The following is a 52,977-nucleotide window of genomic DNA, read 5'->3' on the forward strand; positions in this document are numbered from 1 at the left end:
GGACCGGCCGAGGAGGTCGACCGCGAGCGGCGCGGCTTCGACCAGCTGCTCGCGAGCACGCTGGCCGGCCTGGTACTGGCGCTGGTCGCGGCGACCTGGATGCAGGTGCGTATCGGCCTGCATCCGCTGACGCGCCTGCGCGGCGCGGTCGCGGCAGTGCAGAGCGGCCAGGCCGACCGCGTCGGCAGCGGTTTCGGTCCCGATCTCGATCCGCTCGCGGTCGAGCTCGACACGGTGCTCGAACGCAATGCGCGGGTGACCGCGCGCGCGCGCAGCCATGCGGCCGATCTGGCCCATGCGCTCAAGAAGCCGCTGGCGCTGATCGCCGCCGACGCGGCCGCCGGCGGCGAGCCGATCGCGGCCCAGGTGCGCAGCATGAGCCGGCTGATCGACCGTCATCTGGCGCGCGCCGGCAGCGGCGCCGGTGAACGCCGGCGACTGCCGGTCGCCGCACGCATCGAGGCCCTGATCGAGCTGATGCGGCGCCTGCACGAGACCCGCGCGCTGCGGTGGCGGCTCGACGCCGACGCCGACGCGCACTGGCGCGGCGAGCCGACCGATCTGGACGAGATGCTCGGCAACCTGCTCGACAACGCCGGCAAATGGGCGCGCTCGCGCGTCGAGGTGACGGCGGCGCGCGAGGGCGCGCTGCTGCGCGTGACGATCGACGACGACGGTCCGGGCCTCGCGCCCGACCAGATCGCACAGGCGAGCCGGCGCGGCCGCCGCTTCGACGAATCGGTCGAGGGATCGGGTCTGGGCCTGGCGATCGCGGCCGACATCGCCGAGACCTACGGCGGCCGGATCGAACTTCGCGCCGGTCCGCTCGGCGGCCTGCGCGTGAGCCTCGAGCTGCCGGACTGAAGCGGCCGGCTGCGCCTGCACCATCGGCACGCCGAAGCGGCGGAACCGGGCGGCCTCGCCTGTCCTGCAACGGTCGATGGCCGGCCGACGTCCTTGTGGACACGCGGACGGGCCGTCATCTCCATCGCTGGCGGCCGCGATCCGCGCGCCGATCCACCCGAGGTCCGATCATGAACACTCTGCAACGCTTCGCTTTTCTGACGCTCTCGGCGGCCGCCGCGGCGACGGCCGGTCTCACCACGGCCGCACCGGCGCCGGCCGCCGCCGATTCACGCATCGAGGTCAGCTGGAACCCGCCCGATGAACTGTCCGAAGTCCGCCAGGCGGTCCGTCCGCAGCGCCAGCCGCCGATCGAATGGCTCGAGAAGCTTGCCGCCCATCTGCGCCACCGCGCCGACCAGGTCGTGCCGGCCGGCGAGCGGCTCCAGGTCAGGTTCACCGATATCAAGCTGGCCGGCGACTACGAGCCCTGGCACGGTCCGCGCTTCGACGAGGTGCGCATCGTCAAGGACATCTATCCGCCGCGCATCGACCTGCACTACCGGCTGATCGGCAGCGACGGCGCGACGCTGCGCGAGGGCGATGCCAAGCTGCGCGATCCGGCGTTCCTGAGCCGCAGCAACGCCAATGACAGCGACTCGCTACGCTACGAGAAGCGCCTGCTCGACGACTGGCTGCGCCGCGAGTTCGGCGGCCAAGCCGCGCGCGGCCGCTGACGGCGGGCGCATCGGCGGACTCGTCACGCCGGGCGAATCGGGACATACTGTGACGGGCCGCACACTCCGGCAAGGGGCCGGAGGGGGCGCTGGGGTGCCCGCCCGTCTTCGATGAGGATTCTCCCGCATGCGTCCGTCCCCGATCCGTCGCTGGGCGTTCGCCGCCCTGTCCGTCAGCCTGATAGCGGGTGCGGGTGCCGCGCTCGCGGCCTGGTCGTCCGACCCGGCCGTGAATCTGGTGATCGCCGACCGCGGCGGCGAGGAGACCCAGGCCAAGATCCTGCCGCGCGCCGACGGCGGCTTCTACGTGAGCTGGTTCGACAATAGCGACGGCGGCTACGACGTGCGCCTGCAGCGGCTCGACGCGCAGGGCAACGCGCTGTGGGCGCCGGGCGGCATCCGCGTCGCCGATCGCAGCTACAGCTCGACGACCGACTACGGCTTCGCGGTCGACGCGGCCGGCGACGCCCTGCTCTCGTTCCAGTGCTGCACCCAGGGCGCCAGCGACGAGCGCATCGTCGTCGTCAAGATCGACGCCGACGGCGATGCCGCCTGGGGTGCCGGCGGCATCGCGGTCTCGACGCTCGGCGAAGGCGCGGTCGTCTCCTATGTCGCGGCCGGCGCCGACGGCAGTGCGCTGGCGGCCTGGATGAACGACGCCGGCGAGGGCCGCGTGCAGAAGCTCGACGCCGCCGGCCAGCCGCAATGGGGCGCTACCGGCGTGACCGTGCCGGGCCCGGCGACCGGCTTCAAGTTCATGGCCGACATCAAGGGAGCCGGCAACGGCGACGCGATCGTCGCCTGGAGCAACCAGTCCGGTTCCACGCGGATCCTGCGCGCGCAGAAGTTCGCATCGGCCGACGGCGCACCGCTGTGGGGCACCGACGGCGTGCGCGTCGCCGACAGCGGCAACCTGCAGGCCGGCTACTTCCCGAAAATGATCCCGGATGGCGCCGGCGGCGCGGTGTTCGCGTACTACGACGCCAGCGGCGTCGCGTTCAACGTCCGCGTACAGCACATCGACGCCGACGGCGGCCGCCGCTTCGGCGCCGACGGCGTGCTCGCGACCACCGATGCCAGCAAAGGCCACTACAGCCCGAGCGCCACCTACGATCCGGTCACCGGCACTACCCACCTGATCTGGATCGACGGCACCACGATCAACCAGCAGAGCTACGACGGCCTCTACGCGCAGCGCATCGACGCCGGCGGCGTGCGGATCTGGGCCGACGGCGGCCGCGAACTGGTGCCGATGACGATCTCGACCAACGGCGCCAACGCGCTGTCGCAGCTGGTCGCGCTGCCGGCGCCGAACGGCCTGCTGGCGGCCTGGGTCACCGGCAACACCTCGGTCGCCGCCAATCCGATCACGACGCTGCGGCTGGACGCGGCGGGCGCGGAGGTCTGGCCCCAGCGCGTGTCGCTGAAGAGCCGCGCCAATCGCACCTCGCGCCTGGCCGGCGCGACCAGCCAGGCCGGCTATGCGGCCTACATCTGGAGCGAGGGCAGCGGCAACGACGCCGGCAGCCTGGACGTGCTCGCGCAGAACCTCAGCTACGCCGGCGCGCTCGGCCCGACCGATCCGGACCTGCTGTTCGCCGACGGTTTCGAGCCGTGACCGGCGGCCGGCGGCGGACCGCGCCGGGCCGGTGCTGCGCGGCTTTTGCCATGCGCATCGCCACCCTTTACCCTTGTGACCTCGCTCGCACCACCCTTCCGGAAGCATGAGCAAGCAACTTGCCCTGGTCATCGACGACGAACGCGACATTCGCGAGCTGCTGACGCTGACGCTCGGCCGCATGGGACTGGTGGTCGACACGGCGGCCAACGTCGCCGAGGCGCGCCAGCGCCTGTCCGAGAACCGCTACACGCTCTGCTTCACCGACATGCGCCTGCCCGACGGCTCGGGCCAGGACATCGTCGAGTACGTCGCCGGCCACCATCCGGAGACGCCGATCGCGATGATCACCGCGTACGGCAACGTCGATGCGGCCGTCAACGCGCTCAAGGCCGGCGCGTTCGACTTCGTCTCCAAGCCGGTCGACATCAACGTGCTGCGCCGGCTGGTGCAGACCGCGCTCAAGCTCGGCGAGACCAAGCGCGCCGAACAGGTCGCCAGCGGCAGCAAGCTGATCGGCGAATCGGCGCCGATGCAGGAACTGCGCGCGACGATCGCCAAGATCGCGCGCAGCCAGGCCCCGGTCTACATCGCCGGCGAGTCCGGCGTCGGCAAGGAGCTGGTCGCGCGCCTGATCCACGAGCTCGGCCCGCGCTCGGCGACGCCGTTCGTGCCGGTCAACTGCGGCGCGATTCCGTCGGAGCTGATGGAGAGCGAGTTCTTCGGCCACAAGAAAGGCAGCTTCACCGGCGCGCATGCCGACAAGGACGGCCTGTTCCAGGCTGCGCACGGCGGCACGCTGTTCCTCGACGAGGTCGCCGAGCTGCCGGTGCACATGCAGGTCAAGCTGCTGCGCGTGATCCAGGAAAAGGCGGTGCGTCCGATCGGTGCACGCGCCGAGGTGCCGGTCGACGTGCGCATCCTGTCGGCCACGCACAAGAACCTCGCGCGCATGGTCGACCTCGGCGCATTCCGTCAGGACCTGTTCTACCGCATCAACGTGATCGAGCTGCGCGTGCCGCCGCTGCGCGAGCGCCGCGGCGACATCCCGCTGCTGGCCGCGCGCGTGCTCGAGCGCCTTGCGCGCGACAGCGGCGGACCGCCGGCGCGCCTCAGCGACGGCGCCACCGCCGCACTGATGACCTACGAGTTTCCCGGCAACGTGCGCGAGCTCGAGAACGTGCTCGAGCGTGCCGTCGCGCTGTGCGAGGACAATGTCATCGCCGCCGCGGACCTGCGCCTGATTCCGACGCAGAGCGCCGGCAGCATCGCCGACCCGGCACCGGCGGCCCCGACCGAGGCGCCGCCGCGCGCGGCACCGGCCGCCGCGCCGGCACCGGCGGCGCCGCTGTCGGACTCGGCGTTCAACGACCTGGCCGCCGCGGTCGCCGAGACCGAGCGCGCCGCAATCATGAAGGCGCTGGAGGCCACGCGCTGGAACCGCACCGCCGCAGCCCGGCATCTGGGCCTGACGCTGCGTCAGCTGCGCTACCGGCTCGAGAAGCTCGGCATCGAGTGACGCGCCGGCAGCGGCCGGTGCCGTCCGGCCCATCCGCTGCCTCCTGACCTGCCGTCCCCGAGCGGCGCCGCCTGACGGCGCGACGCGTCCAAGCCCCATCGACACGCTGCACGCGATGACGTGCCGCATCCGCACCGAGCCCACGCCCGGCCGGTGCGCGCACCGGCGGCGCGCCGTATGCGACGCGTATCGCCGCAGCGGACAGCGGCGCGGTCCGGGACGGACCGGACCCATCGCGCGGCGGGTGCGTCGTGCGGGCGGCGCTGCAAGAATCCGCTCGCGCGGCCGCGCCGGTCTGCGGGGTCGGATCGGTCGGAGCAGTCGTGCCAATCGGCGCTCACCACGACGCACGAGGCCTCACCTGTCCAGGTGCCGCGCTCACGCCTGTCGTGCCGCTGCGGCGCGCAGCGTTCGCCGGCACGCCCGCGCGGCTTGACGTACTCGGATTCGACGGCCTCGCTGACGGTCCCGACATGCCTGCTCGATCGCCGCTGCGATCGACACACACCGGCGCGCTTGCACCGACACCAACGGCATGATCACGCGCTCGGCACGCGCGGCGCTCACCGATTTTCGCGCGCGCGATGCGACACCGCGCACGACGCGTCGCCGACGATGCCGGCCTCGGCGTTCTTCGGGATTTTTTCCCGAACATCGCAGGAAAAAATCCTGACGCGTCGCGCATAAAACCGCAGTTTCTGCCGGGAAAAACGTGAGTTCTCGGATCGACGGCGATCGCGTATGCGGCATCGGCGTGTAGCGAAACTGGCGCAGTCTTGTGCCACGGAAGTGGCAACGCGCATCGGTGCGTTCGAGACGATGGCGCAGTCGCGCGATCGCCTGCTCGCGGCGACGATCGCGAAACGGCATCACGTGCGGCCATTTGCGCGAACGGCCTCGCGGTTGGCCCGCTTCCTGCTCCTCTCATAGCCCGCACCAACCCGTCGAACAACCACGATGCGTGGTCGCAAGCCTCAGCAGAGCGCTTGTGCAACACGGCATCTCGATCAACACAACCGGAGGGGTCATGAGGAAAGTCCTGTTATCGGCAACGGCATTGGCGACGGCGCTCGCATCGACGCTGGCGCTGGCCAACGACAAGCTCGTCCAGCTCTCGCAGAGCGAAGAGAACTGGGTGATGACCGGCAAGAACTACAACGCCAACAACTTCAGCAAGGCGACCCAGATCAACGACAAGAACGTCAAGCAGCTGCGTCCGGCATGGACGTTCTCGACCGGCGTGCTCAACGGCCACGAGGGCACGCCGCTGGTCGTCAACGGCACGATGTACATCCACTCGCCGTTCCCGAACCTCACCTTCGCGCTCGATCTTGCGAACCCCACGCGCATCAAGTGGATGGACAAGCCCAAGCAGAACGCGGCCGCGCGCGCGGTGGCCTGCTGCGACGTCGTCAACCGCGGCCTGGCCTACTGGCCCGGTGACGGCAAGGTGCCGGCGCTGATCTTCAAGACCCAGCTCGACGGCCACATCGTCGCGCTCAACGCCGAGACCGGCGAGACCTACTGGAAGCTCGAGAACTCCGACATCCGCGTCGGCTCGACGCTGACGATCGCGCCGTACGTGGTCAAGGACTACGTGATCGTCGGCTCCTCCGGCGCCGAGCTCGGCGTGCGCGGCTATCTGACCGCCTACGACGTCAAGACCGGCGAGCAGAAGTGGCGCGCCTATGCGACCGGCCCCGACGAGGAGCTGCGCCTGGCCAAGGACTTCAACAGCGCCAATCCGCACTACGGCCAGTTCGGCCTCGGTCTCAAGACCTGGGAAGGCGAGGCCTGGAAGATCGGCGGCGGCACCAACTGGGGCTGGTACGCGTTCGATCCGGCGACCGACCTGATCTACTTCGGCAGCGGCAACCCGGCGCCGTGGAACGAGACCATGCGTCCGGGCGACAACAAGTGGACGATGACGATCTGGGGCCGCAACGTCGATACCGGCATGGCCAAGTTCGGCTACCAGAAGACGCCGCATGACGAATGGGACTACGCCGGCGTCAACGTCATGATGCTGTCCGAGCAGACCGACAAGGCCGGCAAGAAGCGCAAGCTGCTGACCCATCCGGACCGCAACGGCATCATCTACACGCTGGACCGCGAGAACGGCGATCTGATCTCGGCCGACAAGCTCGACGATACGGTCAACTGGGTCAAGAGCGTGGACCTCAAGACCGGCCTGCCGCTGCGCGATCCGGAGTTCGCCACGCGCATGGACCATAACGGCCGCGACATCTGCCCGTCGGCGATGGGCTATCACAACCAGGGCCACGACTCCTACAACCCCGACAAGCAGCTGTTCTTCCTCGGCATCAACCACATCTGCATGGACTGGGAGCCGTTCATGCTGCCGTACCGCGCAGGTCAGTTCTTCGTCGGCGCCACGCTCAACATGTACCCGGGCCCGAAGGGCGATCGCCAGAACTACGAGGGCCTGGGCCAGATCAAGGCCTACAACTCGATCACCGGCGAGTACAAGTGGGACAAGATGGAGCGCTTCGCGGTCTGGGGCGGCACGCTCGCGACTGCCGGCAACCTGGTGTTCTACGGCACGCTCGACGGCTTCATCAAGGCGCGCAACGCCGACACCGGCGACCTGCTGTGGAAGTTCAAGCTGCCGTCCGGCGTGATCGGCCATCCGATGACCTATACGCACAAGGGCACGCAGTACGTCGCGATCTTCTACGGCGTCGGCGGCTGGCCCGGCATCGGCCTGGTGCAGGATCTGGAGGATCCGACGGCCGGTCTCGGCGCGGTCGGCGCGTTCAAGAAGCTGGCCAACTACACGCAGATGGGCGGCGGCATCATGGTGTTCTCGCTCGACGGCAAGGGTCCGTACGACGACATCAATCTCGGCGAATACGCCAGCAACTGAGGCCTCGCGGCACGGGGCGTCGCAGTGACGCCCCGTGTCTTCCGATCCACGCGACGAAACGGGATTCGTGCATGTTCCTACGTGTGTTCCATCGCTTTTTCCGCGCCGGCGTCTGCGCCGGCGGTCTCGCCCTGGCCTCACTGCCGGCGGCAGCCGCGCCCGAGTCCCTGCGCATCTGCGCCTCGGAGATCGAGGCGCCCTACTCGTACAAGGACGGCAGCGGCTTCGAGAACCGCATCGCCGAGATCGTCGCCCGCCAGATGGGACGCAAGGCGGACTTCGTCTGGTCGCCGCGCGCGGCGATCTACCTGGTCCGCGACGGCCTCGACAAGAACGAATGCGACGTCGTCATGGGCCTGGACAGCGGCGACGAGCGCGTGCTGACCACGCGCCCGTACTACCGCGCCGGCTACGTGTTCGTGACGCGCGCCGACCGCGACCTCTCGATCGACACCTGGAACGATCCGCGGCTCAAGCAGATGAACTCGATCGCGATGGGCTATGCCTCGTCGGCCGAGGCGATGATCAAGAAGATCGGCAAGTACGAGGACAACGCCAACTACGTCTACTCGCTGACCGACTTCAAGTCGCGGCGCAACCAGTACATCCGCGTCGATCCGGCGCGCATGGTCAACGAGGTCGCGCAGGGCAAGGCCGACCTCGCGATCGCGTTCGCGCCGGAGGTCGCCCGCTACGTCAAGTCGTCCACGGTGCCGCTGAAGATGCAGCGCGTGCCGGCCGACGACACCGGCAGCGGCGAGCCGATCCCGTTCCAGTTCGACCAGTCGATGGCGGTGCGCAAGAACGACCGCGCCCTGCTCGACGCGCTCAACGCCGCCCTCGCGGCCGCGGCACCGCAAATCCAGAAAGTGCTCAGTGACGAAGGCATACCGGTCGTTCCGGCTGCTTCCTGAGATCGCTTGTGACCCCAGGCCACCCGGACCACCCAGATAGGTAGACGATGAAGAAAACCCCGCGAATCGCCGGCGTGCTGAGCCTCGCCGTCCTGTCGTGTGCCGCAGCGGCGGCACAGGCGCAGATCACCTTCCGCAACGTGACCGATGGATCGGCGCTGGACCTGTCCAATGCACGCGAGGAAGATCGCGACACGCCCGGCGTCAAGCAGTTCCTCGAGACCGGAAGGAACCCTTACAACAGCAAGCCGGCCTGCCTCAAGAAGGGCGAGAACCTGATGCTGACGGCCTGTTCGGCCTGCCACGGCCACTATGCCGAGGGCAAGATCGGCCCGTCGCTGACCGACGACTACTGGACCTACCCGGAAGGCAAGACCGACGAGGGCCTGTTCTCGATCATCTTCGGCGGCGCGCGCGCGCAGATGGGACCGCAGTACCTGTCGCTGACGCTCGACGAGATGCTGCAGGTGATGGCCTGGGTGCGCCACATCTACCACGGCCCGGCCGAGGCGGCCGACTGGATGAGCGAGGAGGAACGCAAGGCCTATGTACCCTGGTCTCCGGACCAGAAGCTCGAGGTTCCGGACGGCGCGGTCTGCGCGCCTTGACGGAGCCTGCCGTGCCGAGCCGATCGGCACGGCGCTGCGACGGACGCCGCCGGACGCGCCGGCGGACCCATGATGGTTCCACTGCACCACACCGAGGAGCGAAGATGAAATCGAACACCGCACGCATGCGCATTCCGCTGTCCCTGCTCGCGATCGGCGTCGCCGCCCTGTGCGGCGGCCAGGCACTGGCCTACGACGGCACCAAGTGCAAGGAAGCCGGCAACTGCTGGGAGCCCAAGCCGGGCTATCCGGAAAAAGTCGCCGGCTCCAAGTACGACCCGAAGCACAATCCGAACGAGCTCAACAAGCAGTCGGTGTCGCTCGCCGCGATGGAGGCGCGCAACGCCCAGCGCGTCGCGAACTTCAAGAAGACCGGCAAGTTCGAGTACGACGTCGCCAAGCTGCCCAAGCCGTGACCCGCGCGGCCGCCCGACCGCTGTGCCGGCACGGGCGGCCGCCGCGACGCGCCACCGCCGCCCGCGCAGCCGCGCGGGCGCGCGCTGCCGGGACGACCTCTGCTGCGACGACGACTGCTTCGTGAATATCCCATCGGTTTCCGCGTCACCCGCGCCCCCGGACCTGGACGCCTGGCGCGAACGCGCGCTCGGCTTCGAACGCGAGATCGCACGCGCCGTCGTCGGCCAGGCGCCGGCGCTGCGCCTGCTGACGATCGCGGTGTTCGCGCGCGGCCATGTGCTGCTCGAGGGCGACGTCGGCGTCGGCAAGACCACGCTGCTGCAGGCCGCCGCGCGCGCGATCGGCGGCGACTACGGCCGCATCGAGGGCACGATCGACCTGATGCCGGCCGATCTGGTCTATCACACCTCGCTCGACGAGCACGGCCGTCCGCGCGTGGAGCCGGGGCCGGTGCTGCGCCACGGCGAGCGCCTGGCGGTGTTCTTCTTCAACGAGATCAACCGCGCGCGGCCGCAGGTGCATTCGCTGCTGCTGCGCCTGATGGCCGAGCGCAGCCTGTCGGCGTTCAATCGCGAATACGCCTTCCCGTATCTGCAGGTATTCGCCGACCGCAACCAGGTCGAGCGCGAGGAAACCTTCGAACTGCCGGCGGCGGCACGCGACCGCTTCTTCATGGAGATCGCGATCGCCACGCCTGCCGATCCGGACGTGCGCCGCGACCTGATCTTCGATCCGCGCTACCACGACGTCGCGGCGCTGGTCGAGGCGGTGACGCCGGGCGTGCTCGATCCGGCCCGGCTCGACGCGGTGGCGCGGGCGATCCAGCAGCACGTTCGCGCCAGCGACCGCCTGCAGCGCTACGTCGAGGCCCTGTGGACGGCGGTGCGCGATCCGGCGCGCGCCGGCATCGGGATCGCCGACGTCGACACCGAGCGCCTGATCGCCGGCGGCGCCAGTCCGCGCGGCATGGCCTATCTGGTGCGCGCCGCGCGCGTGCGCGCCTGGCTCGAAGGCCGCGACATGCTGGTGCCCGAGGACCTGCGCGCGGTGTTCTTCGAGACCGTCGCGCATCGCATCTTCCTCGCGCCGGTCTACGAAGCGCGCCGCGCGGCGATCCTGCCGGCGCTGTGCCGCGCCGTCTTCGAGACGGTGCCGGTGCCCTGAACGCCGCGTGGAATCCGCCGTGAGCGCCGCTGCCCGCACCGCCGACCCGGCGACCGATCAGACGGCGCTGGCCTATGCACTGCGCTGGCGCGTGCGCAGCCTGCGGCCGGGCGCGCATCGCGGCGCGGATACCGGACCGACCGGCGCGTTCCGCCGGCTCGTGCCGTTCGAGCGCAGTCCCGACGCGCGCCGTCTCGACCTGCGCGCCAGCCTGCGCGATCCGTTCGGCGGCCTCTACGTGCGCCAGTTCGAGCAGCGCAGCGCCGCCTCGGTGCAGGTCTTGATCGACACATCGGCGTCGACCGCCTTCGACGCCGGCCACGGCAGCGCGCTGTCGCGCGCGATCGCGCTGACGCGGCAGATCGCCGCTGCGGTCCGCACCTATGGCGATGCGCTGGGCCTGGTCGCCGGTGCCGCGAGCGCGCGCGCCGAGCGGCCGCCGCTGCGCGAGAGCGCCGATGCCGTGATCGAGGCGCTGCAGCGGCTCGCCCCGCAAGGCCGCGGCATCGACGCGCTGCTCGATGCGGCGCGTACGCTCGGCACGCGCCGCCGCCTGGTCTTCGTGCTGTCCGATTTCGCGTTCGCGCCGGCGACGCTCGCCACGCTGCTCGAGGCACTGGCCGCGCACGACGTGGTGCCGGTCCGGTTCGGCCACGAGGCGTGGACGCAGCTGCCGCGCTACGGCCTGGCCGAACTCGCCGACCTGGAGACGGGCCGGCGCCGCCTGGTCTGGATCCGGCCCGGCCTGCGCGCGCGCTGGCACGCGGCCGAGGCCGCACACCGCGAGGCAGTCGCCGCGCTGTGCCGGCGCCATGGGCAGCCGCTGCTCGACCTGCCCAGCGCGCTCGACGTCGAGGCGGTCAGCCGGCATCTGCTGGAGCGATGAGCACGATGCGCACCCTGCTCCTGCCGAACCGCCATGCCCGGCCCGCCCTGCTCTGCCTGCTGATCGCATCCGGTGCGGCCGCCGACGACGGCCCGATCCGCGAAGTGCAGCCGCTCGACGCGCGCACGGTCGGCTACACGCTCGGCGATCGCGTGCCGCGCAGCGTGCTGCTGCGCGTCGATCGCGACTGGCAGCTGCAGACCGCCGCGCTGCCGGCGCCGGGGCCGCAGACCTACTGGCTCGAGCTGCGCGCGGTCGACGTGCACGAGCGGCTGGAGCGCGACGCGCGGGTCTACCGCATCGATCTCGACTACCAGACCTTCTATGCGCCGATCCAGGCGCTCGAACGCAGCCTGCCGGCGTTCGAGGTGACGGTCGGCCGCGGCGAGCAGACCGCGAGCGCGCGCGTGCCGCCGTTCCGCTTCACGATGTCGCCGCTGCGCGAGGTCAAGCTCAGCGCCGGCGGCGACCAGCGCGCGCCGTCCATGCTGCGCCCCGACATCGAGCCCGGCCCGCGCCCGCTGCGGCCGGCGTTCGCCGCGCTGGGCGGCGCGGTCGTCCTGGCCGCCGCATTCGCGCTGGCGCTGGCCTGGCACTACGCGCGCTGGCCATTCGGACATCGGCCGGCGCGGCCGTTCGCGCAGGCCGCGCGGCGTCTGCGCCGTCCGGCGGACTATCGCGACGCCCTGCTGACCGTGCACCGCGCGTTCGACGCGACCGCCGGCCGGCGCGTGCTGGCCGAGGACGCCGCCGCGCTGATCGAGGCGCAACCGCGCCTCGCACCGCTGGCGGCCGACATCGCGCGCTTCTTCGACGCCTCGCGCCGCGCGTTCTTCGGCAGCGGCGAACGCGAGGCGGCCGCGCTGCTGCCGACCGCGGAGCTCGCCGCGCTGGCGCGGCGGCTGGCCGCGGCCGAACGGAGACCGGCATGAACCCTGCCGGCGACTGGCTGCTGCTGCGGCCGCTGGCGCTGGCGCTGCTGCCGCTGGCGCTGCTGCCGTGGCTGAACTCGGGACGCCGCATCTCGGCCTGGCCGTGGTCCGGCACGCTGCCGGTCGATCCGGCCTCGACCGGGCTCGATCGCGCTCTGCGCCTGCTCGCCTCGGCGGCGATCGCGGCCTTCGTGCTGGCGCTGGCCGGACCGGGCCTGCGCGGCCAGCAGGTCGAGCGCGTCAGCACCGGCGCGCGCGTGGCGATGGTGATCGACCGCAGCGGCAGCATGAACAGCACGTTCGCCGGCCGCGCACCGGACGGCGGCGAGGAATCCAAGGCCGCCGCCGCGCGCCGTCTGCTCAAGGCGTTCGTGACGCGCCGCGAACACGACCGCGTCGGCATCGTCGCGTTCTCGACCTCGCCGATGTTCGTGCTGCCGATGACCGATCGCCACGCCGCGGTCCATGCCGCGATCGACGCGATCGACCAGCCCGGACTGGCCTATACCGACGTCGCACGCGGCCTGGCGATGGCGTTCGACCTGTTCGACGCGCGCGACCCGATCGCCTCGCAGGCGATCGTGCTGGTCTCCGACGGCGCGGCCGTGATCGACCGGCGCGTACAGGAGAAGCTGCGCGCGGCGTTCGCGGCGCGGCCGCTGCACCTGTACTGGCTGTTCCTGCGTACCGAGCGCAGTCCCGGCCTGTTCGAGGCGCCGGCCGATCCGCGCGATGACACGCCGCAGCGCATGCCCGAGCGCCATCTGCACCGGTTCTTCGAATCGCTCGGCGTGCCGTACCGCGCCTTCGAGGCCGACAGCGCGGCCGAGCTGGCCGCCGCGATCGCGGCGATCGACCAGGCCGAACGCGGCGAGGTGCGCTGGCTGGAGGCCTTGCCGCAGCGCGACCTGTCGGCGTTCGCGTTCGCGCTGGCCGCACTGGCCTGCCTGCTGCTGGCGATCGCCAAGCGCTTGGAAGTGCGGATCGGTCCCCCGCTGCCGGTGCTGCGGCCATGACGCGCGCACTGCCGACCCGCCTGCGTGCCTGGACGCCGGCCCTGCTCTGGACCGGACTGGCGCTCGGCCTCGCTGCGGTCGCGGCCAGCGCCGCGCTGCTGCTGCTGCGTCTGCACGACAACCGCCGCATCGCCGCGCTGGCCGAGGGCCGCGACGTCGAGATCGGCGAGGACGCCTCGCCCGCGCTGACGTTCGCGCGCGCGCACTACCTGCTCGTGCGCGACCGGCTCGACGACGCGCGCGCACCGACCGAACGCCTCGCGCACGGCAGCGCCCGGCGGTTCGCGTTCGCGGCGCTCTACGACAAGGGCAATGCGCATCTGCGCCGCGCGCTCGAGATCGTCGACGCGCACCGCTACGACGACACGATCGCCCAGGTCAATCTCGCCAAGGAGCACTATCTGCGCGCGCTGCGCCTCGATCCCGGCGACTGGGATGCCAAGTACAACCTCGACGTGGCGATGCGGCTGGTCCGCGACTTCCCGGACGGCGAAGCGGAAGGCGACGAGGAACCGCCCGAGCAGCCCGACCGCCTCTGGACCGACCTGCCCGGCCTGCCGCGAGGCGGACCGTGAGCGCGCGTGTCGACGGCCGGTTCTGGCTGCTGCTCGGCGCCGCGGTGCTCGGCATTCTCGGCGCCGCCGATCCGCAGGTCGACTATCGGCGCCAGCGCCTCGACGCGCTGTTCGTCGTCGACATCACCGGCAGCATGAACGTGCGCGACTACCGCGCCGATGGAGCGCCGCAAAGCCGGCTCGACCACGTCAAGACCGCGCTGGCGGCGCTGATCGCCGACATGCCGTGCGGCTCGCGCGCCGGCGTCGGCGTGTTCGCCGAGCGCCGCCCGTTCCTGCTGATCGCACCGGTCGAGACCTGCGCGAACTACGCGCCGCTGGCCGGCATGCTGCAACAGCTCGACTGGCGCATGGCCTGGGAAGGCGACAGCTACGTGGCCAGCGGGCTGTACCAGTCGATCGCGCTCGCCGCCGAGTTCGACACCGACTTGGTGTTCCTCAGCGACGGCCAGGAGGCGCCGCCGCTGCACTGGAGCGGCGCCGCGCCGTTCGAGGGCGAGCCCGGCGCCGTGCATGGCCTGATCGTCGGCGTCGGCGACGTGATCCCCTCGCCGATTCCGAAATTCGACCGTGACGGCCGCGAGAGCGGCTTTCTCGGACCCGGCGACGTGGTGCAGGAAAACCGCAGCGGCACGCCGCCGCCGGACGCCGAGCGGCGCGAGGGCTGGCATCCGCGCAACGCGCCATGGGGCGCGGCCGCGGCCACCGGCGAGGAGCACCTGTCGGCCGTGCACGAGACGCATCTGCGCGCGCTGGCCGCGGCGACCGGCCTGGGCTACGTACGGCTGACGCCGGGCCTGCGCCTCGACCGCGCATTGGCGAGCCATGCCGCGCCGCGCGCGGCCGAGGCCCGGCTGCCGCTGGCGCCGTGGTTCGCGGCGACCGCACTGATCCTGTTGACGGCAGTCTGGCGGCCCGAACACGCCGGCCGCCGCGTCCTGCCATCGTTTTCGTTTCGACCGAGGAGACCTGCATGAACCCCCGCTTCCCCCGTTTCGCGCTGGCCGCCGCATTCGCGGCGGCGCTCACGACCGCACCGGCATGGGCGCACGGCCCGACGCCGCACAAGGCCGAGGAGACCGTGACGATCGCGCGGCCGCCGGCCGAGGTCTGGAAGGCCGTCGCCGACTTCGACGCGCTGTCCAGGTGGAATCCCGCGGTCAGCAGCAGCGTCGCCAGCAACGGCAATACGCCCGGCTCCGAGCGCACCGTCGTGCTCGCCGGCGGCGGCGAACTGATCGACAGCCTCGACACCTACGACGCGGCCGCGATGAGCTACGGCTATCGCCTCTATCAGGAGAACGTCGAAGCGTTCCCGGTCAGCTACTACACCGCCGAGCTCAGCGTGAAGCCGGCCGACGGCGGCAGCGAGGTCGTCTGGTCGGCGCGCTACTACCGCGGCGACACGCACAACGACCCGCCGGAAAACCTCAACGACGCAGCCGCGCAGAAGGCGATCGGCGACCTGTTCCGCGCCGGGCTGGACAATCTCAAGCGGACGCTCGAGAAATAGACGCAGCGTGACACAGCCGGGGCGCGCGTCCGCGCTCGCGCCCCGCCGATCCCGCACCGATCCAGTATGCGATCTCGGCGCGGTCGCGCCGAGGCTGGATACTGCCCGCCTTCGAGATGCAGCCCCGTCGACGAGACCGGCGCGGCTCGACTCGGAAACGTGGAACGGAAACATCGAGCCTGACGGCGGCGGCGGAAGCCGCAGCGATTCGATCAGGTGCCGACCAGCCGTCGTACTGCGCGGTACTCCCGCAGCACACGTCGACGCGACAGGACGATCAGCACCCAGGTCGCCAGCAGGCAGGCGCCCGCGACGAGGAGGAGGATCGTGCCCGCCTCATGCCACCGATCGTCCGCGAGCCACCATACGGCGGCATTGGCGGCGATGGCGTAGACGAACAATACGCCGGCAGCCGCACGGGCGAACCGAAGATCGCGCAGGCTCGTCCTCAACTGGGACAGCCGAAGTCGTGCGTAGACCTCCGCGGTCTCGGATGCATCCCACGCGCGGCGCCGCGGCGCACGCAGGATAATGGCCCAGGCAATGGGGATGTACAGCGCGAAGAACGGCAGCGTGAGCCAGTGCGCAGGCCCCATGCTTGCGCTCAGCAGCGAACGGCCGAACAGCAGCACGGCAGCCGCGGTGAGCGCCAGTTCGATGCCGCGACGCACACGCAGCCGCATCTTCTGACGACCGACACGCCGGGTCAGATCGCGCTGGCTGGCCGATGGATGTTCGCTTTGCCAGGTGGCCTTGAGCAGATCGTCGAAGTTCACGGCGCATGCTCCTTTCCGTACAGGATCTTCAGCCGCGCGCGCGCGCGATTCAGACGGACGCCGACGTTCTCGACGCTGGTTCCCAGCATGGCGGCGATCTCCTGGTAGTCGAATCCTTCCAGTTGCAGCATCAGGGGCTGCCGCTGATTGATCGGCAACGTCGCCAGCGCCTGGAACAGCCACTGCCGCTGCGCGGAGTCGATGCCGGATGCATCCGCCACGTCATGCAGGCTGCCGTCGAAGGACACCTGAATCGGTGCCCTGACTGCGGATCGGACGTGGCTCGCGCCGAGGTTGTGCGCAATCCGAAGCACGAAAGGCAGCAACATGGCCGGTTCGCGCAGGTGAGGCAGGCTCTCCCAGATCGCGAGCAGCACTTCCTGCAGGAGGTCTTCGCGCAAGGCCGGGTTGAGCTCGTAACCGCACACCGCACGCCACAGCTGCGGGTGGAAGGTCTGAACCTTGGGCCAGAGTGCGTCCATCGGCGTACTTCAGTGAACCGTCAAACCATGAGCGACGTCCGACTCCCTGAGTCGGCAAATCGCAGCCGTTTCTTACAACCATACCTTCTCTTTTTTCCAAGTAAGAAAACGCCCCCACGCGGCGACTCAGGAGACCAACCCCACCGACAGGAAGGCAGGACCGATGCAACGCTCGAACCCCGCAGGATCGCTGCTCCGATCCGTCCTGTTGCTTTCATTGTCTCCCGGGCTGGCCTTTGCATCGTCCGCACCGAACGTGCTGGCCCTCGACAACCTGCGTCTGGTCGACGCCGAGCGCAATCGCGTCGACGCACCGAGTTGCCTGCGTGTCGAAGGCAGGCGCATCGCGCGGATCGACCAGCCCGGAAAGAAGTCGTGCCTGGACGGCGCCCGCGTCGTCGACCTGCGCGATCGCTACGTCATGCCGGGACTGATCGACATGCACGCCCACCTCACCCTGGGCCCGATGGAGATCAAGCGCGAACGCGGTCGTGCCGTGATGCAGGCGCTGCCCGACGACGAGATCGCCGAGCACAACGCGGCTCGCCTGATCGCGTTCGGCGTCACCACGATCCGCAATCCCGGCGGCGATCTGGCTGCAGCGGCACGTTACAAGGCCCGCCTGACCGCCGGCGAGCTGACCGGCCCGGAATCCTTCAACGCCGGACCCGTGATCAACAATGCCGATCTCCCCGGCCTGGCGACGGCGGCGCGCAATCCGGAGGACATGGCGCGTGTCGTGAGTGCGCAGGTCGAGGCCGGCGCCGACTGGATCAAGCTCTACACCGGCCTGTCGCCGGCATTGCTCAAGGCCGGTGTCGAGGCCGCGCACCGGCACGGCCGGCCGGCGGTCGCACACCTGGAGGCGATCGCCTGGCCGGACGCCCTGGCGACGGGCCTGGACGGCATCGTCCATCTGATGCCGCTGAGTCCGGACCTGCTCACGGCGCAAGAGCGCACGGCCTGGCAGGCGACCGCACGCGGCGGCACCTATTCGTTCTTCGAATGGTGGGAGCATTTCGATCCCGATGGCGCCGGCGCCGATCGCATCGTGACGGCCTTCGAGCGCTACCGCCCGGTGTTCGACGCCACGCTCGTGGCATTCCATGCCGCATTCGTGCAGGACCAGGACAACCCCTACAAGGACGACGCGCGCCGCTACGCCCATCCGCGGCTGCTCGCCCACTGGAACGACTGGTTCACCTTCGCCATCGGCTGGCAGCCGCAGGACTTCGAGCGCGCCCGGGCCGTATGGCCGAAAGTGCAGCGGATGGCGGTGCGGCTGTATGCCACCGGCGCCCGCATGACGATCGGCACGGACATGAGCAATCCGTGGATCGCGCCCGGCATCAGCCTGCACCGCGAGTTGCAGCTGCTGGCCGACGCCGGCGTGCCCGCGAACCGCCTGCTGCTCGCCGCCACGCGCAATGCCGCGCAAGCCCTCGGCGCCGGAGAGCGGCTGGGTCGGGTCGCGCCTGGCTACGAGGCCGACCTGCTGATCCTCGAGGCCAATCCGCTGGAAGACATCGGCCACACGCGCGCCATTCACGCCGTCGTCGTCGACGGCACGCTCCTGACCGCCCCGACCCTGACCCGCCTCAAAGGACCGTGAACATGACTCGCCACATTCGCATCGGCTCCTGCCTGCTCACCGCGGCTCTGACCATCGGCCTGGCCGGCGCCGCTCACGCCGGCTCCGAGGATTGGCAATCCCCGGAAGCCATCGTCCACGCGCTCTACCAGACGATCTCCGCCGACCCCGGTGCCAGGCGCGACTGGGATCGCTACCGCGCATTGTTCCTCGACGGTGCCAGGCTGTCGGTGGCGATGAACTCGAAGGTCGGCAGCGGCATTCTGGGCATGGACAGCGAGGAGCTGATCGCACAGACGGAGACCGCATACGCCGCGACCGGCTTTCACGAAATCCCGCTGGTGACGCGCGTCGAGCGGCACGGACTTCTGGCCTCGGTGATGAGCAGCTTCGAGGTCCGCCTGCGCCTGGCCGACAAGAAGCCACTGATGCGCGGTCTGAACCACTTCCAGCTGCTCAATGACGGCGAGCGATGGTGGATCGTCTCCAACGTCGGCACGATCGAAACGCCGACATCCCCTCTCCCAGCGGATCTGCTGCCGGAGAAGACGGGCGGTGCGAAATGAGCACGCGGTCCACGGACGAAGTCGTTCGATCGCAGCGAAGGATGCGTCGCGCGCAACGATGGATCGTGCTGGCCGGTACGGCATGCGTGCTGTCGTGGATCGCGCTGATCACCGGTCTGCTGATGCAGGTGGACACCGGAATCCGGATCGCCCTGGCGACCGCGGCGGCCGTGACCACAGAAGGTACGTTCTGGCTGGCAGCACTGCTGCTCGGCGTGAGCGTTTATCAGGCGCGACAGCGACTCTGGGCAACGCTGAAACGCAGGTTCGCCGCAAAATGAGCGGGTAGCGGCGGAAGACGACCGAAGCCGGGCACCGGCGACGGACCGTGCAAACCGTGCAGCGAGAGGCGAGCCTCGATGTCCCCCTGCGCTGCCATCGGGTGAGCGGCGGCCGCCGTCCCGGCACGGCGCCTGCGCCGGGTCTATTTGCCGATCACCACGCCCCACGGCAGTTCGCCGACCGCGATGTCCTTGATCTTCTTGCGCGTGGCCGTGTCGATCACGCTGACGCTGTTGGAGCGGCCGTTGGCGACGTAGAGCTTGCGGCCGTCCGGCGTCAGCGCCGGGTTCCACGGCCGCTCGCCGACCTTGATCTCGGCGACCGCCTCGCCCTTGGCGACGTCGATCACCGAGACGCTGCCGGCGCCGCCGTTGGACGCATAGACGAACGCGCCGTCGGGACTGACGGTCAGGCCGGCGGTGCGCAGCCCGGCCGCGATGCTGCCGGTCTTGCTGCGCGAGGCCAGATCGATCACGTCGACGACGTTGGCGGTCTCCTGCGCGACGTAGACCCGCGTGGTCTTGGGCAGGAACGCCATGCCGCGCGGGTGGCCGCTGGTCTTGATCACGGCGACCGAGCGGGCCGCGGCGACGTCGATGACGTCCAGATCGCTGCTGGCCTCGTTGCTGGTCAGCAGCCACTTGCCGTCCGGCGAGAACACGCAGTGCTCGGGATTGCGCCCCTGCGTGGCGACGTCGGCGCGGATCTTCAGCGTTGCCGCGTCGACCAGCAGGATGTGCTGCGAACCTTCGACGCAGACCGCGAGCGAGGCGCCGTCCGGCGAGACCGTGACGCCTTCGGCGTCCTCCTCGATCGGCACGCGCGTGCGCACGCTGTCCGAGGCGATGTCGAGCGCGACCAGCGCATTGTGCGCGGCGTCGATCACGAACAGCGTCTTGCCGCCCGGATCGAGCGCGACCTGCTGCAGGCGCTTGCCGAGCTCGCCCTGCGCGCTCAGCGTGCGTACGACCTCGTCGCTGCCGGTGTCGATGACCGAGATCGTGCCGCTGCGCTGGTTCGGCACGTAGGCCATCGGCGCCGCGCCGGCGCTCGTGGCGCCGAACGCCGCGGCGAGCGCGAGCGCGGCGGTCAGCAGACGGCCCGGGCGCAGAAACGATCGAAACATGAGCAATCTCCTCGAGACGGTTCGGGTGCGGCGCGGCATCGGCCGGTGCCGGCACGCCGCGCGCGAAGAGCGGAGCGACCGCTGCCGGACCGGCACGGCCGCTCCATTCACTGCGGGGCGCCGCTCAGTGCTTGCCGACGTCGAGCGGTGCGTCGGTCGCGTGTTTGGACGCGTCGCCGTACTTCTTCGCCTCGCTGCCGCGCCAGTTGGAGCGGACGAACGTGATGATCTTCCACAGATCGTCGTCGCTCTTGACGATCGTGCCGAACGGCATCATCGGTCCGACCACGTTCTCCTTGCCGATCCGATGATAGCCGTCCTTCTGCAGCGCGTCGCTGCCTTCGGAGATCAGGCGGAACAGCGTGTCGTCATCGCCGCCGTAGACCCAGGTCTCGTTGGTCAGCGGCGGACACATGCCGCCGCCGCCGGAGCCGCCGTGGCAGCCGTTGCAGCTGGCACGCAGGAACAGCTTGCGTCCTTCCTCGACGATGGCCTTGTCCGAATCCTGGTACGGATTCTTGAGCTGTCCCTTCGGCGTGGACTTGATGCGCTCGAGCGGCGGCATCGTCCCTGCCGCGGGCGCAGCGGCCGGATCGGCGGCCGACGACGTCGCCGGCAGACCGAGCCACACGGCCGCCGCCAGCACCAACGAAACACTTGCTGCAACTGCTTTGTTCAACACGTACGACTCCTCACTTTCGATTGCCTGGGGTAACACCTGGGAAGGACGCGGTCGCCGCCACTCAGCCACGCTGCGCCGGACCGCCTGAACCGCCACCGGATGCGCGCGCGTGCTCGAGCACCTCGACCACGGCGCGGTTGTCGCGTTCGCTGGCGATGCCGAGGGCGGTGGTGCCGTCCTCGCTGGCCGCGCCGGCGTCGGCACCGTGCTGCAGCAGCAGCCGCACCGAATCGACGCGGTTGGCCGCGGCCGCGATGATCAGCGGCGTGATGCCGGCCTTGTTCTGCGCGTTGACGTCGGCGCCGCGCTCGACGAGCTTGGCCGCCGCATCGTCCCAGCCGCCGACCAGGGCCAGCATCAACGGCGTGTAGCCGCCGGCGCCGACGCTGAGATTGGCGTTGGCGCCGGCCGCGAGCAGGGCGGCGACCGCGCCGGAGCGGCCGTGCTGGGCCGCGATGCACAGCGGCGTCAGCCCCTGCTGGTTGGCGGCCTCGAGCTTGGCGCCCTTCTCGAGCAGCATGCCGACGATCTCCGGACTGTCGCGCCAGGCCGCGTACATCAGCGGCGTCCAGCCGTCGCGGTCGGCCAGGTTGACGTCGGCGCCGTGCTGGATCAGAAAGCGCGTCAGGTCGTTGTAGCGCGTCTTGACCGCGGTCAGCAGCGGCGTGTAGCCCTCGTCGTCGCGGGTGTCGACGTCGGCGCCATGCTCGAGCAGGTAACGGACGCGCACGACGTCGCCGGCGGTCGCGGCGTTGGACAGTTCGTCGTTCGGATCGGCGCCTTCGCTGAGCCAGCGCTTCAACTGGTCGAGGCTGGCGCCGGTGCCGCCGGACGGTGTCGCCATCGAGGCCACTTCGGTCTTCGGCTGCGCGGCGGCCTGCTGCGCGACCAGCTCGCCGCTGATCACGCATTCGGCGCACTGCACCAGCGGCACGCCGTACTCGTCGAGGATCGCGCGGATCTGGTCCTTGCGGCTGACCAGCACCTCGTCGAGCTTGTCGCGCAGGCCGCGGTCGCCGCGGCGCACGCCGAGCGCCATCTCGAACTGCAGCGGCGGATCGGTCGCCATCAGATTGACCGGCTGCAGCGTGATCGGCGCCTGCTTGATCGTCTTGTACCAGCCGGCGAACGGGCCCCAGATCGCGACCAGATCGAGTTCGCCGTCGAGCATCCGCTGCACCTGATAGGTCGGCTGGTGCTCGGGCACGGTGGCGCCGTCGTAGCTGATGAAGTGCGTGACGGTGTTGTCCTTGATGCCGTGGTCGGCCAGCGCCTCGCGCACCGAGGACATCTGGTAGACGCCGATCTTGAGCTTCTTGAGGCGCGGATCGTCGAAGTTCTCGAAGCGCAGCTTGCGGTCCGTGCGCGAGGCCAGCACGAAGGTGCTGCGGTAGACCGGCCGCGTCGTCAGCACGCGCTCCAGGCCGACCGGCAGGTCGAACATCACGTCGCACATGTTGGCGTCGAGCGTGCCGCGCATCAGGCCGCGCTCGGTCGACGGACGGAAGTCGTACTGCACGCCGGTGCCGAGCGCCTCGCCGAGCACCTGCGCGATCTTGTTCTGGAAGCCTTCGCCCTTGTCGTTGGACAACGGCATGTTGCCCGGATCGGCGCAGACGCGCAGCGCGCGAATCTGCGGCGCCTGAGCCTGTGCCGCGCCGGGCGCGAGCGCGCTCGCAGCGGCGGCAACGGCGAGAGCGCTCGCCAGCGGGATGTGGATCCGGACCATCGGGTGACTCCTCATTGCTTTGTGCGGTACGGGCGCCTGCCCGCCGGCCGCACGCGTCTGCATCGAACGGCGCAAGCCACGCCTGCGCCCCTTGCTCCGGCGGACTGCGACTTGGGCCGCCACCGGACCGAACGCCGCGGTCATGTCCGAGGCGACCTTGCGCCTGCCGGATCTGCGGAACAACACGACCTTGGTGGTAAAAAAACGAATGCCCGGCGCCTCGTCGGCGCCGGGCCTTTCGATCGATCGACTCAACCCGCCAGGTGCATCAGTCGCCCACGCGGAACGTGTAGAGCGTGCCGCCCTGCGGAATCTTGTCGAGGTTGGCCGCCTTGGTCATCGCGGTGGCGCCGATCGCGCCGAACTTGTCCTCCAGATCCAGGCCCGCGGTGACCGGCAGGCCGATCCAGCCGCCGATGCCGCTCCACACCGACACGTACTGCTTGCCGTTGACCTTGTAGGTGATCGGGTTGCCGATCACGCCGGAGCCGAGCTTGCGCGACCACAGCACCTTGCCGGTCTTGCGGTCGACCGCGCGGAAGTCGCCGCCGAGGCTGCCGTAGAACGCCAGGCCGCCGTCGGTGATCAGCGCGCCGCCCCAGTTCGGATACGGATCGGGGATCTCCCACACCGTCTCGCCGGTCAGCACGTTGAACTTCTTGAACTTGCCGGTCACGCCCGGCTTCTCCGGGTACATGTAGACGTTGGCGAACACGTAGACCGTGCCCTGCTGGGTGTGCGCACGCTCCTGAGGCTCGAGCTCCATGCACCAGTTGTTGGTCGGGCAGTAGGCGACGCCTTCCTCGTTCGGATCGAGCGCGCACGGCTGCTGGTCCTTGCCGCCCATCGCCGACGGGCAGACCTGCGTGTTCTGCTCGACCGAGAACGGCGAGTGCTCCTTGACCTTGACCGGCTTGCCGGTCTTCATGTCGACCTTCTCGGCCCAGTTGGCGGTGACGTACTTGTGCGCCTTGAGCAGGGTGCCGTCGACGCGGTCGAGCACGTAGGCGAAGCCGTTGCGGTCGAAGTGCACGAGGACCTTGCGCTTCTTGCCGTCGATCGTCCAGTCGGCCAGCATGTTCTCGTTGATGCCGTCGTAGTCCCACTGGTCGAACGGCGTCATCTGGTAGGCCCATACCGCCTCGCCGGTATCGATCTTGCGCGCGAAGATCGTCATCGACCAGTGGTTGTCCTGGCTGCCGTCGTTGCACTCCTCGTGGGTCTTGTGCTTGCAGCGGAACGAAGGACTCCACAGGCCCGGGTTGCCGGTCGCGTGGTAGACCAGCTTGAGCTCCGGGTCATAGCTGTAGAAGCCCCAGCTGGCGCCGCCGCCGCGCTTCCACTCGTCGCCCGGATAGCCGGTGACGCCCAGATCCTTGCCGCCCTGGCCGTAATGCGGATTGGCCTTGTTGGTGTTCTTGGTCACGCACACGTCCTTGTCGGGACCGGTGGCGTGGCATTCCCAGAGCTTCTTGCCGTCGGCCAGGTTGTAGGCCGTGAAGCGGCCGCGCGCGGCGAACTCGTCACCGCCGAAGCCGATCAGCACCTTGTTCTCGGCGATCAGCGGCGCCGGCGTGATCGTCTCGCCGTTCTCGGGGAACGCGTGCTTGACGACCCACAGCTCCTTGCCGGTCTTGGCGTCGAGCGCGATCACGAAGCCGTCGAGCGTGCCGAACACGACCTTTCCGTCGGCGTAGGACAGGCCGCGGTTGACCGTGTCGCAGCAGGCGCGCGGCACCGCCGACTCGTCGCGGTCCTCCTGCTTGACGTACTTCCAGATCGCCTTGGGATTGTCCGGGTCGCTCAAGTCCAGCGCCTGCACGATGTTCGGCCAGCCGCTGATCAGGTACATCATCGCCTTGCCGCCCTCGGTCACGACGACCGGCTGGCCCTCGTGGCCGCGCAGCGTGCCGCTGGACTGCGACCAGATCATCTGCAGCTTGCCGACGTTGTCGGTCGAGATGTCCTTGAGCGGGCTGTGCCGCGTCATCGACAGATCGCGGCCGGGCGCCGGCCACTGGTTCGGATCCTTCTGCCGCTCGATCGTCTCCGGGTTCGCCATCGCGCCCGCACTGACCGCCCCCATGAGCACCGCGGTACACACCATCGCTACTCGTCGAAATTTCATTCGTTGCTCTCCTCATTCGCAGACGGAAGACCCCTGGCAACGGCGATGCCGAAGGCACCTACCCACGGGCCGCGCGCTACCAACCAGCACCTCGTCGATCGTTGCGCGACGCTTGTTAAGCAGCGGATGTGCCAAGCGCGAAGACGGACATTGCGGCCTGACGATTCAAGGAGTTGCGGACGTGCCCGGGAGAATTTCCTGTTGCGTTGCAATAGGAATTGCTCCCGAAGTGACACACTGGCGTTCAGGCGGAACAGCGGCGGCCGCGGCCGGCCCGAGGCGCCGGAGCCGCCTGCGCCGCGACGCGACCGATCGTCGCAGTGCGCACCGCCGACACCGTATTCATGCCGGCCGGCTTATCATGGCCGCGGTCGTCGACGAGTCCGTCATGCCAAGGTCCGGCGCCAGCATCCGCTCGCGCACCGGCACCCGCCCGAAGAACGGACATCGACCCACGCAACCTTCCTCCACCGGTTCTCAAGGAGTCACATCCATGTCCAGACTATTGCTCGCCGCCGGCCTGTTCGCGCTGGCCGCCCCGGTCTTCGCCGCCGAATGCTCGGTCGACATCGCCGGCGACGACATGATGAAGTTCGACAAGACCAGCATCGAGGTCAGCAAGAGCTGCAAGCAGTTCACGGTCAACCTCAAGCATCCCGGCCAGCTCGCCAAGAACGTGATGGGCCACAACTGGGTGCTGGCCAAGACCTCCGACGTCCAGGGCGTGGCGACCGACGGCATGTCGGCCGGCCTCGACAAGGACTACATCAAGCCCGGCGATGCCCGCGTGATCGCGCATACCAAGGTGATCGGCGCCGGCGAGACCGACTCGGTGACGTTCGACGTCTCCAAGCTCGCGGCCGACGGCGACTACACGTTCTTCTGTTCGTTCCCGGGCCACTGGAGCATCATGAAGGGCTCGCTGAAGCTGATCTGATCGCTTCGACGCGGTACCGATGACACAAGGCGGAGACGGTCGCGAGGCCGCTCCGCCTTTTTCGTGCATCTTCGCGCACGCTCGGGTGCAGCGATCGGCCGTCGATTCCGTACTCGCAGATTCATGGGTTGCCGCTGCGATGGCTCGCGCCGTGGCGGCCGGCGCCGGTGCCTCGCCTGCCCTGCACGACCCGGCTCGCTTCAGCGCGAAGAGCAGCCGAAACGGGGATGCTTCCATCGCGTGCGAACCCTCAGGTCGAGAGGCTCGCCGCACGCCAGCGCCGCAGCACCTCGGCGGCGACTTCGCCGGTTTCGGCCAGCGGCCGCTCCGGCGCGCGCGGCGCCTCGTCGAGCGACTGCAGCCAGCCGCCGCGGCGCAAGGCCTCGTGGAACTGCGCGAACTTGCCGCCGATCGACTCGGGCGCGAAGGTCGCGACCGGCACGCCGGTCGCGGCGGCCTCCGACAGCATGTTGACCGAATCGGGCGTGACGACGATGCGGTCGGCCCAGGCCAGCAGGCCCGCATACGGATTCTCGCCATCGGCGTCGCTGTCCCAGAACAGGCCCGGGAATGGCGCGAAGGCCCGTCGCAGCCACGGGCGCAGCGCGGCCGGCGTACGCCGCGACAGCGTGACCAGGAAGCTGCCGCCGTCGGCGCCGTGACGCGCGGCGAGCGCGTCGACGAACCGGCGGAAGTAGGCCTCGTCGATACGCTGCGCACCGTTGCCGGCGCCGATCAGCACCGCGACGCGCGGCTGCGGCCACTGCGCGAGCGCGGCGAAGCGTGCATGCGCCTCGGCCAGCCAGGCCGGGCCGACCGGATGGATCGAGCCGATCGTCCCGATCACGTGCGGGCCGGCGAGTCCATCGTGGCGCGGCGCGACGACGATGTCGAAATGACCGGGATCGATGCGCGGATCGAGGATCTGCACGGTATAGCAGCGGCCGCCGCTGCGCGCCTTCAGCACACGCAGCAGCCAGGCCGCGCGACGGCCGCAGCCGATCGCGAGGTCCGGCCACGGCGGTGCGAAGACCGCGCCGTCGAGCGTGCGCAACGCGAGGGCGGCACCGGCGGCCAGTCGCGGCGCGAACCAGTCCCATGGCGCGCGCAGACCGATCGTCACGACGGCGGCGTCCAGGCCCATCGCCTGCGCCAGCGCCGCGGCCTGGCGCCGGTTGCCGGCGATGCCGTCGCTGACGACCCAGCAGCGCGCGGAACCGGACGCGCTCATCGCAGGTCCACCGGTCGGTCTTGATTGTCCAGCCCCGTGTTCCAATCTGTTGTTCGCATCGCCGTTTATCATCGCACGGCGTTCGTTCTATCGTGCCGGCCTGGCGAAGTGGCCAGACCGATCCTGGATCCGATCGCGCCTCGCGCTTGTTTTGGCGCGTTGTGCCGTCAGATCCGGTGACCGGACGGTCGTTCCGACCCGCCACCATCCGCACCCAACTTACCCGGCCCCGCGCCGGACATTCGTCACCAGGAGGAAACCCGATGCTCCGTCGCACCGTTCTGGCCAGCGTGCTGGCCCTCGTCTCGGCCGGCGCCTTCGCCGCGCCGATCACCTACAAGCTGGACCCGACCCATACCGACGTGCTGTTCACCTGGAACCATCTCGGCTTCTCGAACCCGACCGGCCATTTCGGCCAGATCGAAGGCACCCTGGTCTACGACGAGGCCGATCCGACCCGCGCCTCGGTCGAGGCCACGCTGCCGCTGGCCGGCCTGGACACGCATGTGGCCAAGCTCGACGAGCACCTCAAGAAGGACGAGTTTCTCGACGCGGCCAAGTACCCGACGATCACGTTCAAGAGCACGAAGGTCGAGGCCGCAGGCAGCGGCAAGCTCAAGGTCACCGGCGATCTGACGCTGCGCGGCGTGACCAAGCCGGTCGTGCTCGACGTCAAGCTCAACGGTGCCGGTCCGCATCCGATGAAGAAGGTGCCGGCGATCGGCTTCGACGCGACCGCTACGATCAAGCGCAGCGAATTCGGCATCGACGCCTACGTGCCGAACATCAGCGACGAGCTCAAGATCAGCATCACGACCGAAGCGCTGGGCCCGAAGCCGGCCGGCTGATCGTTCCGCCCCGTCGGTACTGCGAAAGCCCTGTCGCGCGGCGGCGGGGCTTTTTTGTGCGCGTCAGCCGCGCTTGACGCCCTGGCTCTTGAGCGCTTCCAGACCGGCCAGGTCGAGGCTGCCGACCGCCGACTTGAGCTGGTCGATGCTGTCGACGGTGCCCGACACCTCGACCGTGAAACGGTCGCCGAGGATGATGCTGTAGGCGCCGTGGCGCGAGCGGCCGTCCCATTTCTCGCTGATCAGACGGCCGTTTTCCTTCCAGGTCTTCTCGTAGCCGTCGCCGGTCTCGCGCTGGCTCTGCACGTTGGCGAGGCCGGCCAGGCCGAGCAGGCCCTTGGCGCTGCCGACGTCGGTGATCTCCACGTGCAACGCATGGCCGCCGTCGCCGGCATAGGTCGCCTTGGCGACCGACATCTGCATGCCCATCGCGCCGTTCTGCTCGGCCGAGAAGCCGGTGCGCTTCCAGCCGCCGAGCGTGTCGGGCAGGAACGGCCGGAGCGCGTCGGGCGTCAGCGCCTCGACCTGGTCGCCGCCGCCGAGCGCGGCGCCGAGCATCTGGCCGACCGCGGCGGCCTGGGCCTCGGCGTCTCGCGAGGCCTGCGCCGCTTCCACCTTCTTGCCGGCCGCCTCGACCTTCTGCCCCCAGGCCTGCAGCTGGCCGAGCGCATCGTCCTTGCCGGGCGCGACGACGCCGGAAGCGCCGAGCTGGCCCTGCATCGCGGCCGCGCTGTAGGCGCCGGCGCCCGAGAAGATCGCCGCGGCCCAGCCGACCACGACCGACAGCACGAGGCCGAGGATGATCGTCACCGCGGTGTAGCCGCCGGAGCGCTCCTGCGGCACCTTCATCGTATGCGGCAGGCCGAGGTACAGCAGATAGATGCAGTAGACCAGCGCCGCCAGCGCGGCGAGGATGCCGAGCATCGGAATGATCGCGAGGATGCCGGCGATCCAGCTCGGCGTCCACGAATAGGCAATCACCTTGAGCGCCTGCACCTGCGACTTCTCGCCGCCGAAGTTCGGCGCCAGCGCATCGACGATCAGCGACAGCACGTAGATCAGGCCGAGCGACAGGGCATAGACCAGCAGCATCTGCACCAGGCCGGCGCCGACCGGAATCTTGACCGTGACGTTGACGAACGGCACCGTGGTGCCGATCAGGCTGCTCTGGATGAAGCCGATCACGGCCGGGATCGCGGCCAGGATCAGGATGTAGTTCTTGTAGAGGCCGGCCACCGTCTCCGGCTCGGCGGCGATCACCGGCCATTCGGTCTTGGGCGTCAGCAGGATGTTCTTGACGCGCTCGATCAGTTTCGAAAAGTCCATAACCCATTCCCCTCGCAGTGAATGAAGGCCGCTTCGCATCGAAGCCGCCGCGGGTGAGGCAGGCGCGGCCGGGTCGCGGCGAGCTCCCATCGCTCGCGGCCGGCGCGGCGCGGCCATTCTAGGCCAGTCCGGTCACCGCGGCATGTCGGCCATGACGCAGCGGCGACCGGCACGGCGTCACGCCCGAAACGTGAACAAATCGACGGCGGCGCTGCGATAGAATGCGCGGCCGCTTCACGCCGGAGCCTCCCGCGCCATGCACCGTCCCGATCCCGCCGTGTCCGAACGCCAGCCCGCCAACGCTGCCCGCCGCTACGAGGTCACGCGCGCCGAGCTGCCGCTGAGCTGCCCGACCCCGGCGATGTCGCTGTGGAACTCGCATCCGAAGGTCTATCTGCCGATCGAGGCGGAAGGCCATGCCAAGTGCCCCTACTGCGGCGCCGAATACGTCCTGACCGGTTGAGGGCCGTTTGTCCGGCCGTCCGCTCACCGTCGTCCAACTGGTACCGGCACTGGAATCGGGCGGCGCCGAACGCTCGACGCTGGAAATCGCCCGGGCCCTGGTCGCTGCCGGTCATCGCTCGATCGTGATCTCGGCCGGCGGCCGCCTGGTGCCGCAGCTGGTCGCCGAGGGCAGCGAGCACATCGCGCTGCCGATCGGCCGCAAGTCGCTGCGCACGCTCGGTCTGATCCGCCGGCTGCGCCGGCTGTTCAAGGAGCTGCGGGCGGACATCGTGCACGCGCGCTCGCGGCTGCCGGCCTGGATCGGCTGGCTCGCACTGCGGCCGCTGCGGCCGCGGCCGCATTTCGTCACGACGATGCACGGGCTCAATTCGCCGGGCCGCTACAGCCAGATCATGGCCCAGGGCGAGCGCGTGATCTGCGTGTCCAACAGCGTGCGCGACTACGCGCTGCACCACTACCCGGGCACCGATCCGGCGCGCCTGGTGGTGATCCCGCGCGGCGTCGACCCGGCCGAGTTTCCGTTCGGCTACCAGCCCGACGACGCCTGGCGCGCGGCGTTCTTCGCCGAATACCCGCAGCTGGCCGGCGCGCCGCTGCTGACCCTGCCCGGCCGCGGCACGCGGCTGAAGGGCCATGCCGACGCGATCGGCCTGCTCGCCGGCCTCGGCGAGCGCGGCGTCGACGCCCGGCTGCTGCTGCTCGGCGCGCGCGAGGCCGGGCGCGAGGCCTATCTGGCCGAGCTCGAGGCGCTCGCGCAGTCGCTCGGCGTCGCCGACCGCATCGCGATCACCGCGCCGCGCAGCGACGTGCGCGACGTCTTCGCGATCTCGGCGCTGGTGCTGCAGCTGAGCACGCATCCGGAATCGTTCGGGCGTACCGTCGTCGAGGCGCTCTCGCTGTGCCGGCCGGTGCTCGGCTACGCGCACGGCGGCGTCGGCGAGCTGCTCGCCGAGCTGTATCCGGCCGGCCGCGTCGCGCCCGGCGATCGCGCGCGCCTGGTCGAGCATGCCGCCGAACTGCTGCGGCTGGCGCCGGCGATTCCGCTGCTCGGCAGCCACCGGCTCAGCGACATGCAGGACAAGACGCTCGCGCTGTACCGCGAACTGGCCGGACCGTGAGCGGCCGCGCCGCCGCACGCGCGGACGTGCCGTGGGCCGCGCTGTGCGTCGTGGCGGTGCTCGCGCTGCTGCCGGTCGGCCGCCTGTCGGAGCTGCCGCTGGCGATCGGCGCGCTCGCCGGTCTGGTGCTGCTGGTGCGCGGCCGGCTCGGCGAGGTGCGCGGCGGCGTGGCACTGGTGCTGGTCGTGTTCGCGGCGTACTGGCTGGCCGCCGTGCTCTCGGCCGCGGCCGCGGTGCGGCCCGACAAGACGCTGTCGACGGCGGCCGGCCTGCTGCGCTTCGCGCCGTTCGCGCTGTTTGCGGTCTACGCATTGCGCCGCCCGGCCGATCTGCAACGCGCGACGGTCGCGATCGCGGCGATCGTGTCGCTGTGGGTGATCGACGCCTGGGTGCAGATGCTGACCGGCTACGGCCTGGCCGGCGCGGCCGAGGCCGAGCGCATCACCGGCATCTTCGGCGCCGACAATGTCAAGTTCGGCCCGGTGCTGGCGACGCTGTCGCCGTTCGTGCTGATCGTCGCGCGCGAACGCTACGGCCGCCGCGGCCTCGCGGTCGCCGCGCTGGCCGTGCTGGTGCCGGTGCTGCTGGCCGGTTCGCGCTCGGCCTGGATCGCCTATGCGCTGGTCTGCGCCGTGCTGGCCTGGCGCGAGACGCGGCGCTGGCGGACGTTCGTCGCGCTCGGCGCTGCGGTGGCGGCGATCGCGGCGATCGCGGTCGCGCTGGCCTGGCAGCTGTCGGACCGTTTCGACGCGCGCATCGACCGCAGCCTGCGCGCGTTCGAGGGCACTGGCCAGGCGCTCGACGAGGCCTCGGCCGGACGCCTGGCGATCTGGCAGGCCGCCGTCGCGATGACCGCTGCGCATCCTCTGACCGGCGTCGGCGTACGCGGTTTCCGCTATGCCTATCCGCAGTACGCCGCGGCGGGCGACCGCTTCGTCGACGCGAGCGGCGAGACCGGCGCGGCGCATGCGCACCAGATCGTGCTCGAGATCCTCAGCGAGACCGGCGTGATCGGGCTGGCACTGTGGCTGGCCGGCGCCGCAGCCGCGATCCGCGCCTGGCGGCGTGCCGATGCTGCCGCGCGCGCCCGCGCGCGCCCGGCCGCGCTGGCGCTGCTGGCCGCGACGTTTCCGCTGAACAGCCATCTGGCGTTCTATTCGGCCTGGTGGAGCCTCCTGTTCTGGTGGCTGCTGGCGCTGTACGCGGCCGCCGTGACGACACCCGCTCCACTCGCCCCTCCCCTCCGACCGTCCTCTCCGCCCTGATGAACACCGTGCCGCGCGATTACCGTTTCCTGCAACTGGACGTCTTTCCGGCGAGCCGCGGCGGCGGCAATCCGCTCGGCGTCGTCGTCGATGCCGATGACTGGAGCAGCGAACGCATGCAGGCGTTCGCGTACTGGACCGGTCTGGTCGAGACCACGTTCCTGCTGCGGCCGCGCGCCGCGGCGGCCTCGTATCGCGTGCGCATCTTCACGCCGCAGCGCGAGATTCCGTTCGCCGGCCATCCGAGCATCGGCAGCGCGCACGCCGCGCTCGACTGCGAGCGTGCGCGTCCCGCCGACGGCGTGCTGCTGCAGGAATGCGAGGCGGGCCTGCTGCCGATCCGCATCGAGGGCGACGGCGCATCGCGCGACCTGCTGGTGCGTGCGCCGGCCGCGCGGATCCTGCACGAGGGACGCGAGGCCGATGCGCAGCTGGCCGCCGTGCTCGGCGGCCAGGCGCTCGGTCCGCTGCCGCCGGCCTTCGTCGAGGGCGGCCGGCGCTGGTGGGTCGCCGAGTTCGCGCACGAGGGTGCGTTGCGCGGCTGGCACCCCGACCACGCCGCGATCGGCGAGCTGGCGCGGCGCAGCGACAGCCTGGGCCTGTGCGCATTCGCGCGCAGCACCGCGGCCGGCCACGATCTGGTCGTGCGCGCGTTCCCGGCCGGCGTCGGCATCGTCGAGGATCCGGCCTCCGGCGCCGCCAACGGCCTGATCGCCGCCTACATCGCCGCGCGCGAACCGGACGGCGCGTTCGCGCGCGGCTACCGCGTCAGCCAGGGCCGCGAGATCGGCCACGACGCGCGCATCCTGGTGCGCATCGACGGCGGCGAGGTCTGGGTCGGCGGCCATACGCAGACGATCGTCGACGGCCGCCTGGCCTGGGACGGCCCGTGAACGCGCTGCGCGCCCTGGTCTGCGCCGGGCTGCTGGCGCTGGCACTGGGCGCGCCGGCGTCGAGCGCCGCGGCGTCCGCTGCCGGCGCTGACCTGCGCACGCTCGCCGAGCGATCGGACTTCGTCCGCACCGGCCGCTACGACGAGACCATCGCGCTGTGCCGGGCCTTCGCAGAGCGCCATCCGCGCAGCGTGCGCTGCGGTGAGTTCGGCCGCACGCCGGAAGGGCGGCCGATGCAGGTGCTGATCGTCTCGCGCAGCGGCGCACTCGACGCCGAGGCGGCGCATGCGCGGCGGCTGCCGGTCGTGCTGGTCCAGGGCGGCATCCACGCCGGCGAGATCGACGGCAAGGACGCCGGCTTCCTGGCGCTGCGCCAGATGCTCGAGGACGGCGCCGCCGGCGACGCGCTCGACCGGCTGGTGCTGGTCTTCGTGCCGGTGTTCAACGTCGACGGACACGAACGCTTCGGCCGCTGGAACCGGCCGAACCAGCGCGGACCGGAGGCGATGGGCTGGCGCACGACCGCGCAGAACCTCAATCTCAACCGCGACTACGCCAAGGCCGATGCGCCGGAGATGCAGGCGATGCTGCGTCTGATCGGCGCCTGGGATCCGATCCTCATCGTCGATCTGCACGTCACCGACGGTGCGCAGTTCGAGCACGACGTCTCGATCCAGATCGAACCGCTGCGCGCCGGCGATGCCGCGCTGCGCACGCTCGGCCGCGAATTGCAGGCAGGCGTGCTCGAGCGCCTGCGCGAGCAGGGTTCGCTGCCGCTGCCGTTCTATCCCTCGTTCGTCGTCGAGGACGATCCGGCCTCCGGTTTCGTCGACAACGTCGCGCCGCCGCGTTTCTCACACGGCTATCCGCTGCTGCGCAATCGCTTCGGCATGCTGGTGGAGACCCATTCGTGGAAGCCGTATCCGCAGCGCGTGCGGATCACCCGCAACACGATCCTCGCGGTGGTCGAGCGCAGCGCGCGCGATGGCGCACGCTGGCGCGCCGCGGCCGACGCGGCCGATGCCGCGGCGGCCGCGCTCGGCGGCACCGAGATCGCGCTCGACTATGCGGCCAGCGAACGCACGCGCGACATCGCGTTTCGCGGCTACGCCTATACGCGCGAGCCGTCGGCCCTGTCCGGCGCCTTGGTGACGCGCTACGACGAGACCCGCCCGCAGATCTGGCAGCTGCCGCTGCGCGACGACGTGCAGCCGCGCACGCAGGTGCTCGCGCCGCGCGGCGGCTACTGGGTGCCGGCCGCCGAGGCGGCCTGGATGCGCGAGAAGCTGGACCTGCACGGCATCGCCTATCGCGTGACGAGCGAGGCGCGGCACGAGATCGAGGCCGAGGTGTTCGACGCGACCGACGCGACGTTTTCGGCACAGCCGGTCGAGGGCCGGCAGCGGCTCGAGGTCCAGGGCACTTGGCAGGCGCGACGCGTCGATCTGGCCGCCGGTGCGCTGTTCGTGCCGATCGCGCAGGCCAAGTCGCGTCTGGTCGTCGCGCTGCTCGAACCGGCGGCGCCCGATTCGTTCCTGGCCTGGGGCTGGTTCAACCGCGCGTTCGAGCGCAAGGAGTACATGGAGGACTACGTCGCCGAGGAGGTCGGCCGGGAGATGATGCAGGACCCGGCGGTCGCCGCTGCGTTCACACGCCGCCTCGCCGAGGATCCGGCATTCGCGCGCGATCCGGCGGCCCGGCTCGAGTTCTTCCATCGCCGCCACGCGTCCTGGGACTCGCGCTACCGGCGCTACCCGGTCCTGCGCAGCGCGAGCGTGCCGCGCTGACGCAACCGGACGCGCTCAGCCGGCCGCCGGGTCGGCCAGCACGTCGTGCACGAAGCGCAGCTTCTCGATCACCGGCGAGGACAGCACGAACGGATACGCATCGCCGAGACCCAGGCCGCGGTTGAGGTTGTTGAGCAGATAGGTCAGCGCGAACCAGCCGTCGACGAGCTCGTCGAACGCGGCGCCGATGCGCCGCCCGTCCAGCGCCGGTTCGTCGGCACGGCGCGGCCGCAGCGTCAGTCCGCAGGCGGCGACGGTCTCGAGCGCATCGGCCATGTGCAGGTAGTGCGCCCAGGTCTCGGCCCAGTCCTCCCACGGATGGGCGCTGGCGTAGGCGCTGATGTAGCGGTCCTGCCAGTCGGCCGGCGGTCCGCCGGCATAGTGATCCTGCAACGCCTGGCCGTAGTCGGCGCTCTCGTCGCCGAAGCGGTCGCGGAAGCCCTCGAGCCACGGCCCGTCGCGGACCAGGCGGTCCCAGTAGTAGTGGCCGATCTCGTGCCGGAAGTGGCCGAGCACGGTGCGGTACGGCTCGTGCAGCTGCTTGCGGCGGCGCTCGCGTTCGACGTCGTCGGCCTCGGCGATCGCGACCGTGATCACGCCGTCGGCATGACCGGTCATCGCGGCGCCTTCCGACGGATGATCGGAATCGGCGCGGAACTCGAACGCCAGGCCGCGCTCGGGATCCTCCTGCTTGCTCAGGATCGGGCAGCGCAGCGCGATCAGGGTCTGCAGCAGCCGCCGCTTGGCGGCTTCCATGACCTGCCAGGCTTCACGGTTGCCGGGCACCGACAGGTCCGGGATCAGGCGCGTCAGCCGGCACGAGCGGCACAGCGGCTGCGGATCGTCGGCGGCGACCGCGGCATTGCAGATGCCGTGCTCCACATCGTTCGCGCAGCGCCGGTAGCGCGCACCCTGCGTAGCCGCAGCCGGACTGGTCCAGGTGCCGTCGCCGGCGTCGTCGAGCGAGGCGATGATGCCGAGGTCCGGCAGCCAGGCCAGGCGATGGCCGCAGGCCACGCACTGGGTGTTCTCGAAGAACACGACCTGGCCGCAGTGGTCGCAGTGGAAGACCTTCATCGCCGCTCCCCGCCGACTCGCTGACTGCACATCGCCAGCGGATCCCGCCGCGGCACACGCGCGCCGGGGCCGCTCATGCGAGCAGGTCGGCGTATTCCGGATGGCGCTGCATGAACACGCGCGCGTAGCTGCACGCCGGCACGATGCGCCAGCCGCGGCTGCGCGCGGTCTCGAACGCCTCGCGCGTCAGCGCCGCGGCGATGCCGCGTCCGCCGACCGGCTCGGGTACGCCGGTATGCGTGATCGTCATGACGGTGCCGGCCAGGTCGTACTCGAGCACGCAGCGATGGCCTTCGACGTCGGCGACGAAGTGTCGGACCGCTTCCTCGTGAGTGATCGGCAACGGTGCATTCATGGCAGGCCTCCCGGCGGATGAGTCAGGCGCCGATCATAGCGACCGCTCCGTCCGCCTGTTCGAACCGCAGGGAAACCGCCTAGCGGACGACCGCGCGGGGCCCGGAGCAGGCGCGGTCTCGACGGCAGCTCGCGTCCCATCCGAGCCGGACTCGTGATCGGCCGCGACGAGGCTGCCCGCTCCACGCGCAGCGCCGGGATGCGGTGCCGCCTTCGAGTTGCGCGGCGGACGACTCAAAAGAAGGGCAACGGAACGGGCTCGACGGCGCCTCGGCGACGCGCCCATCGGGGCCGTCACGGCGCGCGCCGGCGCCAGGGAGGCGGCGACCGCCCGGCCACGGGATGCGCGGACAAAAAAAGAGGCCTCCCCGAAGGGAGGCCTCTCGACGAAACAGCTTTCGTCAGAACCCGATCAGTTGGCGCTGCCGACGATCAGGTTGTCCAGCGTCGACCAGAAGAACGGGGCCGAGCCGGGGACCGCTTCCGGCGCGTCGATCGTGAGGCTGGTGATCGGTGCGCTGGTCGTGAAGCCGCGGAACGTGCTCGCACCGGTGACGGTGACCGTCTCGACGGTTCCGTCGCTCAGGGTCACGACGACCGGCGTGCCGGTCGGCGCCACCGAGACGTCGGTCGCCCAGAAGTTGCCGCCGACCGCATTCACCGGCGTGGTGAACGTGATGACGATCTGGTCGCCCGCATTGTCGGTCGAGACGATGCCCGGGTCGTTGTACAGACCGCTGACCGCACCGGCCTGCGTGAAGACCGTGTACGAGTAGCCGCTGCCGGAGAACGGCATCGGGCTGTTGACCGGACCGGTCGGGATGCTGGTGAAGGCTTCCTCGTAGAACGTCGCGCCGATCGCCGCCAGGAACGCGGTGCGGTCGGTGTAGACGGCCGGACCGCTGCCGCCGCAGCTGCCGTTGGACTCGTCGTCGAAGCCGTTGGCGTAGATGCGATCGCTCGGGCACGGAGCCGTCACGTCGAGCGTCACCGGCACCTGGACCAGCGGATTGGCCGCGTCGTTGCTGGCTACGCACAGCGTCGCCGTGTACGACTCGCCGACGGTCAGGCCGGTGGCATCGACGCCGACGCTCACGTCGGTCGAGCTGACCGGACCGACCGAGCCGCTGGCCGGCGTCACGCTGAGCCACGGCACGTCGGTCGGCGAATCGCAACCAGCCGGCGGACCGCCCGACGGGCTGACGTTGACGACCATCACCAGGTGGAAGTCCGGGAAGCCGATGCCGGCCGTCGGCGTCGGCGTGGTGATCGCGCAGGTGGTCGACGAGATGAACGCGGTATGCGTCTGCGCCGAGGGGTTGCCGCCCGGGAACAGGCGACCCGAACCGGCCGGCACGCCGTCGACGTGATACTCCACGACGAGATCGACAGCGGAGGTGTCGGCAATGGTCGCACCGGTGATCGGCACGGTGGTCGTGGTCAGCGTGCCGCCGACGGTACCGGTGCCGGTGCCGATCAGCGTGAGCTGGGCGGTCGGAATCGTGTCGACCGCGACGCTGCTCGGGATCGTGTAGACGTTGATCGTGACCGGCATGTTCGGACCGGCTTCGGTCGCGACCGTGACGGTGTTGATCTGCGCGCTGCCGCTGATGCTGTGCTCGTCGAAGTAGAAACGGCGCCACCAGCTGTTGTCGGCCGTGCTGCCGGTCGCCACGTCGCCGGAACCGCAACCGACGCCGTTCAGCGCTTCGGGCGCGTTCGAGGCGGTCTGCGAGATGTCCACGGCGGTGCCGAACGGCGTCTCGACCGAGCGCAGCTCGATCTCGCGGCCGCGCAGCGGGTTCACCTGGACCGGACCCTTCGGCGAGATCTGCGGCGCCATGCCCGGCACCTTGCCGAACGAGACGTCGCCGATGTCGATCGAGGCGTCACGGCCGCTGCGCGAACGCAGGACCGACTCGTAGCCGCGCGGCGCCGACGACGTCGGGGCGGTCTCGTCGATCGTGAAGTTCAGCGTACCGCCGCCGTCGTTGGCGATCGTCAGCGGGCTGCTGCCGGTGGCGTCGGGCGCGACCGAGAAGCTCAGCGAGCCCGGCGTGACGGCGATGACCGGATCGGTCGGCGCGGTGCCCGCGGTGAGCTCGATGGTGTCGACCCACAGGCCGTTCGGCGCATCGGCGGCGACCGACGAGTCGCTGGCGACGCGCCAGCGCAGCACCACCGACTGACCGGCTGCCGCAAGCGGCAGTTCGACCGTGGAGGTGGCATAGGCCGGCGTCTGCTCGCCGGTCCAGGCCTGGCGGCCGCCGATCGGGCTGCCCCACGAGGTGCTGATCGTGCCGTTGTAGCCGCCGGCGGTAAAGCTGCCGCCCGCGGTCACGATATCGGTGAACGCGCCGCCGTTGATCGCGATTTCGAGCACCGCACCGTCGAAGCCGGTCTCGAGGTTGTACGCGAACCGGAAGTTCAGCACGCCGCCCGTGGCCGGCACGCTGATCGCCGGACTGTCGAGATAGGAGTTGCCGACCGTGACCTGCTCAGGCGCGAAGGCCGCGTTCGGTGCCGTGTCGACCAGGGTGGTCTGGGTCACGAACGCCACGCCCGAACCGTCGAACGTCGAGGTCCAGTCGGCCGGCAGCGCCGGGGCCGTGACGTCGTCGAAGTCCCACGCGTCGCCACCGCCGCCACCGCCGGTAACGGTGATCGTGTAGTCCTCGGCCTGGCCGTAACCGGCCGTGTTGCACGGTGTCGGGAACGTCGGCGGCGTGGTGCCGGTGTACTTCTTCTGCACGCGCAGGCGCGTGTCGCCGGCCAGCGCGGTCGCCGGAACGGCGATCGAACCTACGGCCTGGACGCCATCGGCGCCGGTGCTGTTGGCCAGCGTGCCGACCTGATAAAGCTCGTCGCCCGCGAACGTGCCGTCCTGGTTCCAGTCGACGTAGGCCATGATGGCCGTCGTGAAGTCGCCGTCGGTATTGCCTTCGACCGCGATCGAATAGCTCGCGCCTGGATCCACCGTGCCGGTGACGGCGGTGAAGTCCTGATGCTGCGGCTGCGTGGCCGGCGAACCGACCGTGGTGGCCGATGCGTTGTCGATGCCGGCGAACAGCACGCGGCTGATCGGCTCGACGTTGTTGGAAAAGGCTTCCGCGCAATACGGCGCGGGGAAACCGCCGGCCGGCGTAACGGCGCTCAGGGTGGTGAACGGCAATGCCGTCGCCCACCGTGCTTGCTGCACACCCGCGGCTCCGGCAACGCCGGTCGCGAGGCAGGCAAGAACTGCCAGACTCAATCGCTTCATGTTGTAACCCCTAGTCGGTTTCGATGATCTCTGCGCACGGGGAAGAGACCCGTACGGTTTCGTGAATAGGGCCGTCCAGCCCTGCAACTTTCACAAACGGAATCGAAGAACAGCCTGCACGTAAACCTTCCGCGACATCTCCATTACGAAAACGTTCACCGACTATATGTCTGGCGTCTGGCCCCGGCAAGCGTTTTGGAGAACCGTGACGGCGCTCACCGACGGAAGCGCACAACGGCGTGGTATTTAGTTTCAGACGCAACGAAATCCGCTGCGAAAGCGACCGCCGATCGCGGGTCCGCGCGGCTCGCCGCGTCCCTTCGCGCGCGGTCAGGGCTCCAGTTCGGCCCAGCGCGCGTAGGCGGCGTCGAGTTGTCCCTGTAGATCGGCCAGACGCTGATGGTGCGCCGCGACATCGGACGCGGGCTTTCGGTAGAACGCCGGCTCCGCGGCCGCCGCGGCGAGCGCGGCGACTTCGGTCTCGAGCGACTCGATCCGCGCCGGCAACTGCTCGAGCTCGCGCTGCTCCTTGTAGCTCGGCTTGCGGCGTTCGGCCGCTGGCCGCGCGGACGGCGCCGGAGACGGCGCGGCGGTCGGCTTGCGGATCTCGGCCGGCGGCGGTGCCGCGCGCTGGCGCAACCAATCGCTGTAGCCGCCGACGTACTCGCCGACGCGTCCGCCGCCTTCCATGACCAGGGTGGACGTCACGACCTGATCGATGAAGTCGCGATCGTGGCTGACCAGCAGCAGCGTGCCGGCATAGTCGGCGAGCAGTTCCTCGAGCAGCTCGAGCGTCTCCACGTCCAGATCGTTGGTCGGCTCGTCCATGACCAGCAGGTTCGACGGCTGCGCGAACAGCCGCGCCAGCAGCAGCCGGTTGCGCTCGCCGCCGGACAGGCGCGTGATCGGCGCGCGCGCGCGCTCGGGCGTGAACAGGAAATCCTGCAGATAGCCGAGCACGTGCTTGCGGCGGCCGCCGACCTCGATGAACTCGCGTCCCTCGGCGACGTTGTCGAGCGCGTTCCAGTCCTCGCGCAGGCTAGCGCGGTACTGGTCGAAATAGGCGATCTGCAGGTTCGACCCGGTCACGATCTCGCCGCTGCGCGGCGCGAGCTGGCCGAGCAGCAGCTTGAGCAGGGTCGTCTTGCCGCTGCCGTTGGGGCCGATCAGGCCGATCCGGTCGCCGCGCAGAATCGTCGTCGAGAAATTCTCGATCAGATTCTCGGCGCCGTGACCGAACGACACGTCACGGGCCTGGATCACCTTGCGCCCGGAGTTCTCGGCCGCGCCGGCCTCCATGCGCACGCGGCCGACCTGCTCGCGGCGCGCGGCGCGCTCGCGGCGCATCGCCTCGAGCCGGCGCACGCGGCCTTCGTCGCGCGTGCGGCGCGCCTTGATGCCTTGCCGGATCCAGACCTCTTCCTGCGCCAGCAGCTTGTCGAAGCGCGCCAGCTCCTGCGCCTCGGCGTTGAGGCGCTCCTCGCGGCGGCGCAGATAATTGTCCCAGTCGCCGGGCCAGCTGCTGAGACGGCCGCGGTCGATCTCGACGATGCGCGTGGCCAGCGCGCGCAGGAAGCGGCGATCGTGCGTGACGAACACCAGGCTGCCGGACCAGCCGAGCAGGAACCGCTCGAGCCAATCGATCGCCTCGATATCCAGATGGTTGGTCGGTTCGTCGAGCAGCAGCAGGTCCGGTCCCGCGACCAGCGCGCGTGCCAGCAGCACGCGGCGCTTCATGCCGCCGGACAGGCGGCCGAAGACCGCCTCGCCGTCGAGGCCTAGCCGGCTCAGTGTCTCCTCGACGCGCCGCTCGACGTCCCAGCCCTGCCCGGCCTCGATGCGCGCCTGCACGTCGCCGAGCGCGGCCGCGTCCACCTCGTCGGCATGCGCCAGCCGATGGAAGCGCGCCAGCAACGCGCCGATCTCGCCGAAGCCGGCAGCGACCACGTCGAACACGCTGCCGTCGGTGCCTTCGGGCACCTCCTGCTCGAGACGCGCGATGCGCAGACCGTCCTGGCGGCGCAGGTCGCCGTCGTCGGCCTGAATCTCGCCGGCGAGCAGGCGCAGCAGGGTCGACTTGCCGACGCCGTTGCGGCCGATCAGCGCGACGCGCTCGCCCGCCTCGATCGAGAAATCGGCCTTGTCGAACAGCAGCGGGCCGCCGACGCCGTAGTCGACGGCGTTGAGAGTGATCAATGCCATGCCGGCATTCTAGGCGTTGCGCGCAGCGGCCGCGCGTACGCCGACGCGCGCGGTGCCGATCACGAGCTGCACGAGAGCATCGAGCAGCCGGGCCGGTCGCGGGCCCAGTCCGGCCGCCGCGCCGCATAGGCCTCGCGCCCGGGCTGGTCCTGGTACGGCCGGCGCATGACCTCGAGCAGCTCGGCGATGCCGTCCGTATCGCCGGCCTCGGCGCGATCGATCGCCTGCTGCGCGAGATAGTTGCGCAGCACGTAGCGCGGATTGTTCGCGTGCAGGCGTTGGCGGCGCGCGCCGGGCGTTTGCGGATCGGTCGCGAGCCGCACCGCGTAGCGCGCGAGCCAGTCGCGCAAGCGCGCGCCGCCGCGCTGGCGCGCGGCGTCGTCGTAATGCGCGGCCTCGAACGGCTGCGTCGAGGGCGCCTGCGGATCGAGCTCGGCGAGCGCGCGGAACGCCAGCGTCATGTCGACCTGCGCGCCGCGCATCCAGTCCTGGAACGCCTGCATCAGCTCGGCGTCGCCGTCGCGCAGCTCGGCCAGGCCGAGCTTGCCGGCGATCGTCGCGCGCTCGGCCGCCGCGTAGGCCTCGACGTAGCGGTCGAGTCCAGCCTGCAAGGGCTCGGCCGACTCGAACAGGCCCGCCAGCGCCTGCGCCAGCCGCGTCAGGTTCCAGTACGCGACCGCCGGCTGCTGGCCGAACCGGTAGCGCCGATGCGAGCGGTCGGTGATGTTCGGCGTCCAGTCCGGATCGTAGTCGTCGATCCAGCCGTAGGGGCCGTAGTCGATCGTCAGGCCGAGGATCGACAGGTTGTCGGTGTTCATGACGCCGTGCACGAAGCCCACGCGCATCCACTCGGCCACCAGGCGCGCAGTGCGTGCGCAGACCTCGGCGAACCAGTCGGCGCGGCGGGTCTCGGCCGGACCGGTCAGCGCCGGGAAGTGCTGCGCGATCGTGTAGTCGACCAGTTGCGCGAGCAGCGCGTGCTCGCCGCGCGACGCCGGCAGCTCGAAATGGCCGAAGCGGAGGAACGACGGTGCCGCGCGGCAGACGATCGCGCCCGGTTCGGCACGCGGATGGCCGTCGTAGAGCAGGTCGCGCACCACCGCCTCGCCGGTGCCGATCAGACACAATGCGCGCGTGGTCGGCACCCCGAGGTGGTGCATCGCCTCGCTGCACAGGAACTCGCGCAGCGAGGAGCGCAGCACGGCGCGGCCGTCGGCGCCGCGCGAGTACGGGGTCGGTCCGGCGCCCTTGAGCTGCAGTTCCCAGCGTTCGCCGTCGGCGCCGATCGCCTCGCCGAGCGCGATCGCGCGGCCGTCGCCGAGCTGGCCGGCCCAGTGGCCGAACTGATGGCCGCCGTAGTTCGTCGCGTAGGGCTGCATGCCCGGCAGCAGGCGATTGCCGGCGAACACCTGCGCGAACGCCGGCGCGGCGACGTCGGCCTCGGACAGGCCGAGCGAACCGGCCATCTCGCGCGACCAGGCGAGCAGTCGCGGCGCGGCGACCGGCGTCGGCGTAACCGCGCTGTACAGCGCGCCGTGCACCTGGCGCGGTCCGGGCGCGGCGCTCGGATCGGCCGGCAGCTCGCGGAGAAAGGCGTTGTCGAAGCGGAGATCGTGCATCGCCGCATGATACCGGGGCGGCGTGAACGTCCCGCCGCCGCTCGGCCGCGGCGCCCGTCGCGGGCACCGCGGCCGTATCGTTCAGCGCGTGCGGACCGGGAACGGCTGCCGCTGCGTCGACGGCGGCGGCTGCCGCTCGAGCGCGGCCAGCGCGACCGCGATCGCGCGATCGAGCTGCGGATCGCGGCCGGCGTTGACCTCGGCCGGCCACTGCTCGACCTCGATGTCGGGCGGCACGCCGACGTTCTCGATCGCATAGCCGTCCTCGGTGCGGATCGCCAGATTCGGCGCGGTCACCGAGCCGCCGTCCATCAGCGTCGGAAAGCCGAGGATGCCGACCAGGCCGCCCCAGGTGCGCTTGCCGACGACCGGCCCGAGCTGGAAGCGCTTGAACATCCACGGCAGCAGATCGCCGCCGGAGCCGGCGGTCTCGTCGGTGATCATGACCTTTGGACCGAAGATCGCGCCGCGCGGGCTGACCAGCTCCTCGCCGTAGCGCAGCGTCCAGTGCGCGATCGGCTGGCGGCGCAGGATGTCGATGTAGTAGTCGGCGATCAGGCCGCCGCCGTTGAAGCGCTCGTCGACGATGATGCCGGCACGGTCGGACTGCGGATAGAACCAGCGCTTGAAGCTGGCATGGCCGTTCTCGGCGGTGTCGGGCACGTGCACGTAGGCCAGGCGGCCGCCGCTCTTCTCGGTCACGTAGCGCTGGTTGCGCTCGACCCAGTCCAGATAGCGCAGGCCGCGCTCCTCGCCGACCGGCACGACGACGACGTCGCGCGCGCCCTTGCCGTCCGGACTCGGACCGACCGTCAGGCGGACCTGGCGGTCGACGCGGTTCTCGAACGGCGCGTAGACGCTGGCCGGCGCATGCAGCGGCACGCCGTCGACCGCGAGCAGGTATTCGCCGGCCTTGACCTCGACGCCCGGCGTGCGCAGCGGCGAGCGCAGATCCGGATTCCAGTTGAGGCCGCCGAGCACCTTGGCGAACCGGTAGCGGCCGCTCTCGACCGCATAGTCGGCGCCGAGCAGGCCGACCGGTACCTTCTTCGGCGCCAGCGGGTAGTCGCCCGGCGTCAGATAGCTGTGGCCGACCGCGAGCTCGCTGAGCATCATGCGGATCACGCGGTCCAGGTCGGCGCGCGTCGCCAGGTGCGGCAGGAACGTGCGGTACTTCTCGCGCATCGCGTTCCAGTCGGCGCCGTGGTAGTTGGTCGCGTAGAAGTAGTCGCGGTTGATGCGCCAGGCGTCGTCGAGGATCTGCGCCCATTCGGCGCGCGGGTCGACCGCCACCGAGATCCGGTCCAGCGCCAGCTTGCCCTTGCCCTGCGGCAGCTCGTCCTTGACCTCGCCGACGAACCAGTCCTGGCCGATCCGCCAGGCGATGCGCTTGCCGTCGCCGGACAGCATGAAGCCTTCGACCTTGCGCGCCAGCGTCTTGGTCTCGCGCGACTCCAGCGAGTAGCGCTTGAGCTCGGCGGCGCCGCCGAACGCCTCGAACGAGGTGCGGCCGACCGTCTCGAGGAAGAAGATCTCGCCGCTGGCGCCGACCGCCAGACCGTGCCGCGTCGCCTCGCCGACCGGCAGCGCGACGATGCGGTCGGCGATGCCGTCGGCGTCGATGCGCACCACCGGCGGCTTCTTCTCGCCGTCCTTGCCGGCCTTGTCCTTCTTGTCGTCCTTGCCGTCCTCCTTCTCGTCACGCAGCGCGACCTCGTCGCTCTGCGGCGGTACCGGATTCGGGCCGTCGCGGCGCAGCGTAATCGCGTAGAGACCATGGCGCATCGCATTGTCGATGCTGATCTGCGAAAACCAGTCCTTGAGCGGGCCGGCGTCGGTCGAGGCCAGCACGTAGAGGAACTCGCCGTTCGGATCGAACACCGGCTGCACCATCTCGGTCAGGCCGTCGGTCAGCTGCAGCGAGCGGCCGCTCTCGACCGACCAGGCGTACACGGTCTGGATCAGGCCGGCGTTCTGCACCGTATAGGCGAGCCAGCGCGAATCGGGCGACCAGTTGGCGCTCATCAGGTCCAAGGGCGTGTAGACCGGCTCGGACGCGATCCGCGTCGTGCGGCCGCTGGCCAGCTCGATCACCCACAGCGACTGGCTGTTGTCCTGGTAGGCGATGCGCTTGCCGTCCGGCGAGAACAGCGGCGTGTCGTAGTAGCCGGCACCGTCGAGCGCGTAGCGGCGCGGCGTGCCGCTGCCGTCCTGGTCGCCGACGTACAGCGCGTACTCGCCGTCGGCGTCGGAGAACCAGGCGATGCGCCTGCCGTCGCGCGACCAGGCCGGCGAATGGTCGTTGGCGCCGGTCGAGCGCGTCAGCTGGCGCGGATCGCCCTTCTCGGCCGGCACCGTGACGATCTCGCCGCGGTAGTTGAACGCGATGCGCTTCAGATCGGGCGAGGCCGCCGCCTCGCGCACCCATTTGAGGTCCGAGACCTGGCGCGGCCGCGTCTCGACCAGGTCCGAGACCACCGACAGGCGGATCGGCGCCACCGCGCCGCTCGCCGTGTCGAGCTGATGCAGGCGGCCGCCCTGCTCGAACACGATCACGCCGTACGGATCGGCGCTCGGGGCGGTCACCGGAAACCCGCTCAGCGCGGTCAGCGCGGTCGCCTTGGCCGCAGCGGCGTCGTAGCGGTAGAGATTGAACTCGCCGTCGCGGTCGGAATTGAAGTACAGCGTGTCGCCGATCCACATCGGATCGGTGTCGTTGCTGCCGCCGGCCGGCTTGGCGACCTCGCGCACCGCCTGGTCGGCGAGGTTCATCAGCCAGATGCGGCTCTGCGTGCCGCCGCGGTAATGCTTCCACTGCCCGAACGCCTCGGCGTTCGGCGTGTAGGCCAGCGTCCGCCCGTCCGGCGAGAGGGCCGCCTTCGAACCCGACGGCACCGGCAGGCGCTTGGGCACGCCGCCGCCGACCGGCACCGTGTACAGATAGGTCAGCCGACGCGTGAAGTGGCCTTCCTCGGACTGGAACAGGATCTGGCCGTCCGGCGTGAACCCGCGCACCACGTCGCTGCCGGGATGCCAGGTCAGGCGGCGCGCCTCGCCGCCGCCGGCCGGCATCACGTAGACGTCGAGGTTGTCGCCGTAGTTGGCGCTGAAGGCCAGCCACTGGCCGTCCGGCGAGAAGCGCGGCGCGCTCTCCTGCCCGGCCGCCTGGGTCAGCCGGCGCGCGGTGCCGCCGCTGCGCGAGGCCAGCCACAGATCGTTGTCGTAGGCGAACGCGATGCGGTCGCCGTGCACGGCCGGCGCCAACAGCATGCGCGTGTCGGCCAGATCGACCGCGTGGACCGAGACGGCGCCGAGCGCCAGCGCGGCGGCGGAGATTTTCAGCATCATGCGGCGGCAACTCCTCTGCGGGGCGGTCGCGACGGCGACCGCGATGTCGGGAATGAATCGAGCATAACGCGCGCATCACCGCCCTGACCCGTGACGAAAGCCCTGCCGGCAGTGCCGGCGCGAACGGCGTAAGATGCCGATGCCCCAAACGTTCCGCGCGACTGGCCCGGCCCGATCCTGTCGCCGTTTCGCTCCCCTCCACGTCCGCCGTCGGGCGTGCCGATCCTTCGCCGAGGGAGCCGTACCGATGCCCGGCTACACCACCCGCCAGTTCGCCGTCCGCCTGGGCGGCCATCGCTATCGCATCCGCGCGCTGAGCGATCTGCAGCAGTTCGCCGACCCCGGCGGCGAGGCGGAGCGCGCCGGCATCTCGAGCGCGCAATGGAGCCTGTTCGGTCAGGTCTGGCCGGCCGGACGCGCGCTGGCCGAGGCGATGGCCGGGGCCGACGTCGCCGGCAAGCGCATCCTCGAGATCGGCTGCGGACTGGGCCTGTCCAGCCTGGTGCTCCAGCATCGCCGTGCCGACGTGGTCGCCAGCGACCATCATCCGCTGGCGCGCGCCTTCCTCGACCGCAACGCCCGGCTCAACGCGCTGGCGCCGATCGTCTATCGCGATCTGCCGTGGTCGCTGCCCGATGCCACGCTCGGCCGCTTCGACCTGATCATCGGCAGCGACATCCTCTACGAGCGCGGCCAGGCCGCCCAGCTCGGCGCACTGATGCGGCGCCACGCGCGGTCCGATGCCCAGGTGCTGATCACCGATCCCGGGCGCGGCCACAGCGGCGGCCTCAGCCGCCTGCTCGTCGAACAGGGCTACCGCCTCGACGAGACCTTCCATACGTTCACCTCGGGCGAAGCCGCGCCGTTCCGCGGCCGCACGCTGAGCTACGTGCGCGGCAGCGCGATCTCGGCCATGGGCGGCATCCGATGAGCGAGGACCGCACGCTGGACGACACCGAGATCGACCCGACCGTCTCGTGCACGGCCTGCGACGCGGTGTGCTGCCGGCTGACCGTCGTCGTGCTGCCGGGCGACCGCGTGCCCGGCCATCTGCTCGCGCACGATCCGAAAGGCCTGACGGTGATGGCCCGCGGCGAGGACGGCTGGTGCGCCGCGCTCGATCCCGTGCACATGTGCTGCAGCATCTATGCGCAGCGCCCGGCGATCTGCCGCAAGTTCGCGATGGGCAGCGCGTACTGCCGCGCCGAGCGCGAGCGCTACGCGCAAGGCCACGACGCCCTTCAGGTGCGCGTGATCGACTGAGTGGCGCGCCGTGAGCGCGCCTGACTGAAACCGATACTTGCATCGATCGTGAAAACGGTCGTTCAATCGCCTGGCGGACCAGAACGTAAGTTCCGGTTCCATGAGCCAGGAGAAGCGTGAATTTTCCGAGCGCCTGCGCGCAGGCATGCGCGCCCGCGGCATGGCCGAGCGCCCGTCGGTGCTCGAGCGCGAGTTCAACGCCAGCTACTGGGGCCGCTCGGTCAGCTTCCAGGCGGTATCGCGCTGGATGGGCGGCAAGTCGATTCCGACCCAGGACAAGCTGCAGGTGCTGGCCGATCTGCTGCACATGGAGCCGCAGGTGCTGCGCTTCGGCGACCGGGCGTCGCGCCGCTCGCGCATCGAGGAGCGCGCGCTGCCGTCGTGGCTGGCGGCCGCCGACCGTCAGGATCGCGCGGCGATCGAGGCCTTCCTCGGCCTGCCGGCGAGCCAGCGCAAGCTGGCGCGCGAACTGATCATCGCGCTGGCCAAGGCGCCGCATCCGCTGCGCGCCGCTATACTCGCCGCCCGCCGCCGGCTGCCGCCGCCGGCTCTCTTCCTCCGGCATCCCGATGAACGTCAAAGACAGCAACGGCACCCCACTGACCGACGGCGACTCGGTCCTCGTCATCAAGGACCTCAAGGTCAAGGGCAGCTCGGTCACGCTCAAGCGCGGCACCCTGATCCGCAACATCCGGCTGACCGACGATGAAGACCTGATCGAATGCAACGCCGACAAGGTCAAGGGTCTGGTGCTGCGCACCGAGTTCCTCAAGAAGGCCTGAGTCATCGCCGCATCGGCGGCATGCGCCGGCCGGCCGCTCGGCGTTCGCGAGCGGCGATGACGGCCAGCCGCCGTTGCGCGCGCATCGGCGTTCGCAGCCGGCGCGCACCGCGCGGATCGCGGGCCGCCAAGGCCGGCGCGGCGGCGCCTCGCCGCGGCGGTCCCGTCGATGCGAGAATCGACGCCCCGCCCCCAGATCCGACGCTCCGATGGCCGGTTCCAGCCTGCTCGCCCTGATCGACGACATCGCCACCCTGCTCGACGACGTGTCCGTCATGACCAAGGTGGCAGCAAAGAAGACCGCCGGCGTGCTCGGCGACGACCTCGCGCTCAACGCGCAGCAGGTCACCGGCGTCCGTGCCGACCGTGAACTGCCGGTGGTCTGGGCGGTCGCCAAGGGTTCGCTGGTCAACAAGGCCATCCTGGTCCCGGCCGCACTGCTGATCAGCGCGTTCGCGCCGTGGGCGGTCACGCCGCTGATGATGGTCGGCGGCGCCTTCCTCTGCTACGAGGGCGTCGAGAAGCTCGCGCACCGGCTGCTGCACCGGGCCGACACCGAACACGAGAAGGCCGAGCTCAAGAGCGCCGCGGCCGATGCGTCGATCGACCTGGTCGCGTTCGAGAAGGACAAGATCAAGGGCGCGATCCGCACCGACTTCATCCTCTCGGCCGAGATCATTGTGATCTCGCTCGGCGCGGTCGCCCAGGCCTCGCTGCAGGCGCGCATCGGCACCCTGGTCGCGATCGGCCTGCTGATGACGGTCGGCGTGTACGGCCTGGTCGCCGGCATCGTCAAGCTCGACGACGCCGGCCTGCACCTGGCCGGCCGTTCCGGCGAAGGCCCGCTGCGGCGCGCGATCCGCGCATTCGGCCGCGGCCTGCTGCGCAGTACGCCGTGGCTGATGAAGACGCTGTCGGTCGCCGGCACCGCAGCGATGTTCCTGGTCGGCGGCGGCATCCTGGTCCATGCGATCGCGCCGATCCATCATGCGATCGAGCATCTGACGCCCGAGGGCGGCTTCCTCGGCGGCCTGGTCTCGATGCTCGGCAACGCCCTGGTCGGCATCGCGGTCGGCATCGTCGTGCTGGCGGTCGTCGAGGGCATCCAGCGCCTGCGCGGCAAGCCGCGCGGCTGACCTCGTCGCCGGCGGCGACGAAGCCGCCGCGCTGCCGCGGCGCGTCGACGCCGCGGCAGCGCGCTCGCGTCACCAGCGCGTCGGCTTCGGATTGCGTTCGTCGAAGTCGCGCTGATGCCAGTACGGGTAGATCGGCGTGCGCTGGCTGGCCGCGTCGAGCGCGGCGACATGCGCCGGATCGAGCGTCCAGCCGAGTGCGCCGAGGTTCTGCTTGAGCTGCTCCTCGTTGCGCGCGCCGATCACGACGTTGGCGACGCTCGGCCGCTGCAGCAGCCAATTCAGCGCGATCTGCGGCACGCTCCTGCCGGTCTCGCGCGCGACCGCGTCGAGCGCGTCGACCACCGTGTAGAGGTATTCGTCGTCGACCTGCGGACCGCCCTTGTCGCCGCCGGCGCCGATGCGTCCGCCGCTCGCGGCCTGGCCGCGCCGGATCTTGCCGGTCAGGCGGCCCCAGCCGAGCGGGCTCCAGACCATCGTGCCGAGGCCCTCCTCGAGCGCCAGCGGCATCAGCTCCCACTCGTAGTCGCGGCCGACCAGCGAGTAGTAGCCCTGGTAGGCGACGTAGCGGGCCAGGCCGTGGCGCTCGGACGTGGCCAGCGCCTTCATGACGTGCCAGCCGGAGAAGTTCGAGCAGCCGATGTAGAGGATCTTGCCGGCGCGCACCAGATCGTCAAGTGCGCCGAGCACCTCCTCCGGCGGCGTCAGCGCGTCGTAGCCGTGCATGAAGTACAGGTCGATGTGATCGGTGCCGAGCCGGCGCAGGCTGGCCTCGACCGCCTTGACCAGGTGGTAGCGCGAGGAGCCCTTGTCGTTGGGCCCCTTGCCGGTCGTGAACGTGGCCTTGGTCGAGATCAGCACCTGGTCGCGGCGGCCCTTGATCGCCTGGCCGAGGATCTCCTCGGACGCGCCGGCCGAATACACATCGGCGGTGTCGAAGAAGTTGAGGCCGGCCTCGAGGCAGACGTCGACCAGACGCGTCGCCTCGGCGATGTCGGTGCTGCCCCATTTGGCGAACATGTCGCCGACGCCGCCGAACGTGCCGGTGCCGAGGCTGAGCACGGGCACCTTGAGGCCGGACCGGCCGAGTCTTCTGTATTCCATCGGAAACTCCTGGTGGGGTGGGAGGAGAACGCTTGGCGTCAGCCGCCGTCGTGATGACGCAGGATCGCGTCGAGCAGGCCCGGAAAACGGGCGTCGACCTCGGCCTTGCGCGCGCGGTTGATGACCTCCACGCCGCGCTTCTCGGAACGGATCAGGCCGGCCTCGCGCAATACGCGGTGGTGGAACGAGATCGTCGACGGCGACAGATCGGCGCAGGCCTTCGAGCAGCTCAGGCCCTCGCAGCCGAGCAGCTTGACCATCACGCCGCGCCGCACCGGGTCGGATAGCGCATGCAGGACGGCGTCGATGTCGAACGCATGGGCGGGTGGATGCCGGAACGGGCGAGCCATCGGCGCACGATAACGGAGGGCGCCCGATACTTCAATCTTGTTGAAGTATCGGGCGCCCCGGGTGGCGCCGCTCAGCCGGCGCCGAGCGACAGCCGATACAGCCTTGTCTGCGCCGGCCGGGCGCCGACCGCTGCAGGCGGCGCGAGACCGGACGGCAGTTGCCACTGCAGGTGGCTGCAGCCGAGCTGATGCGCGGTCCAGCGTGCCTGTGCCAGCAGCGCGCTGACGATCGTGTCGCGATGCAGCCCCGCGCGCACGTAGACCGCTTCGACGGCAAGGAAGTAGGCCTGCTCGGACCAGGAGAAGCTCGCGGTCGCGCCGGCATAACCGGCCGCTGCGCCGTCCACCCAGGCCAGCCACGCCCAGGCGCGCAGCGGCGGCTCGAACAGCGCCTCGGTCAGTTCGGTCCGCGCCGGTACCGGCGCGGCTGCAGCGCGCGCGAGCGCATGTTCGCCGATCAGCCTCGACAGCGCGGCCGCATCGGTGCGGGTGACCCGGGCGGTCCGCACCTGCGGCGAGCTCGCAGCGGACTGGACATCCGCCCGCTCGCCGGACGGACGTGAAGGCGGGACCAGGACGTGTAGCGACATCGGTCATCTCGGCAGCGGATGCCTCGTCACCTTGCGGCGCCGGCTTTAAGATCGCTTTAAGCCGCCGCGACGCCCCGCCCGATGTCGACCGATACCACCGCGATCAACCGTGAGATGCGCCTGTTCGAGCGCGACGCGCAGGTCTGGCTGTTCGGCTACGGCTCGCTGATCTACAAGGCCGACTTCGCGTATCTGGAGCGCCGCCGTGCGCAGGTGGAAGGCTGGACGCGGCGCTTCTGGCAGGGCTCGCACGACCACCGCGGCACGCCCGAAGCGCCAGGGCGCGTCGCGACGCTGATCGAGCTGCCCGGCGCCGTCTGCGTCGGCATGGCCTACCGGATCACGCCGGCCGTGTTCGCGCACCTGGATCACCGCGAGAAGAACGGCTATCTGCGCCGCCGCGTCACGCTTCGCTTCGACGACGGCGACAGCACCGAGGGCCTGGTCTACATCGCCGATCCGGACAACGCCGCATATCTGGGTCCGGCGCCGGAGTCCGCGATCGCGCGTCACGTCGCGACGGCCGCCGGGCCGAGCGGACCGAATCGCGACTATCTGCTGCGGCTGGCCGAGGCACTGCGCGCGCTCGAAGCCGACGACCCGCACGTGTTCGCGATCGAACGCGACCTGCTCGCGCTCGACGCCATCGCATCGCCCTGACGCCGCGCAACGCCGAACTGCTTTTCTTGAACGTCACTCGCACGTCGACCGCACACGCCTGACGTCCATCCCACCACCGTCATCAGCCGCGGCTGCTGTCGCTGTCGCTGTTGCTGTCGCTTCGGCTGTTGCTTCGTCTTTTGCTGTTGCTGTTGCTTCGGCTTTTGCTCTTGATGTGGCTTTCGCTCTTCGCCTTTGGTGCGCCTAAAGCGAGCCGAGCATCGCAGGTCGACCAGGCCGAAGAGCTGCCCCGTGTCTGAGCGCCAGCGAGTTGGGGCAGCGTGCCTGGGCGACCGAGAAGCGCAGGGAACCGGCGCGGCGCAGCCGCGCCGGCTCGCGTCAGCGCAGACGGTTTTGGTGACTTTTGACAAGA

At 70.3% G+C, this 52,977-nt stretch carries 47 protein-coding genes and 1 pseudogene (1 of these 48 cut by a window edge); 30 read left to right on the forward strand and 18 right to left on the reverse strand.

Annotation, left to right across the window (positions count from 1 at the left end; genetic code table 11):
* From VMR06_RS05920 to VMR06_RS05935, 4 genes are all read left to right on the forward strand, one after another.
* A protein-coding gene (locus VMR06_RS05920; RefSeq protein ID WP_325374036.1) for a sensor histidine kinase crosses the window boundary here: on the forward strand, positions 1-864 show its 3' portion. 429 nt of this gene lie to the left of the window's left edge; 864 of the gene's 1,293 nt are visible here — the last part of the coding sequence; its start codon lies beyond the left edge, outside the window; its stop codon occupies positions 862-864.
* A gap of 170 nt (positions 865-1,034) precedes the next feature.
* The gene (locus VMR06_RS05925; protein WP_325374038.1) at positions 1,035-1,580 is read left to right on the forward strand and encodes a DUF3016 domain-containing protein; all 546 of its coding nucleotides are present in this window, start codon (positions 1,035-1,037) and stop codon (positions 1,578-1,580) included.
* A 127-nt stretch (positions 1,581-1,707) separates the two neighbouring features.
* Entirely contained in the window at positions 1,708-3,198 is a 1,491-nt protein-coding gene (locus tag VMR06_RS05930; protein WP_325374040.1) for a hypothetical protein, read from the forward strand.
* 106 nt (positions 3,199-3,304) lie between these two features.
* Positions 3,305-4,717, forward strand: coding sequence for a sigma-54 dependent transcriptional regulator (locus tag VMR06_RS05935; RefSeq protein WP_325374042.1), 1,413 nt, complete (start codon positions 3,305-3,307; stop codon positions 4,715-4,717).
* Positions 4,718-5,095: 378 nt separating this feature from the next.
* Here VMR06_RS05935 and VMR06_RS05940 read toward each other — a convergent pair whose 3' ends face one another.
* The gene (locus VMR06_RS05940; RefSeq protein ID WP_325374044.1) at positions 5,096-5,587 is read right to left on the reverse strand and encodes a hypothetical protein; all 492 of its coding nucleotides are present in this window, start codon (positions 5,585-5,587) and stop codon (positions 5,096-5,098) included.
* 157 nt (positions 5,588-5,744) lie between these two features.
* On the opposite strand from VMR06_RS05940, the gene VMR06_RS05945 reads away from it, so the two are divergent.
* From VMR06_RS05945 to VMR06_RS05995, 11 genes are all read left to right on the forward strand, one after another.
* Positions 5,745-7,604 (forward strand): methanol/ethanol family PQQ-dependent dehydrogenase, encoded by a 1,860-nt coding sequence (locus VMR06_RS05945; protein WP_325374046.1) that lies wholly within the window; start codon positions 5,745-5,747, stop codon positions 7,602-7,604.
* 71 nt (positions 7,605-7,675) lie between these two features.
* A complete protein-coding gene (gene moxJ / locus VMR06_RS05950) occupies positions 7,676-8,518 on the forward strand; it encodes a methanol oxidation system protein MoxJ (protein ID WP_325374048.1) in 843 nt (280 codons plus the stop codon).
* A gap of 47 nt (positions 8,519-8,565) precedes the next feature.
* Positions 8,566-9,126 carry a cytochrome c(L), periplasmic gene (gene moxG, locus VMR06_RS05955; protein WP_325374050.1) on the forward strand — a complete coding sequence of 187 codons (561 nt, stop codon included), beginning with the start codon at positions 8,566-8,568 and terminating at the stop codon, positions 9,124-9,126.
* A gap of 104 nt (positions 9,127-9,230) precedes the next feature.
* Positions 9,231-9,542: a methanol dehydrogenase [cytochrome c] subunit gene (locus VMR06_RS05960; protein WP_325374052.1), complete on the forward strand. Its 312-nt coding sequence runs from the start codon at positions 9,231-9,233 to the stop codon at positions 9,540-9,542.
* Positions 9,543-9,663: 121 nt separating this feature from the next.
* Positions 9,664-10,707: a MoxR family ATPase gene (locus VMR06_RS05965; protein ID WP_325374054.1), complete on the forward strand. Its 1,044-nt coding sequence runs from the start codon at positions 9,664-9,666 to the stop codon at positions 10,705-10,707.
* Between the two features lie 19 nt (positions 10,708-10,726).
* Positions 10,727-11,593: a DUF58 domain-containing protein gene (locus VMR06_RS05970; protein WP_325374056.1), complete on the forward strand. Its 867-nt coding sequence runs from the start codon at positions 10,727-10,729 to the stop codon at positions 11,591-11,593.
* Positions 11,594-11,598: 5 nt separating this feature from the next.
* Positions 11,599-12,525 carry a hypothetical protein gene (locus tag VMR06_RS05975; protein WP_325374058.1) on the forward strand — a complete coding sequence of 309 codons (927 nt, stop codon included), beginning with the start codon at positions 11,599-11,601 and terminating at the stop codon, positions 12,523-12,525.
* Complete coding sequence (locus VMR06_RS05980) at positions 12,522-13,541, forward strand: vWA domain-containing protein (protein WP_325374060.1); 1,020 nt, start codon at positions 12,522-12,524, stop codon at positions 13,539-13,541. The genes VMR06_RS05975 and VMR06_RS05980 overlap by 4 nt, the downstream gene beginning before the upstream one ends.
* On the forward strand, positions 13,538-14,116 hold the full coding sequence (locus VMR06_RS05985; protein ID WP_325374063.1) for a hypothetical protein: 579 nt from the start codon (positions 13,538-13,540) through the stop codon (positions 14,114-14,116). The genes VMR06_RS05980 and VMR06_RS05985 overlap by 4 nt, the downstream gene beginning before the upstream one ends.
* The gene (locus VMR06_RS05990) at positions 14,113-15,093 is read left to right on the forward strand and encodes a vWA domain-containing protein (protein ID WP_325374064.1); all 981 of its coding nucleotides are present in this window, start codon (positions 14,113-14,115) and stop codon (positions 15,091-15,093) included. Before VMR06_RS05985 ends, VMR06_RS05990 begins: the two co-directional genes overlap by 4 nt.
* Positions 15,090-15,629, forward strand: a complete 540-nt coding sequence (locus VMR06_RS05995) for an SRPBCC family protein (RefSeq protein WP_325374067.1) — start codon at positions 15,090-15,092, stop codon at positions 15,627-15,629. Before VMR06_RS05990 ends, VMR06_RS05995 begins: the two co-directional genes overlap by 4 nt.
* Before the next feature lie 212 nt (positions 15,630-15,841).
* Here the strand turns inward: VMR06_RS05995 and VMR06_RS06000 are convergent, their stop codons facing one another.
* Together VMR06_RS06000 and VMR06_RS06005 are read right to left on the reverse strand one after the other, a co-directional pair.
* Positions 15,842-16,405 (reverse strand): hypothetical protein, encoded by a 564-nt coding sequence (locus tag VMR06_RS06000; RefSeq protein ID WP_325374069.1) that lies wholly within the window; start codon positions 16,403-16,405, stop codon positions 15,842-15,844.
* A complete protein-coding gene (locus VMR06_RS06005) occupies positions 16,402-16,887 on the reverse strand; it encodes an RNA polymerase sigma factor (protein ID WP_325374073.1) in 486 nt (161 codons plus the stop codon). The genes VMR06_RS06000 and VMR06_RS06005 overlap by 4 nt, the downstream gene beginning before the upstream one ends.
* Positions 16,888-17,095: 208 nt before the next feature.
* Between VMR06_RS06005 and VMR06_RS06010 the strand changes: the two genes are divergently transcribed.
* From VMR06_RS06010 to VMR06_RS06020, 3 genes are all read left to right on the forward strand, one after another.
* Positions 17,096-18,499, forward strand: a complete 1,404-nt coding sequence (locus tag VMR06_RS06010) for an amidohydrolase family protein (RefSeq protein WP_325374076.1) — start codon at positions 17,096-17,098, stop codon at positions 18,497-18,499.
* Between the two features lie 2 nt (positions 18,500-18,501).
* The gene (locus tag VMR06_RS06015) at positions 18,502-19,044 is read left to right on the forward strand and encodes a hypothetical protein (protein ID WP_325374078.1); all 543 of its coding nucleotides are present in this window, start codon (positions 18,502-18,504) and stop codon (positions 19,042-19,044) included.
* Between the two features lie 65 nt (positions 19,045-19,109).
* On the forward strand, positions 19,110-19,325 hold the full coding sequence (locus VMR06_RS06020) for a hypothetical protein (RefSeq protein ID WP_325374080.1): 216 nt from the start codon (positions 19,110-19,112) through the stop codon (positions 19,323-19,325).
* A gap of 143 nt (positions 19,326-19,468) precedes the next feature.
* Here the strand turns inward: VMR06_RS06020 and VMR06_RS06025 are convergent, their stop codons facing one another.
* The 4 genes from VMR06_RS06025 to VMR06_RS06040 all read right to left on the reverse strand — a co-directional run bounded on the left by VMR06_RS06025 (position 19,469) and on the right by VMR06_RS06040 (position 24,991).
* A complete protein-coding gene (locus VMR06_RS06025) occupies positions 19,469-20,452 on the reverse strand; it encodes a beta-propeller fold lactonase family protein (RefSeq protein WP_325374082.1) in 984 nt (327 codons plus the stop codon).
* Positions 20,453-20,576: 124 nt separating this feature from the next.
* Complete coding sequence (locus tag VMR06_RS06030; RefSeq protein ID WP_325374084.1) at positions 20,577-21,131, reverse strand: c-type cytochrome; 555 nt, start codon at positions 21,129-21,131, stop codon at positions 20,577-20,579.
* A 64-nt stretch (positions 21,132-21,195) separates the two neighbouring features.
* Positions 21,196-22,863: a quinoprotein dehydrogenase-associated putative ABC transporter substrate-binding protein gene (locus VMR06_RS06035; RefSeq protein ID WP_325374088.1), complete on the reverse strand. Its 1,668-nt coding sequence runs from the start codon at positions 22,861-22,863 to the stop codon at positions 21,196-21,198.
* 268 nt (positions 22,864-23,131) lie between these two features.
* Positions 23,132-24,991, reverse strand: a complete 1,860-nt coding sequence (locus VMR06_RS06040; protein ID WP_325374092.1) for a PQQ-dependent dehydrogenase, methanol/ethanol family — start codon at positions 24,989-24,991, stop codon at positions 23,132-23,134.
* 493 nt (positions 24,992-25,484) lie between these two features.
* Between VMR06_RS06040 and azu the strand changes: the two genes are divergently transcribed.
* On the forward strand, positions 25,485-25,928 hold the full coding sequence (azu, locus tag VMR06_RS06045) for an azurin (protein ID WP_325374093.1): 444 nt from the start codon (positions 25,485-25,487) through the stop codon (positions 25,926-25,928).
* A 250-nt stretch (positions 25,929-26,178) separates the two neighbouring features.
* Here azu and VMR06_RS06050 read toward each other — a convergent pair whose 3' ends face one another.
* Entirely contained in the window at positions 26,179-27,159 is a 981-nt protein-coding gene (locus tag VMR06_RS06050) for a mitochondrial fission ELM1 family protein (RefSeq protein ID WP_325374097.1), read from the reverse strand.
* A gap of 263 nt (positions 27,160-27,422) precedes the next feature.
* Between VMR06_RS06050 and VMR06_RS06055 the strand changes: the two genes are divergently transcribed.
* The gene (locus tag VMR06_RS06055; protein WP_325374101.1) at positions 27,423-28,007 is read left to right on the forward strand and encodes a YceI family protein; all 585 of its coding nucleotides are present in this window, start codon (positions 27,423-27,425) and stop codon (positions 28,005-28,007) included.
* A gap of 63 nt (positions 28,008-28,070) precedes the next feature.
* Here the strand turns inward: VMR06_RS06055 and VMR06_RS06060 are convergent, their stop codons facing one another.
* Entirely contained in the window at positions 28,071-29,333 is a 1,263-nt protein-coding gene (locus tag VMR06_RS06060; protein WP_325374103.1) for a Yip1 family protein, read from the reverse strand.
* 256 nt (positions 29,334-29,589) lie between these two features.
* On the opposite strand from VMR06_RS06060, the gene VMR06_RS06065 reads away from it, so the two are divergent.
* From VMR06_RS06065 to VMR06_RS06085, 5 genes are read left to right on the forward strand one after another with little or no spacing between them, the layout of a single operon-like run.
* Complete coding sequence (locus VMR06_RS06065; protein ID WP_325374105.1) at positions 29,590-29,796, forward strand: zinc-finger domain-containing protein; 207 nt, start codon at positions 29,590-29,592, stop codon at positions 29,794-29,796.
* 7 nt (positions 29,797-29,803) lie between these two features.
* Positions 29,804-30,916: a glycosyltransferase gene (locus tag VMR06_RS06070; protein ID WP_325374107.1), complete on the forward strand. Its 1,113-nt coding sequence runs from the start codon at positions 29,804-29,806 to the stop codon at positions 30,914-30,916.
* A complete protein-coding gene (locus tag VMR06_RS06075; protein ID WP_325374109.1) occupies positions 30,913-32,181 on the forward strand; it encodes an O-antigen ligase family protein in 1,269 nt (422 codons plus the stop codon). The genes VMR06_RS06070 and VMR06_RS06075 overlap by 4 nt, the downstream gene beginning before the upstream one ends.
* Positions 32,181-33,074 (forward strand): PhzF family phenazine biosynthesis protein, encoded by an 894-nt coding sequence (locus VMR06_RS06080; RefSeq protein ID WP_325374111.1) that lies wholly within the window; start codon positions 32,181-32,183, stop codon positions 33,072-33,074. Before VMR06_RS06075 ends, VMR06_RS06080 begins: the two co-directional genes overlap by 1 nt.
* Positions 33,075-33,088: 14 nt before the next feature.
* On the forward strand, positions 33,089-34,861 hold the full coding sequence (locus VMR06_RS06085) for a M14 family metallopeptidase (protein WP_414648072.1): 1,773 nt from the start codon (positions 33,089-33,091) through the stop codon (positions 34,859-34,861).
* A 15-nt stretch (positions 34,862-34,876) separates the two neighbouring features.
* Here VMR06_RS06085 and VMR06_RS06090 read toward each other — a convergent pair whose 3' ends face one another.
* From VMR06_RS06090 to VMR06_RS06115, 6 genes are all read right to left on the reverse strand, one after another.
* Positions 34,877-35,938 (reverse strand): putative zinc-binding peptidase, encoded by a 1,062-nt coding sequence (locus VMR06_RS06090; protein WP_325374112.1) that lies wholly within the window; start codon positions 35,936-35,938, stop codon positions 34,877-34,879.
* 73 nt (positions 35,939-36,011) lie between these two features.
* A complete protein-coding gene (locus VMR06_RS06095) occupies positions 36,012-36,293 on the reverse strand; it encodes a GNAT family N-acetyltransferase (protein WP_325374114.1) in 282 nt (93 codons plus the stop codon).
* Positions 36,294-36,704: 411 nt separating this feature from the next.
* Complete coding sequence (locus tag VMR06_RS06100; protein WP_325374117.1) at positions 36,705-39,491, reverse strand: GEVED domain-containing protein; 2,787 nt, start codon at positions 39,489-39,491, stop codon at positions 36,705-36,707.
* A gap of 393 nt (positions 39,492-39,884) precedes the next feature.
* A complete protein-coding gene (locus VMR06_RS06105; protein WP_325374119.1) occupies positions 39,885-41,756 on the reverse strand; it encodes an ATP-binding cassette domain-containing protein in 1,872 nt (623 codons plus the stop codon).
* 59 nt (positions 41,757-41,815) lie between these two features.
* The gene (locus VMR06_RS06110; RefSeq protein WP_325374121.1) at positions 41,816-43,375 is read right to left on the reverse strand and encodes a protein adenylyltransferase SelO; all 1,560 of its coding nucleotides are present in this window, start codon (positions 43,373-43,375) and stop codon (positions 41,816-41,818) included.
* 81 nt (positions 43,376-43,456) lie between these two features.
* Entirely contained in the window at positions 43,457-46,723 is a 3,267-nt protein-coding gene (locus tag VMR06_RS06115; RefSeq protein ID WP_325374123.1) for a S41 family peptidase, read from the reverse strand.
* 247 nt (positions 46,724-46,970) lie between these two features.
* Here VMR06_RS06115 and VMR06_RS06120 point away from each other — a divergent pair, with 247 nt between their 5' ends.
* The 4 genes and pseudogenes from VMR06_RS06120 (at position 46,971) to VMR06_RS06135 (ending at position 49,903) form a co-directional block, all read left to right on the forward strand.
* Positions 46,971-47,654 (forward strand): SAM-dependent methyltransferase, encoded by a 684-nt coding sequence (locus VMR06_RS06120; protein ID WP_325374125.1) that lies wholly within the window; start codon positions 46,971-46,973, stop codon positions 47,652-47,654.
* Positions 47,651-47,986 carry a YkgJ family cysteine cluster protein gene (locus tag VMR06_RS06125; RefSeq protein ID WP_325374127.1) on the forward strand — a complete coding sequence of 112 codons (336 nt, stop codon included), beginning with the start codon at positions 47,651-47,653 and terminating at the stop codon, positions 47,984-47,986. Before VMR06_RS06120 ends, VMR06_RS06125 begins: the two co-directional genes overlap by 4 nt.
* A 575-nt stretch (positions 47,987-48,561) precedes the next feature.
* Positions 48,562-48,768 (forward strand): annotated as a pseudogene (locus VMR06_RS06130) (alkylphosphonate utilization protein); the annotation flags it as partial.
* A 208-nt stretch (positions 48,769-48,976) separates the two neighbouring features.
* The gene (locus tag VMR06_RS06135) at positions 48,977-49,903 is read left to right on the forward strand and encodes a DUF808 domain-containing protein (protein WP_325374129.1); all 927 of its coding nucleotides are present in this window, start codon (positions 48,977-48,979) and stop codon (positions 49,901-49,903) included.
* 69 nt (positions 49,904-49,972) lie between these two features.
* Here VMR06_RS06135 and VMR06_RS06140 read toward each other — a convergent pair whose 3' ends face one another.
* From VMR06_RS06140 to VMR06_RS06150, 3 genes are all read right to left on the reverse strand, one after another.
* On the reverse strand, positions 49,973-51,004 hold the full coding sequence (locus tag VMR06_RS06140) for an aldo/keto reductase (protein ID WP_325374131.1): 1,032 nt from the start codon (positions 51,002-51,004) through the stop codon (positions 49,973-49,975).
* Between the two features lie 38 nt (positions 51,005-51,042).
* Positions 51,043-51,354: an ArsR/SmtB family transcription factor gene (locus VMR06_RS06145; RefSeq protein WP_325374133.1), complete on the reverse strand. Its 312-nt coding sequence runs from the start codon at positions 51,352-51,354 to the stop codon at positions 51,043-51,045.
* Positions 51,355-51,425: 71 nt separating this feature from the next.
* Complete coding sequence (locus VMR06_RS06150; RefSeq protein ID WP_325374135.1) at positions 51,426-51,944, reverse strand: hypothetical protein; 519 nt, start codon at positions 51,942-51,944, stop codon at positions 51,426-51,428.
* 81 nt (positions 51,945-52,025) lie between these two features.
* Here VMR06_RS06150 and VMR06_RS06155 point away from each other — a divergent pair, with 81 nt between their 5' ends.
* Complete coding sequence (locus tag VMR06_RS06155; RefSeq protein WP_325374137.1) at positions 52,026-52,604, forward strand: gamma-glutamylcyclotransferase; 579 nt, start codon at positions 52,026-52,028, stop codon at positions 52,602-52,604.
* Positions 52,605-52,977: the final 373 nt, after the last annotated feature.

This window comes from Dokdonella sp. (assembly GCF_035511235.1).
Taxonomy (GTDB): Bacteria; Pseudomonadota; Gammaproteobacteria; order Xanthomonadales; family Rhodanobacteraceae; genus Dokdonella.

Bases quoted from the DNA above. Each gene is read 5' to 3' on its own strand.
- VMR06_RS05925 (WP_325374038.1), top strand. From the start codon at position 1,035: ATGAACACTCTGCAACGCTTCGCTTTTCTGACGCTCTCGGCGGCCGCC.
- VMR06_RS05930 (WP_325374040.1), top strand. From the start codon at position 1,708: ATGCGTCCGTCCCCGATCCGTCGCTGGGCGTTCGCCGCCCTGTCCGTC.
- VMR06_RS05935 (WP_325374042.1), top strand. From the start codon at position 3,305: ATGAGCAAGCAACTTGCCCTGGTCATCGACGACGAACGCGACATTCGC.
- VMR06_RS05940 (WP_325374044.1), bottom strand. From the start codon at position 5,587: ATGCCGTTTCGCGATCGTCGCCGCGAGCAGGCGATCGCGCGACTGCGC.
- VMR06_RS05945 (WP_325374046.1), top strand. From the start codon at position 5,745: ATGAGGAAAGTCCTGTTATCGGCAACGGCATTGGCGACGGCGCTCGCA.
- moxJ (WP_325374048.1), top strand. From the start codon at position 7,676: ATGTTCCTACGTGTGTTCCATCGCTTTTTCCGCGCCGGCGTCTGCGCC.
- moxG (WP_325374050.1), top strand. From the start codon at position 8,566: ATGAAGAAAACCCCGCGAATCGCCGGCGTGCTGAGCCTCGCCGTCCTG.
- VMR06_RS05960 (WP_325374052.1), top strand. From the start codon at position 9,231: ATGAAATCGAACACCGCACGCATGCGCATTCCGCTGTCCCTGCTCGCG.
- VMR06_RS05975 (WP_325374058.1), top strand. From the start codon at position 11,599: ATGCGCACCCTGCTCCTGCCGAACCGCCATGCCCGGCCCGCCCTGCTC.
- VMR06_RS05980 (WP_325374060.1), top strand. From the start codon at position 12,522: ATGAACCCTGCCGGCGACTGGCTGCTGCTGCGGCCGCTGGCGCTGGCG.
- VMR06_RS05985 (WP_325374063.1), top strand. From the start codon at position 13,538: ATGACGCGCGCACTGCCGACCCGCCTGCGTGCCTGGACGCCGGCCCTG.
- VMR06_RS05995 (WP_325374067.1), top strand. From the start codon at position 15,090: ATGAACCCCCGCTTCCCCCGTTTCGCGCTGGCCGCCGCATTCGCGGCG.
- VMR06_RS06005 (WP_325374073.1), bottom strand. From the start codon at position 16,887: ATGGACGCACTCTGGCCCAAGGTTCAGACCTTCCACCCGCAGCTGTGG.
- VMR06_RS06015 (WP_325374078.1), top strand. From the start codon at position 18,502: ATGACTCGCCACATTCGCATCGGCTCCTGCCTGCTCACCGCGGCTCTG.
- VMR06_RS06025 (WP_325374082.1), bottom strand. From the start codon at position 20,452: ATGTTTCGATCGTTTCTGCGCCCGGGCCGTCTGCTGACCGCCGCGCTC.
- VMR06_RS06035 (WP_325374088.1), bottom strand. From the start codon at position 22,863: ATGGTCCGGATCCACATCCCGCTGGCGAGCGCTCTCGCCGTTGCCGCC.
- VMR06_RS06040 (WP_325374092.1), bottom strand. From the start codon at position 24,991: ATGAAATTTCGACGAGTAGCGATGGTGTGTACCGCGGTGCTCATGGGG.
- azu (WP_325374093.1), top strand. From the start codon at position 25,485: ATGTCCAGACTATTGCTCGCCGCCGGCCTGTTCGCGCTGGCCGCCCCG.
- VMR06_RS06050 (WP_325374097.1), bottom strand. From the start codon at position 27,159: ATGAGCGCGTCCGGTTCCGCGCGCTGCTGGGTCGTCAGCGACGGCATC.
- VMR06_RS06055 (WP_325374101.1), top strand. From the start codon at position 27,423: ATGCTCCGTCGCACCGTTCTGGCCAGCGTGCTGGCCCTCGTCTCGGCC.
- VMR06_RS06060 (WP_325374103.1), bottom strand. From the start codon at position 29,333: ATGGACTTTTCGAAACTGATCGAGCGCGTCAAGAACATCCTGCTGACG.
- VMR06_RS06065 (WP_325374105.1), top strand. From the start codon at position 29,590: ATGCACCGTCCCGATCCCGCCGTGTCCGAACGCCAGCCCGCCAACGCT.
- VMR06_RS06080 (WP_325374111.1), top strand. From the start codon at position 32,181: ATGAACACCGTGCCGCGCGATTACCGTTTCCTGCAACTGGACGTCTTT.
- VMR06_RS06090 (WP_325374112.1), bottom strand. From the start codon at position 35,938: ATGAAGGTCTTCCACTGCGACCACTGCGGCCAGGTCGTGTTCTTCGAG.
- VMR06_RS06095 (WP_325374114.1), bottom strand. From the start codon at position 36,293: ATGAATGCACCGTTGCCGATCACTCACGAGGAAGCGGTCCGACACTTC.
- VMR06_RS06105 (WP_325374119.1), bottom strand. From the start codon at position 41,756: ATGGCATTGATCACTCTCAACGCCGTCGACTACGGCGTCGGCGGCCCG.
- VMR06_RS06110 (WP_325374121.1), bottom strand. From the start codon at position 43,375: ATGCACGATCTCCGCTTCGACAACGCCTTTCTCCGCGAGCTGCCGGCC.
- VMR06_RS06115 (WP_325374123.1), bottom strand. From the start codon at position 46,723: ATGATGCTGAAAATCTCCGCCGCCGCGCTGGCGCTCGGCGCCGTCTCG.
- VMR06_RS06120 (WP_325374125.1), top strand. From the start codon at position 46,971: ATGCCCGGCTACACCACCCGCCAGTTCGCCGTCCGCCTGGGCGGCCAT.
- VMR06_RS06125 (WP_325374127.1), top strand. From the start codon at position 47,651: ATGAGCGAGGACCGCACGCTGGACGACACCGAGATCGACCCGACCGTC.
- VMR06_RS06135 (WP_325374129.1), top strand. From the start codon at position 48,977: ATGGCCGGTTCCAGCCTGCTCGCCCTGATCGACGACATCGCCACCCTG.
- VMR06_RS06140 (WP_325374131.1), bottom strand. From the start codon at position 51,004: ATGGAATACAGAAGACTCGGCCGGTCCGGCCTCAAGGTGCCCGTGCTC.
- VMR06_RS06145 (WP_325374133.1), bottom strand. From the start codon at position 51,354: ATGGCTCGCCCGTTCCGGCATCCACCCGCCCATGCGTTCGACATCGAC.
- VMR06_RS06150 (WP_325374135.1), bottom strand. From the start codon at position 51,944: ATGTCGCTACACGTCCTGGTCCCGCCTTCACGTCCGTCCGGCGAGCGG.
- VMR06_RS06155 (WP_325374137.1), top strand. From the start codon at position 52,026: ATGTCGACCGATACCACCGCGATCAACCGTGAGATGCGCCTGTTCGAG.